Below are 57,125 nucleotides of genomic sequence, written 5' to 3' on the forward strand. Positions count from 1 at the left end.
GTGAGCCGTGAGCCGTGAGCCGTGAGCCGTGAGCCGTGAGCCGTGAGCCGTGAGCCGTGAGCCGTGAGCCGTGAGCCGTGAGCCGTGAGCCGTGAGCCGTGAGGCCGCGGCGGCCCGCGCGCGAGGCCATCGTCGGGCGCGCCCTCGCTCCACGGCGCTCCCCTGTGCCCGTGTGCACCCTGCTCCGGGGACGCGAGTCCGTGTGTGCCGGGGGCGCGAGGCCGCCGCGAACCTCCGTATGCATCGAGGCTCGGCCAATCCGCGCGGGCACGAGCCTGCCGCCGGGCTGTTCCGAGGGTGCCTGCCACTCGAACGGTCCAACGTTCCGGAATTCTGATCGTTTCATTTCACGGCCCTGCTGAGCAGGTCCTTTTTTCATTTACCTAGATCATGGATCACCGGTCAATGCTTTTGCCCCATTACCGCTTTCGAGTGCTCCTCCGGGGCGCGATCTTTTGATGCTGACGGGGCGAAGGTCAATTCCATTTGCGGCACCCTGTTTTGATCAGGTTCCGCTCCCTACAATCCGTCCACATCTTGAGCTCTGAACGTCAAGGAGGACGAATGGCGGGGCTCGTCAACGCACAACAGTCCGACGCCACATCTCTCGCAGCCGCGGTACTCACCGAAGAAAATCGGCTGATCGTGTTTGTGATCGGCGCGGTCGCCCTCGCAGCACTGGTCGTCGCCCAGTTGCTGGTGCGGCAAGTGCTCTCGGCAGGCGAGGGCACCGATTCCATGAAGAAGATCGCGGCGGCCGTCCAGGAAGGCGCGAATGCCTATCTGGCCCGGCAGTTGCGTACCCTCGGCGTCTTCGCCGTCGTCGTGTTCTTCCTGCTGATGCTGCTGCCGGCCGACAACTGGTCGCAGCGCCTGGGGCGTTCGATCTTCTTCCTGATCGGTGCTCTGTTCTCGGCTGCGACCGGATACATCGGTATGCGGCTCGCCGTGCGCAGCAATGTGCGCGTCGCCGCAGCCGCGCGGGAGGCGACGCCGGCCAAGGGTGAGCCGAAGAAGGACCTGACGGCGGTCGCGCACAAAGCCATGAAGATCGCTTTCCGTACGGGTGGCGTGGTCGGCATGTTCACGGTGGGCCTCGGCCTGCTCGGTGCTTCGTGCGTCGTCCTCGTCTACGCGGCCGACGCACCCAAGGTGCTGGAGGGCTTCGGCCTCGGCGCGGCGCTGATCGCCATGTTCATGCGAGTCGGCGGCGGTATCTTCACCAAGGCCGCGGACGTCGGCGCCGACCTGGTCGGCAAGGTCGAGCAGGGCATCCCGGAGGACGACCCGCGGAACGCCGCGACCATCGCCGACAACGTCGGCGACAACGTCGGCGACTGCGCCGGCATGGCCGCCGACCTGTTCGAGTCGTACGCCGTCACCCTGGTCGCCGCCCTCATCCTGGGCAAGGCCGCCTTCGGCGACGCAGGACTGGCCTTCCCGCTGATCGTTCCGGCGATCGGCGTGGTCACCGCGATGATCGGCATCTTCGCGGTCGCCCCGCGGCGCGCCGACCGCAGCGGGATGACGGCCATCAACCGCGGCTTCTTCATCTCCGCCGCGATCTCACTGACTCTGGTGGCCATCGCCGTCTTCGTCTACCTGCCGTCCACCTACGCCGAGCTGTCCGGCGTCTCCGAGGCCTCCATCAGCGGCCACGCCGGGGACCCGCGCATCCTGGCGCTGGTCGCCGTCGCCATCGGTATCGTCCTGGCCGCTCTGATCCAGCAGTTGACCGGCTACTTCACCGAGACGAACCGCCGTCCCGTCCGGGACATCGGCAAGACGTCGCTCACCGGTCCGGCCACCGTCGTCCTCGCCGGCATCTCCATCGGCCTGGAGTCCGCCGTCTACACCGCGCTGCTGATCGGCCTCGGCGTGTACGGGGCGTTCCTGCTCGGCGGCACGTCCATCACGCTGGCCCTGTTCGCGGTGGCGCTGGCCGGAACCGGCCTCCTCACCACGGTCGGTGTCATCGTCGCCATGGACACCTTCGGCCCGGTGTCCGACAACGCGCAGGGCATCGCCGAGATGTCCGGCGACGTCCAGGGCGAGGGTGCCCAGGTCCTCACCGACCTGGACGCGGTCGGCAACACCACCAAGGCCATCACCAAAGGCATTGCCATCGCCACCGCGGTCCTTGCGGCCGCCGCACTGTTCGGCTCGTACCGCGACGCGATCGCGACCGCCGTGGCCGAAGTCAACGCCAAGGCCGGGCAGATGGGCCTGTCGCTGGACATCTCGCAGCCCAACAACCTCGTGGGGCTGATGCTCGGCGCCGCCGTGGTGTTCCTCTTCTCCGGCCTGGCGATCAACGCGGTGTCGCGTTCCGCCGGAGCCGTGGTCTTCGAGGTGCGGCGGCAGTTCCGCGAGCACCCCGGAATCATGGACTACACCGAGAAGCCCGAGTACGGCCGTGTCGTGGACATCTGCACCAAGGACGCGCTGCGCGAACTGGCCACTCCCGGCCTGCTCGCCGTCCTCGCCCCCATCGCGGTCGGCTTCACCCTCGGCGTCGGCGCGCTCGGCTCGTATCTGGCCGGCGCGATCGGCACCGGCACGCTGATGGCGGTGTTCCTCGCCAACTCCGGTGGCGCCTGGGACAACGCGAAGAAGCTCGTCGAGGACGGCCACCACGGCGGCAAGGGCAGCGAGGCCCATGCAGCGACCGTCATCGGCGACACCGTCGGCGACCCGTTCAAGGACACGGCGGGCCCCGCGATCAACCCGCTGCTCAAGGTGATGAACCTCGTGGCGCTGCTGATCGCTCCCGCGGTCGTGCAGTTCAGCTACGGCCAGAACGCCAGCCCCGCGGTGCGCGCGCTGGTGGCGACCCTCGCGATCCTGATCGTGGTCGGGGCCGTCTATGTGTCCAAGCGGCGCGGAGTGGCCGTGGGCGACGACAGCGGGTCCGCTGAGCGGTCCACCAAGTCGCCGGATCCGGCGGTGGTTTCCTGATCCGCGCACTACCGGCCTGAACCCTGCACGACCGGTTCCGGCCCCGTGCAACCGGCGGGCGGACGGCGCGTTCTGATGCGCCGTCCGCCCGCTCCTTCTTCCTCGCCCTGCCGCTTCTGCGCCGATGCCCGGACAGCAGGCCGCGGCGGCGGTTCTCGTGAGCCTTCTCTCTCTTGGTGCAAATGGCTTCAATAGGCATCAGAAGGGACACTCGCACATGGGTGTCGCCCACATGGCGTGTATGTTCCGGGGCCGAGAGCCTTGGAAGGGACCGAACCGGTGAACAAGAAGCTTGCGGCCGCACTGTCCGGCGGCGCGGTACTGATGCTGGCCCTGTCGGGATGCACCACCGCCGAGGAGAAGGACGGCGGCGACAAGGTGAACGACTGGGCCAAGAATGTCTGCGACCAGGCCCAGCCCCAGCTCCAGAAGATCGCCAACGCCAACGCGGCCATCCAGCAGCAGACCGCCGACAACAGCAAGCCGGCGGACGTCCAGAAGACCGACGCCCAGGCCTTCCAGCAGATCTCCGACGCCTACAAGGCGCTCGGCGCCGCGGTCCAGGGCGCGGGCGCTCCCCCCGTCAACGACGGTGCGACGACCCAGCAGAACGCCGTCAAGGAGCTCCAGGCCTCCTCCACCGCGTACGCGAACCTGAAGAAGAAGGTCGACGAGCTGGAGGTCAAGGACCAGGCGAAGTTCGCGGAAGGCCTCAAGGGCGTCGCCGACGAACTGGAGAAGATCAGCAAGTCCGGTGACGACGCGCTGCAGAAGCTCCAGTCCGGTGAACTCGGAACGGCCATGTCGGGCCAGCCGGGCTGCCAGAAGCCCACGCCGTCCGCGCCGCCCGCCGCGCCTCCCGCGGACGGGTCCGGGAAGCCTTCTGGTTCCGCTTCGTCGAAGGAAGGGGCCTCGTCGTCCGCGTCGCCCAAGGCGGGCGGCGGGGTCGGTGCCTCCGTGTCGTCCTCGGCGTCCGCTGCGGCGAACTAGCGCCCGCGGCCGGCGGCAGCCGGCGACCTCAGCGTGCGTGCGTTCCGTACCTGCGTCGCCCCGTGCCCCGTAGCGCGCCGGTGACCATGGCGCGCTGCGTACGGCAGCGGGCGCCGTCGTCGCCGGTACGCGACACAATGGCCGGGTGAGTACGACCAGCCTCCCCGCGCCGGACGGCGCCGCCCGCCTCCGCACAGCCCTCGTCGCCGCCGAGTTCACTGCCGACGGACTGCTCGAACTGCTCGGCGCGCCCGCGTACGCCGCGCTCGCCCGCAGTGAGACCGTCCCCGCGCTGCGCGCCACCCGCGGCGACAGCTCGCTGGAGACGCTCGTCCGGCTGTTCCTGCTGCAGGAGCAGGTGAGCGTCGACCGGGCGCACGCCGCGCTGCCCCTCGACGAAGCGCTCGCGGACGGCTGGGTCACCAAGGACGGCGACGGAATCCGTGCGACCGTCGACATCCGCCCCTACGGCGGCCCGGACGGCCAGGACTGGTTCATCGTCTCCGACCTCGGTTGCGCGGTCGGCGGAGCGGGCGGCGCGGCCGGTCGTGACGAGGGCGTCGTGCTCGGCGTCGGCGGCGCGTCCACCACCCTTGCCGGCATCACCGTCCGTACGCCCGTGGGCTCCGCGCTCGACCTGGGCACCGGCTCGGGCATCCAGGCGCTGCACGCCACCCAGCACGCCACGCGCGTCACCGCCACCGATCTCAACCCGCGCGCGCTGCAGTTCACCCGGCTCACGCTCGCCCTGTCCGGCGCGCCTGCGGCGGAACTGCGCGAGGGTTCCCTGTTCGAGCCGGTGGCGGACGAGACGTACGACCTGATCGTGTCCAACCCGCCGTTCGTGATCTCGCCGGGCGCCCGGCTCACCTACCGGGACGGCGGCATGGGCGGGGACGACCTGTGCCGCACCCTCGTCCAGCAGGCGGGCGAACGGCTGAACGACGGGGGATACGCACAGTTCCTGGCCAACTGGCAGCACGTCGAGGGGGAGGACTGGCAGGACCGCCTGCGCTCCTGGGTGCCGCGCGGATGCGACGCCTGGATCGTCCAGCGCGAGGTGCAGGACATCACCCAGTACGCCGAGCTGTGGCTGCGGGACAGCGGCGACCACCGCACGGACCCGGCCGCGTACGCCGCGCGGTACGACGCCTGGCTGGACGAGTTCGAGGCTCGCAGGACCAGGGCCATCGGCTTCGGGTGGATCACGCTGCGCAAGAGCGGGTCGGAACGGCCTGCCATCACGGTCGAGGACTGGCCGCACCCCGTCGAACAGCCGCTCGGCGCCGCCGTTCTGGCCCATTTCGAACGCCAGGACTATCTGCGGACGCACGACGACGCGGCGCTGCTCGCCGGTCACTTCGCGCTGGCCCGAGAGGTGATGCAGGAACAGGTCGGGCTTCCCGGAGCCGAGGACCCCGAGCACGTGGTGCTGCGGCAGAACCGCGGGATGCGCCGGGCCACCAAGGTCGACACCGTCGGAGCGGGATTCGCCGGCGTCTGCGACGGCACGCTGAGCGCCGGGCGGATCCTCGATGCCATCGCCCAGCTCGTCGGCGAGGACCCGGTGCTGCTGAGGGACCGTACTCCGGCGCAGATCAGACTGCTGATCGAGCAGGGCTTCCTGGATCCTGCCGACCCCGCCGCGTAACCGCCGTACGTGAGGGCGGCACAGCGACGGCGCTCGGTTCCGCATCGGGCCCGGCGGACCCGCGCCGTGCGAGTGCCGGCTCGGGGGACCGTGTGACGGACGGTGTGCCGGGATCCGTACGGACGGCTCCGCGGCAGGCACCCGGGTGACCGACCCCCGCCCCCCCGACCCTCGGGCTGCGGGCCGTGGGGGAGCGGGCCCGCGGATAGGGGCCCGCTCCGTAGTCCTTCCGGTGGACGCCGTCCCGTCGTCGTGGCGCAGTCCCCCGTACGCCGGGTGAGCCGGCGCGGCATGCGCAGGGGACGAGAACCGGCCGTTCCGCCCCCGGCCACGGCCGCCTGGAATCCATTGCTCAGCCGCTGGGAACCCGTGGCTCCGCCGGCGGGAATCCGCGGCTCCGGCCGTCGGAACCCATGGCACCGGACCCCGGTCGGGCGACACGGCGAACCGTCATCCTGGAGTTCACCTCGTGTTCGCCGGTTCTGTGCCCGCAGGTGCCAGGATCCGGGCCATGACGACGATCGGCACAGCGGCGGCGGGCGCCGCGGAGGCCGGACCCGCGCTGTTCGCCGGGACGGTGTTCGCGTTCTTCGGCGCGGCGCTGCTGCTCTGGACCACCATGCGTGTGATGCACCGCGCTCCGGTCGCCCACGGCGTCAGCCCGGTCGTGTCCGCCGTCCTCGCCGTGGCCTTCGGTGTGGCGTCCCTCGCTATCGGAGTGTGGTGCTTCACTCGCATTTGATCATCAAAAAGTAAAAAGTCTCTTCTCGGACATCCTTCCTCCCCTGTATTCCCGGGCCTTGCCGGCGCTCCGGCCTGCGGTTCCCGGGTGTCCTTGGCCGGTCCGTGCGGCAGGAATGGCGGTAGTCGGGTTACCGTTCGAGTGGCCGTTGCGGGCTTTCGCCGTTTGACACGGGGGCGGGTTGTACCGTCACACTCCGCAGCGTCACCGCAGACCGACCGCACGATCGACCTCCCGCGGACCCTGTCCGAGGGAAACCCCAGTGCCGACCGGAGAGAAGAGCCAAAGTTGTCCCCGACCCGCGAGACCGCACAGGGCGGCCGCCGACTCGTCATCGTCGAGTCGCCTGCCAAGGCGAAGACGATCAAGGGCTACCTCGGCCCCGGCTATGTCGTCGAGGCGAGCGTCGGGCACATCCGCGACCTCCCGAACGGTGCCGCAGAGGTGCCCGAGAAGTACACCGGCGAGGTGCGCCGGCTCGGCGTGGACGTCGAGCACGACTTCCAGCCCATCTACGTGGTGAACGCCGACAAGAAGGCTCAGGTCAGGAAGCTCAAGGAACAGCTCGCGGAGTCCGACGAGCTCTACCTCGCCACCGATGAGGACCGTGAGGGCGAGGCCATCGCCTGGCACCTGCTGGAAGTCCTCAAGCCCAAGGTCCCGGTCAAGCGCATGGTCTTCCACGAGATCACCAAGGCCGCGATCCAGGAGGCCGTCGCCAATCCGCGCGAGCTGAACAAGCGCATGGTCGACGCGCAGGAGACCCGCCGTATCCTCGACCGGCTCTACGGCTACGAGGTCTCCCCGGTGCTGTGGAAGAAGGTCATGCGCGGCCTCTCCGCAGGCCGTGTGCAGTCCGTCGCCACCCGTCTGGTCGTCGAGCGGGAGCGTGAGCGCATCGCCTTCCGCTCCGCCGAGTACTGGGACCTGACCGGTACGTTCTCCACCGGCCGCGCCGGTGACGCCTCCGACCCGTCGTCACTGGTCGCCCGGCTCGCCACGGTCGACGGCCGGCGTGTCGCCCAGGGCCGTGACTTCAACGCCGCCGGACAGCTCAAGGGCGACGCCCTGCACCTCGACGAGGCGAACGCCCGCTCGCTGGCCGCCGCCCTCGCCGACACCTCGTTCGCCGTGCGCTCGGTGGAGTCCAAGCCGTACCGGCGCTCCCCGTACGCGCCCTTCCGTACGACGACCCTCCAGCAGGAGGCCTCCCGCAAGCTGGGCTTCGGGGCCAAGGCCACCATGCAGATCGCGCAGAAGCTGTACGAGAACGGCTTCATCACCTACATGCGTACGGACTCCACGACGCTGTCCGACACCGCCATCACGGCGGCCCGGGCCCAGGTCACCCAGCTGTACGGCGCCGACTACCTGCCCGAGAAGCCCCGGGTCTACGCGGGCAAGGTCAAGAACGCCCAGGAGGCGCACGAGGCGATCAGGCCTTCGGGTGATCGTTTCCGCACCCCGGCCGAGACCGGACTGACCGGCGAGCAGTTCAAGCTCTACGAGCTGATCTGGAAGCGGACCGTCGCCTCCCAGATGAAGGACGCCGTCGGGAACTCCGTCACCGTCCGGATCGGCGGCATCGCGAGCGACGGCCGGAACGCGGAGTTCTCCGCGTCCGGCAAGACCATCACCTTCCACGGCTTCATGAAGGCCTACGTGGAGGGCGCCGACGACCCGAACGCCGAGCTCGACGACCGCGAGCGCAGGCTGCCGCAGGTCGCCGAGGGCGACGCGCTGGCCGCCGAGGAGATCACCGCGGACGGCCACGCCACCAAGCCGCCGGCCCGCTACACCGAGGCCTCGCTGGTCAAGGAGCTGGAAGAGCGCGAGATCGGCCGGCCGTCGACGTACGCGTCGATCATCGGCACGATCCTCGACCGCGGCTACGTCTTCAAGAAGGGCACGGCGCTCGTCCCGTCGTTCCTGTCCTTCGCCGTGGTCAACCTGCTGGAGAAGCACTTCGGCCGGCTCGTCGACTACGACTTCACCGCCAAGATGGAGGACGACCTCGACCGCATCGCCCGCGGCGAGGCACAGGCCGTGCCGTGGCTGAAGCGCTTCTACTTCGGCGAGGGTGCGGGAGAGGGCGGCGCCGCAGCGGCCGGCAACGGCGACGGCGACCACCTCGGCGGACTGAAGGAACTGGTCACCGACCTGGGCGCCATCGACGCCCGCGAGATCTCCTCCTTCCCCGTCGGCAACGGCATCGTGCTGCGCGTCGGCCGCTACGGCCCGTACATCGAGCGGGGCGAGAAGGAGCAGGAAGGCCACCAGCGCGCCGACGTCCCGGGCGACCTGGCACCCGACGAGCTCACCGTCGAGCACGCCGAGGAACTGCTCGCCAAGCCCAGCGGTGACTTCGAGCTGGGCACCGACCCGGAGACCGGTCACGAGATCGTCGCCAAGGCCGGCCGCTACGGCCCGTACGTCACCGAGATCCTTCCCGAGGGCACTCCGAAGACCGGTAAGAACGCGGTCAAGCCGCGCACGGCGTCGCTCTTCAAGTCGATGTCCCTCGACACGGTGACCCTGGAGGACGCACTGCGGCTCATGTCCCTCCCGCGGATCGTCGGCACCGACGCCGAGGGCGTCGAGATCACCGCGCAGAACGGCCGCTACGGCCCGTACCTGAAGAAGGGTACGGACTCGCGGTCCCTCGAGACCGAGGACCAGCTCTTCACCATCACGCTGGACCAGGCCCTGGCCATCTACGCCCAGCCCAAGGCGCGGGGACGCGCCGCCGCGAAGCCGCCGCTGAAGGAACTGGGCACCGACCCGGTCAGCGAGCGTCTCGTCGTCGTGAAGGACGGCCGTTTCGGCCCGTACGTCACGGACGGCGAGACCAACGCCACCCTGCGGACGGGTGACAGCGTCGAAACGATCACTCCGGAGCGTGGCTTCGAGCTGCTCGCCGAGAAGCGCGCCAAGGGCCCTGCGAAGAAGACGGCGAAGAAGGCCCCGGCAAAGAAGACGGCGGTCAAGAAGACCACGGCGAAGAAGACGGCCGCCAAGAAGACCACGACGGCCAAGAAGACCGCGGCGAAGAAGACCACCACCGCGGCCGCCAAGAAGACCGCGGCGGCGAAGACCGCGGCGGCTCGGACGGCGACCGCGGAGGACTGACCCGCCTGCGTCGGCGGCGCCGGGCGGGCGGTCTTCCTGGGCTGCTTTCCCGGGCTTGGCAGAGAAAGGTGCCCTTCGTGCGGCGGTGAGCGGTCCGCCCGGAGCGTGCGGTCGCCCCACCGGGCGGGATCGCGTCCCACGGGGGGCGGGGCCGTCCGTCCCACAGGGCCGTCCCACAGGGCCGTCCAGAGGGGCGCCCCACAGGCACAGGGTCGTTCCACGGGGCGCGCCGTCCAGTGGGCGGGGCCGCCCGACCGGGGAAGGCCGTCCCATGGGCCGGTCCCGGTCCGATGAAGCGCGGTTGCCTGGGGTTGCGAAGGCACTGGGTCACGTAGGCATGCAGCCCCGGTGTCCCGTCCGTGCGCCGTTCCGTGCCCTCCCGCGCCGTCCTGTACGACCGTACGTTCGGACGGGGCCCGGCGGTACGGCCGGTCCGGATAGGCTGGGCGGATGACGCGAGCCGAGCAGCCACCGGTCGTGAACCCCGCCTCCGACGCCCTTGCCGCGGACTCACGCGAGCGCGCCGTACGGGCACTGTTGCGCATCCCCCTGCTACGACGACTGTGGAGCGCACAGTTCGTCGGCGGGGTGGGCGACGCCCTCGCGGTGCTCGTCCTCCTGCTCCTCGCATTCCAGGCGGCCGTCTCCGAGCGCGCCTTCGGCGGTGGCTACCGCGGCGCGGCGTTCGCCGTCGCCGCTGTCCTCGGGGCCCGGGCCCTCGCCACCCTGCTCGCCGGAGCCGTGCTGCTCGGACCGGTCGCGGCGCTCACCGCGCACGGAGGCCCCCTCGACCGCCGTTGGACCATGATCGGCGCGGACGGGCTGCGGCTGCTGCTGCTGCTCGTCGCCCCCTTGTGGATCGTGTGGACACCCGAGCAGGCCCTGATCCCGATCCTCGCGACCGTCTTCGTCGCCGGTGTCGCCGAACGGCTGTGGACGGTGGCCAGGGAGAGCGCCGCTCCCGCCCTGCTGCCCCCGCCCCCGCCGGAGGGCGCGGCGGTACGGCCGCTGCCGGACAGCATGGACGCCCTGCGCCGACTGACCCTGCGCACCACGTTCGCAGCCGTTCCCGTCGCTGCGGCGGCCCTGCTGGTCGCCACCCTGATCAGCAATCTGCTCGGCTCGGGCATCGAGTGGTTCACGCTGCACCAGGCGGCCCTCGGCTCGTACGTGGCGGCCGGACTCTTCGCCGCGTCCGCGTCCGTCCTGTCGCTCATGGAGCTCCCGGACGACCGGACCCCGCGGCCCCGCTCCCCGCTGGAGGGCCTGCGCCGCCCCAGCACCGGCAACGGCCCCGACAAGGGCCGCACCGGTGCGGTGCCGCTGCTCGTCCTGGCCTGCGGGTCGGTGACCGCGGCCATCGCCGCCGCGGCAGCGGTCGCGGTGCTGGACGCCGCCGACCTCGGTGGCGGTCCGGTCACCTTCGCCCTGCTCGTCCTCGCCCTCACCGGCGGCACGGGTGTCGGCATCCGCGCCGCGTCCGCCGGCAAGGTGCTGCCCCGGCTCTCCCGGCGCCGGCTGCTCGCCCTCGCGATCGCCGTCACCGGCATCGCACTGCTCGCCATGGGCCTGGTCCCGGACACCGCGACCGTCCTGATGATCGCCGTCGTCGCCGGAGTGACCGCCGGAATCGCCGCGAACACCGGCCACACCCTCATCGATCAGGAGACGGAAGAACCCCGGCGGGCGCGTACCACCGAACACCTCCAGGCCGTGGCCCGGGTCTCGCTCGCCCTCGGAGCCCTCGCCGCCCCGCTGCTCGCCGCGGCCATCGGCCCGCACCGCCTGGCCAGCGGCGACTTCGTCTTCGCGCACGGCGGGGCCGCGTTCACCCTGATGCTGGTCGGTGCCCTGCTGCTGCCCGTCGCCGTCGTCGTCCTCGCCAAGACGGACGACCGGCAGGGCGTGCCGCTGCGCCGCGACCTGAAGGACGCCCTCCGGGGCGGAGACCCGGCCCAGGCGCCGGCCCCCACCGGCTTCTTCATCGCCCTGGAGGGCGGTGACGGCGCGGGGAAGTCCACCCAGGTGGAGGCGCTCGCCGAGTGGATCCGGGCCAAGGGCCACGAGGTCGTGGTCACCCGCGAGCCCGGTGCGACGCCCATCGGCAAGCGGCTGCGGTCCATCCTGCTCGACGTTTCGTCGGCCGGGCTGTCCCACCGCGCGGAGGCGCTGCTGTACGCCGCGGACCGCGCGGAGCACGTCGACACCGTCGTGCGCCCCGCCCTGGCGCGCGGTGCGGTCGTCATCACCGACCGGTACATCGACTCGTCCGTGGCCTACCAGGGCGCGGGCCGCGACCTCTCGCCGACGGAGATCGCCCGCATCTCGCGCTGGGCGACGGACGGACTCGTCCCGCACCTCACCGTGCTGCTCGACGTCTCGCCCGAGACCGCCCGGGAGCGCTTCACGGAAGCCCCCGACCGGCTGGAGTCCGAGCCACCCGAGTTCCACGCACGGGTACGGGCCGGATTCCTCGCCCTCGCCGCCGCCGACCCGAGCCGGTACCTCGTGGTCGACGCCGGCCAGGAGCCCGAAGCCGTCACCACCGTCGTACGCCACCGGCTCGACCAGGTCCTGCCGCTTTCCGAGGCCGAGATCGCGGCCCGCGAGGCCGCACGGAAGGCCGCCGAGGAGGAGGCCCGCCGCAAGGCCGAGGAGGAGGCCCGCCGGAAGGCGGAGGAGGAGCGGCTGGAACGTGAGCGGCAGGAACAGCTCGCCAAGCTCCGTGCCGAGGAAGAGGCCCGCAAGCAGCGCGAGGAGGAAGAGGCCCGCCGCCGCGAGGCCGAGCGGCAGGCGGAGGAGGCCCGGCAGCGGGCCGAGGAGGCGCGCCGGCTCGCGGAGGAGGAGCGTGTGCGCCGCGAGGCCGAGGAGAAGGCCCGCGCGGCGGAGGCCGAGCGCCGGCGCCGCCAGGCCGAGGAAGAGGCCCGGCTGCGTGCCGAGGCGGAGGAAAGGCGCCGCGAGAAGCAGCGGAAGGCCGAGGAGGCGCTGCTGAAGGCGGAGGAGGCACGCCGGGCGGCGGAGGCGGCCGGCGGCGCCGCGGCGACGGCGGCTACGCCTCCGCCGGTGGCCGGCACCGGGCACCGGCCGGACGGCGATGCTGCGCACAGGCCGGACGGCGACGCTGCCGAACCGGGCACAGCTGCCGGCCCGGAGGCCGTCCGTCCGGGGGCTGTTCGACCGGACGACGAGCTGACCGTCCCGACGCCCGTCGTCCGGTACCAGCCGAAGCGCGTGCTTCGCCCCGACGACGTGACCGAGGAGGTTCCTGCGCCTCCGCGCGTCGACATGCGCAAGACCGATGCGCCCGGCGACGTGCCCGGGGTCGAGATGGGCAAGACCGATGCGCCCGCCGACATGCCCAGGGTCGACATGCGCAAGCAAGACGAGCAGCCGACGGTGAGCGCGGACGCCACGCGCCCGGAGCCGACGCGTTCCGACGCCGGGCGCCCCGGAGCGCCCCGTCCGGACGTAACGCCTGCGGACCCTTCGCAGGAGGCGGAGACGACGGTGCTGCCGCAGATTCCCGCGGACGAGGCGGGAGCCGGGCGGGGATCGGCCCGCCCGTACACCGCCGGCCCGGGCACAGCCGGCCCCGACGCGGCCGAGACCGCCGTCATGCCGCCCGTACGGGACGAGGACCGTTCCACGCAGGCCGTCGACGAGACCGCGGTGCTGCCGCCCGTACGCCCGGGCGGCGAGCAGCCCGCCGACCGGGTGCCGCCCGGCATCTTCCGTGACGAGCGATCGCCGGGGACCGGGCCCGACGGGTCCGACGGCGTGACGCGGGAGCTCCCGCAGGTCGCCCCGGAACGCCGCCGCAACCGGCCCGCATGGGCGGAGGAGACCCCCCTCGACGATCTGCCGACGCTCGCGGACGAGCTGCTCGGCGGGTTCGACTCCGATGCGGCCCAGGACGACGAGGGGGACGACGGCGGCAAGGGAAGGCGTCGTCGCGGGGGCGGACGCGGCTGATCGCGGGCCACCGGGGGCACCGGTTCGGTGAGCGGACCGGGAGGGGCCGGAGCCGGGAGGGCCGGGGACGGCAAGGAGCCGCCTCCTCCGGTCCTCGGCTCGGCTCCTGTACGGCTCGCACGTCCCCCGGTACCTCCGGCGTGACCGGACTGTCCGACCCCTGCCCCACAATGGGACAGGCAAGCAACCATGCGGGAAGGGGCGCTGACCGTGGCCGTCTGGGACGACCTGGTCGGACAGGACCACATCAAGGACCAACTGCTGGCCGCTGCCCGTGAGGCCGACGCGCGGGTCACGGCGGAGGCGGCGGGCGAGGCCGTGCTGCCGTCGTCCAAGATGACGCACGCCTGGTTGTTCACCGGTCCGCCCGGCTCCGGCTGGGACACGGCCGCGAGGGTGTTCGCCGCCGCCCTGCAGTGCACCAGCCCCGACCGTGCCCTCGGCGGCGCCCCCGGCTGCGGCTTCTGCGACGGGTGCCACACCACCATGGTCGGCACGCACGCCGATGTGCAGATCGTGCGCACCGATCAGCTCTCCATCGGCAAGGCCCAGGCCAAGGAGCTGGTGCGCGGTGCCCAGATGGCACCGGCGGGAGGCCGCTGGCAGGTCATCATCGTCGAGGACGGCGACCGGCTCACCGAGGACTCCGGGAACGTGCTGCTGAAGGCGGTCGAGGAGCCCGCCCCGAGGACGGTGTGGCTGCTCTGTGCGCCCTCGCCCGAGGACATGCTCCAGACCATCCGGTCGCGCTGCCGCCATGTCGGCCTGCGCACCCCGCCGGTGGAGGCCGTCGCTGACGTGCTGATCAGGCGCGACGGCATCGACCCGGCCCTGGCCCACCAGGCGGCCCGCGCCACCCAGGGACACATCGACCGGGCACGGCGCCTCGCCACTGATGAGCGGGCCCGTGCCCGGCGTGCCACCGTGCTCACCCTGCCGCTGCGCGTCGCGGACGTCGGCAGCTGCCTCAAAGCGGCTCAGGAGCTGGTCGACGCCGCCGAGGAGGACGCCAAGCAGGTCGCCGAGGAGGTCGACGCCAAGGAGACCGAGGAGCTGAAGGCGGCGCTCGGCGCGGTGGCGGGGGGCCGTATGCCGCGCGGTACGGCGGGCCTGATGAAGGAGCTGGAGAAGAAGCAGAAGAGCCGGGCGACGCGCACCCAGCGCGACAGCCTCGATCTGGCGCTCACCGACCTGACCGGCTTCTACCGGGACGTTCTCGCCCTGCAGCTCGGTTCGTCCCGAGCACTCGCCAACGACGACAACCGTGACGCCCTCGGCCGGATCGCCGGCTCGTCCACGCCCGAGCGGACGCTGCGCCGGATAGAAGCGATCTTCGCGTGCCGTGAGGCACTGGACCGCAATGTAGCCCCGTTGCTGGCCGTCGAGGCGATGACGATGGCCCTGCGCGCCGGCTGACCCGCCCCGACGGCCGAGCGGCCTGCCCGACCTCTCACCGGCAGGCGACGCGAGCGAGGGGACGCCCCCACACCGTCGACTGGACCACCTGTGTCACTCGTCATACCGGTCTCACTCGTCCGTGGAGTGTACGGAGGCATGTCCGGGAGGAACGCGGTTACGCTCCGAGGATGGACACCAGGAGCCTGCTCCGCACCTCCGCCGGCGTGCTCGTGACGACAGGGCTGCTGATCACCGGCTGCTCCACGGGCGGCTCGACCCGGGCTGCGTCCGCGCCGGACGCCGCGTCGGCCGCCCCGCCGTCGGCCGCCGCCCCCGGACCCGAGCTCGCCCGCTACTACCAGCAGAAGCTGAGCTGGCGGGACTGCGGCGTGACCGGTTTCCAGTGCACCACCATGAAGGCGCCCCTCGACTACTCCAAGCCGAACGGGCAGGAGATCAAACTCGCCGTGGCCCGCAAGAACGCCACGGGCCCGGGAGAGCGCATCGGCTCCCTCCTGGTCAACCCCGGCGGTCCCGGCGGATCCGCCATCGGCTACCTCCAGTCCTATGCGGGCATCGGCTATCCGGCCAAGGTCCGCGCCCGCTACGACATGGTGGCCGTCGACCCGCGCGGAGTGGCCCGCAGCGAGCCCGTCGCCTGCCTCACCGGCAAGGAGATGGACCAGTACACCCAGGTCGACCAGACGCCGGACAACGCGGCGGAGACGGAGGCCCTGGCCACAGCGTTCCGTACGTTCGCCGACGGCTGCCGGAAGCGGGCGGGCAAGGTCCTCCCGCACGTCTCCACCGTCGAGACCGCCCGTGACATGGACATCCTCCGGGCCCTGCTCGGCGACGAGAAGCTGAACTACGTCGGTGCGTCCTACGGCACCTTCCTAGGCGCGACCTACGCCGAACTGTTCCCGGCCCGCGTCGGCCGCTTCGTGCTCGACGGGGCGATGGACCCGTCCCTGACGGCCCGCGCCCTGAACCGCGACCAGACCGCCGGCTTCGAGACGGCCTTCCAGTCCTTCGCGGCGGACTGCATCCAGCACCCCGACTGCCCCCTCGGCAACGACAGCACCGCCGACGCCTCGGCCCGCCTCAAGCAGTTCTTCGCGGCCGTCGACGCCAGGCCCATGACCGTCGGGAAGAGCCGCAGGCTGGTGGAATCCCTCGCCACCACCGGCGTGATCGCCGCCATGTACGACGAGGGAGCCTGGCCCCAGCTCCGCTCCGCCCTCACCAGCGCCATGAACGGTGACGGCGCGCCACTGCTGGCCCTCGCGGACTCGTACTACGAGCGCGAGGCCAACGGTTCGTACAGCAATCTCATGTACGCCAACGCCGCCGTGAACTGCCTCGACCTGCCCCCCGCCTTCGACGGCCCCGAGGCCGTCGACGAGGCCGTCCCCGACTTCGAGAAGGCATCCCCGGTCTTCGGTGAGGGCTTCGCCTGGGCCGCCCTGAACTGCACGTTCTGGTCCACCCCCGCCACGGGCAAGCCCCATCGCATCACCGCCGAGGGCGCCGCCCCGATCCTCGTGGTGGGCACCACCCGCGACCCCGCCACCCCCTACAAGTGGGCCCAGTCCCTCGCCGAGCAGCTCTCCTCCGGCACCCTCCTCACCTACGACGGCGACGGCCACACCGCCTACGGCCGCGGCAGCGAATGCATCGACACCGCGGTCAACCGCTACCTCCTGAAGGGCCTCGCGCCCCAGGACGGCAAGCGCTGCTCATGACCTCCCCGGCGTCCCTTTCCGGTGACCCTCACGGGCCTCCACGGGAGTGCTCCATAAGCCGGTACGGAGCACTCCTCGGGACTGTGTAGACTTGGCGAAGCCGCTGGCCGCACCATTTGTGGACGGCATGCCGCCTTAGCTCAGTTGGCCAGAGCAACGCACTCGTAATGCGTAGGTCTCGGGTTCGAATCCCGAAGGCGGCTCACGGAAAACCCCAGCTCAGATTGCTCTGAGCTGGGGTTTCGTGTTTCAGAGGACCCGGCGACGGCGTCGGGCGCGGGCGGCTCGGGTGCCTGCGGTCTCCGTTTTGGTCTCGGATGCCGGTCTCGGCTGGGGCAGGAAGGCGTCCCCGACGCGGCGCGTCGCGTCCTTCGGCAGGGTGGACCTGTTTTCGTGCAGCGCCGGGTCCGGCTGGTCTGTGTGTGGCGGAGGATATCCCTGACGGTCGGCATGCCAGTCGGCCCGCAGGTCGATCGGCTGGCCGTCCGGTAGCGCGAAGCCGCGTCGCGGCCACGCGGGCCGCTGCTCGGCCTCCGGCGCGTGCTGAACCGTGCGGTAGTCGCGAACATGATGCAGTGCGCGTCACCACGCCCGTCTCCGAGCTCGGAGACACCGAGCTCGGAGACAACGGTACGGGCGCTCTTGAGCCGGATGAACTCGTCGTCCACGCGGGCGGCCAGGCCCGCCAGGATCTGCGGGAACAGACCAGCACCGAACAGGTCGCTGGTATCACCGGCCGGTGGTTCGAACCCGCAACGTCGGCCGGACACCTTCACCTTCCCGAGCTGCGGTCGGCCCCGCCAGCAACGACCGGATTCGCCGAACCGGCAGCCGGTCAGGGCGCGTTCGCCGCGTCCGCCGAGGCCGTCGCAGTCCGACCGCTCTCCGGCCGGGCTCACCGGGGCCCTTGCGGACGTCTGTGGAAGCGGTCGGCCGATGCCTCATGCGTAGGTTTCGGGTCCGCATCCCGAAGGCGGCTCGCGTCCCGGCCGCGTCCCGGCCGCGGGCAGGGCTCGGTCGGGTCTGTGCCGGGGCGCGTTCGGGGCGCGTTCGGGGGCGGCGGCCTGCGCGAGTCCGCGGTGTCGCATCCGCGGATATGTGCGCTTTGCCCGGATCGTCATCGTAGGGTTGCGGCGACATGTTGCCGGTCGGCCGGTCGGACACGGAACGTGCAAGGCGGAGGAGGCGGCGGCGATGGCCGAGAAGCGGATCGTCACGGTGTTCGGCGCGACTGGTCGGCAGGGCGGCGCGCTCGCGCGGGCGGTCCTCGCGGACCCGGACCGTACGTTCGCGTTGCGGGCCGTCACCCGCAAGCCCGACGCGGAGCGGGCGAAGGAGCTGGAAGGGCTCGGGGCGGAGCTCGTCCGGGCGGACCTGGACGACGAGCAGAGCCTCGCCCCCGCTCTGGAGGGGGCGTACGGCGCCTACCTGGTGACCGACTTCTGGCAGCACATGTCCGCGGAGCACGAGAAGACGCAGGCGGCAGCGCTCGCCAGGGCGGCGGCGCACGCCGGGGTGCAGCACGCGATCTGGTGCTCCCAGGAGGACTCTCGTGAGTGCATTCCCCTCGACGACGACCGGATGCCCACCCTCCAGGGTTCCTACAAGGTCCCGCACTTCGACGCCAAGGCGGACGCCGACCGGTACTTCGCCGAGGCCGGCGTCCCCACCACGTTCCTGCGCAGCACGTTCTTCTGGGAGAACCTGCTCGGAGCGTTCGCCCCGCGGCGCGGCGAGGACGGTGCCTTCACGATCACGTACCCCATGGGGGAGAGCAGGCTCTCGGGCATCGCCGTCGACGACATCGGGAGGACCGCGCTGGCGCTCCTCAAGCGCGGCACCGATTTCATCGGTGCCACCGTCAGCATCGCCGGCGAGCACCTCCCCCTGGCCGACATGGCCTCGGCCCTCACGAAGGCCATCGGCGAACCGGTCCGGTACGCCCCGATGACACCGGACGCGTTCCGTGCACAGGACTTTCCCGGTGCCGAGGAGGTCGGGAACATGTTCCAGTACTACGCCGACTGCGAGAGCCGTTTCACCGGGGCCAGGGACATCGAGGCCGTCCGCGCACTGAATCCCGGACTGCAGGACTTCGCGACCTGGCTGGCCGCGCACCGCCACGAGATCCGCTGGACCTGACTCACACGAGGGAGCCCTCGGGGCCCGGCGCGGTCCGGGTCAGCGGTGCGTGCGGCCGGGCGAGGTTGTCCGGGTGCAGGATCCGCTCGAGCTGGTCACGGGTCAGGAGACCCTTGGCCAGCACGAGTTCGTGCACCGACCCGCCCGTTGCGAGGGCCTCCTGCGCGACGGCGGTGGCCTGCTCGTAGCCGATGTGCGGGTTGAGGGCGGTCGCCAGGCCGATGGAGCGGCCGACGAGGTGGGCCAGGTGTTCACGATGGGCGGTGATACCCGTGACACAGCGCTCCGCCAGGGTCAGGCAGCCGGCCCGCAGGTGGTCGAGGCTCTTCAGGAGGCTGTGGGCGATGACCGGTTCGAAGGCGTTCAGCTGGAGCTGGCCCGCCTCGGCGGCCATCGTCACGGTCATGTCGTTGCCGATCACCTCGAAGGCGATCTGGTTCACGACCTCCGGGATCACCGGATTGACCTTGCCGGGCATGATGCTCGACCCCGCCTGGACGGGCGGCAGGCCGATCTCCGCGAAGCCGGCACGCGGACCGCACGAGAGCAGCCGCAGGTCGTTGCACGTCTTGGAGAGCTTGACGGCGATCCGCTTGAGAACACCGGAGAGCTGCACGAACGCCCCTGCGTCCTGGGTCGCCTCGACGAGGTCCCCGGCCACGGCGAGCGGCAGCCCGGTGACCGCGCCGAGGTGCCGGCAGGCGAGCTCCGCGTAGGCGGGGTGCGCGTTGAGGCCGGTACCGATGGCGGTCCCGCCGAGGTTGATCTCGCTGATCAGCGCACAGGCCTCGGTGAGCCGCCGGCGGTCCTCCTCCAGCATCACTGCGTACGTGGCGAACTCCTGGCCCAGCGTCATCGGGACCGCGTCCTGGAGCTGGGTGCGTCCCATCTTGAGGATGTCCGCGAACTCGTCCGCCTTCGCGGCGAAGGCGGAGCGCAGCACCTCCATGGCGTCCAGCAGGCGGTGGGCCGTGAGGAGGAGGGCGACGCGGATCGCGGTCGGATAGACGTCGTTGGTGCTCTGGCCCCGGTTGACGTCCTCCAGCGGGTGGAGGTGGCCGTACGAGCCCTTGGGGTGGCCGAGGAGTTCGAGGGCGCGGTTGGCGATGACCTCGTTGGCGTTCATGTTGGTGGAGGTGCCCGCGCCGCCCTGGATGACGTCGACGACGAACTGGTCGTGCAGGGCGCCGCCGCGGATCTCCTGGCACGCCGCGGCGACGGCATCGGCCTTGGCGCGGTCGAGCAGGCCGAGTTCGCGGTTGGCGAGGGCGGCCGCCTGCTTGACGGCGGCGAGGGCGACGACGAGGTCGGGGTGGGCGGCGACCGGGGTGCCGGTGATGGGGAAGTTCTCGACGGCGCGCAGGGTGTGGATGCCGTAGTAGGCGTCGGCGGGGACGTCGCGGTCGCCGAGCAGGTCGTGCTCGCTGCGGAAGGCGGCTGCGGCCGGGGCCTGCGCGGTCCCGTCTCCGGTCCCGGTGTCGGCTGCGGTCGTCCGGTGGCTGGCGGGGGTCTCGGCGTGTGAAGCGGACATGCGTGGCGGCTCCGGAGGAGGCGGGCTGGTCGTGCGCGGGGGGCGCACCAGGGCGGGGGTGTGGCCATCCGGCCATGGGGCGGCGGCCTGTCGGGGGGCGGCGGGCCGGGGCATCGTGGGGGACAGAGGTTTTTCGTCGGACGGGGAGAGGGAGTCGTCGGGGCTGCTGTGTGGCCGTCAGGACCGGCAGTGACCGATGGCGCCGGTGCGACTGAAGTGGTTGGCACGAATGAAGTTGCTGGCGTGACTGAAGCGGCTGGTGTGGCTGGACTGGTTGGAGTGCTTTCGGACGGACGGCCCCGTACACACCGCGTGGGCCGGGGCGGACACGGCGACGGTGGTCATGCCGGAACGAACACGTCGGTCGGCGCGGCCTCGCCCAGAGCCCGCCGCAGCACTCGCGTCCGCTCCGCCGCCTCGGAGGAGGCGAGGAGCGCGGCGAGCACCGCGATCCGGGCCTGCCCGGCCCGCAGGGTGCCGGTCGGGACCGCGCCGGCGGCGACGATGTCGACGGCGCCGCCGTTGGTGTAGATCTCCGTCACGGGCCCGGAGGGCACCCTCGTGGTGAGGGCGACCAGCACGCCGGACGCGACGGCGGAGGCGACCGCGTCGGCCATCTCGGGTGTGGCGTTCCCCGCTCCGGTGGCGACCAGGACCAGACCCTGCGCCCCGGCACGGACGGCGGCTTCGAGGAGGACCGGGTCGGCGTCGCTGTGGTGCATGACCATGTCGACACGGGGCGCCGAGCCGTCCGCCGGAGGGAACGGCGGCAGCGGGAGGGTGGCGCGCCGCTCGGGCCGGCGGAGCACCCGTATGCCGCTGAAGCGGACGTCCGCGAGGTGCGCCGGGGCGGAGGGGTCACGGAAGGCGTCGGCGGCGACGGTCTCGGTCTTCACCGTCCCGCGGGCGGCATGCGCCTTGCCGTTGAAGACGACGAGCACACCGAGGCCGCGGGCAGCGTCCGAGGACGCGGTGAGCAGGGCGTCGTGGAGGTTGCCGGGCCCGTCGCCGTCCTTCGTACCGAAAGGCAGCTGGGCGCCGGTGAAGACCACGGGACGCGGGTCGTCGTGGTGGAGGTCGACGAGGAACGCCGACTCTTCCAAGGTGTCGGTGCCATGGGTGACGACGACGCCGTCGACGCCCGGGTCGGCGAGTACGTCGTGCACCGCGCGCAGCAGCGTGAGCTGGTGGGCCGTGGTGAGGCGGGGGCTGTTCACGCTGAACAGGTCCACGATCTCGACCGTGACGCCTTCGGGGACGGCAGCGGTGGCCATGACCTCCCTGCCGTCGGCGTCGGCGGAGTAGCCGGAACCCTGCCAGCGGCTGGCGATGGTGCCGCCGGTGCTGATGACGACGATCCGTCCCACGGTGAGCTCCTTGTGCGGGTCGGGTCGCGGGTGGCTGGTGGCCGGGGGCCGCGACGGGTTCGGTGGTGCGTGGCGACACGGGCGCCGGAGAGGGCGGGACGCAGACAGGTGGCCCGGCCTGCTCGTGGCTCGGCCGGGCCCGCCATGTGCGCTGGGCGCCCACTCCGTGGGTGCTGGAGCGGTCGTCCGATCGCAAGGATAGTGAGAAAAGCACGCAATACGATCGCGAGTTTTGGCGGACAGGAGCCGAATCCAGGGTCGATAATTGCGCAATGGACGACATCGACCGCCATATCTTGCGTGAGCTCCAGAGCGATGGCCGGCTGAGCAACCAGGAGCTGGCCCAGCGGGTGGGACTCACCGCCTCCCCCTGCCTGCGCCGGGTCAGGCAGCTGGAGGAGGACGGAGTGATCAGGGGCTACCGCGCCGTGATCGACCCCGAAGCCGTCGGCCGGGGCTTCGAGGTGCTGGTCTCGATCGAGGTGAAACGGGACCGCGAGGCCGTGGAGGCCTTCGAGGCGGCGCTCCAGGACATCCCCGACGTCATCGAGGCCTACCGGCTGTTCGGCAGCCCCGGCTGTCTGCTGCGCATTGCGGTGGCCGACCTCGACGCATATGAGCGACTGTGGATCGAGAAGCTCACGGCGCTCTCGGGCGTCACGGAAGTGAACTCGCAGATCATCATGAAACGCATCAAGGAGCCCAGCGGGCTGCCGGTTGAGCGCTGAATACACGGTTCCGCGTATACGGGAACGTCTACGGTACGTCCGGCGTACGGCTGGGGCGGTGGTGAGGGCGATGAGGCAGGTACCCACGCGGCACGGCCTGGTCTCGGTCCACGAGTACGGCGCGCCGGAGGGGCCCTCGGGCACGGTGGCCGGGCCCCCCGGCCCTGCCCCCGCCCCTGGCCCCGCCCTCGTCACCGGTGCCCCGGCTGGTGCCGGCGCCGTGACCGATACGGGCTCCACGGGCGGGCGCGACGCCGACGGCACGTCCCCGGTGGTCCTGCTGCACGCGAATCCCGGTGACCACCAGGACTACGCGGCCGTTCTTCCCGGACTCGCCGCCCATCACAGGGTCCTGGCCGTCGACTGGCCCGGGTTCGGGTCCTCGCCCGCTCCGGAGGATCCGGACGGGATGAGCGCGACGGCGCTCGCCGAATGCCTCGCCGACCTGGTCGGGACCCTGGACCTGGAACCCGCCGCCTACATCGGGAACTCGGTCGGCGGGTACGCGGCGGTCCGGCTGGCCGTCGCCCACCCGGAGCGGGTACGGACCCTGGTCCTCGTCAACACCGCGGGCTTCACCGCGACCGACGCCCTGACCCGGGCGTTCTGCCGCCTCCGCGGAACGCGCACGGCGACCCGGCTGCTGTCCGTCGCGCAGGGCAGCCTGAGCAATCCGCGGCCCAACGAGTACGTACGGGAGATCCTGCGGCGATACCGGGCGCAGCTCGCCGACCCCGTCGCCGTGGCGGTCCAGTCCGCGATCTGGCGCAGCTTCGCGCATCCGGACGTGGATCTGCGGCGGCGCGCCGCCGGGGTGTCGGCACCGACGCTGGTGGTGTGGGGACGCCGGGACCCCGTGCTTCCCGTCGCGGACGCCCGCCGCGCCGTGTCGGTCATTCCGCGGGCGCGTCTGGTGCTGCTCGACGCGGGCCACGCGGCCTTTGCGGGTGCCCCGGACGCGTTCCTCGCGGAGGTGCTGCCGTTCCTCGCGGCCGCCGAAGGGGATCGCCGGGAGCGGCGGGCCACTTGAGGGCGGAGGGCGGGCGTGCCGACCGGACGGACTTTCGGCCTCGCCGGCTCGTGCGCGCCATTCCGTTCGGCGTCGCACGTGCGACGCCGAACGCAACTGCGAGTAAGAGGTGTTGGGCGCAGGGGCCCGAGATGCCGGTCGTCCGGGAAACGGGACGAGAGCCCCGGTCAGTCGCTGTGCTGAAGCCGGGGCTCTCTCTGTCCCCCGAGTCCGGCCGTGGCGGCGACACTCCCCCGAGTGTGGCGACCCACCCCGCGCGCCGACTGTGCCGGACCCGATGGCATGACCCAATCAATCGGCACCAACGGATCGCTAACATGTGGCCAACGGTCATTCCCTCTGGAGGGTGCGGATGCGGTTCGGCCTGATCGGCCCGCCGGTGGTGCTGGACGACACGGGTGTGCCACGGGCCGTGGGCAGCCCCAAACTCCGTGTTCTGCTCGCCGCGTTGCTGTTGCGGCCCAACCGTGCTGTTCCCGTCGAGGACCTGAAGCATGCACTCTGGGGCGACCGACTTCCGCGCTCCGCCCAGGCCTCGCTGCACAACCACGTGACGCGGCTGCGCCGTCTGCTCGCCGAGGACGGCCGGCTGCGGGCCGCGCCCTCCGGATACGTCCTGCGGGTCGAACCCGGCGAACTCGACACCGAGATGTTCGACGCGCACGTACGGGCCGCCCGCGCGGCGATCTCGGCCGGCGACTGGGAGGCGGTCTCCGGTGAGACAGGAGCGGCGCTCGACCTCTGGCGGGGCGAGCCGCTGACCGGCCTGCCGCCGGAGGTGGGCGACCGCGCGCTCGTGCGGCACCTGGCGGAGGCACGGCTGCTGGCGCTGGAGTGGCGCTACGACGCGGAGCTCCACCTCGGCCGGCACGACGCGCTCGGACCGGAACTCGCCGCCCTGGTCGCCGAGTTCCCGCTCCGGGAGGCCTTCCACCGGCAGTGGATGCTCGTCCTGCACCGCACAGGACGGCAGGCCGAGGCGCTCGCCGCGTTCCACGAGCTGCGGCGGACGCTCGTGGAGGAACTGGGCGTCGATCCGGGGCAGGCCGTCCAGCAGGCCTACCAGGAGATACTCCGCAACCCGTCGGCCGCGCCCGCTCCGGTGCCCGTACTACGGGCCCCTTCCCCGATGCGCGGTCCCGTGCAGGTGCCGGGACCCGCGTCGGCACCTCCGCAGGCACAGACGCGGAAGCAGGCACCGGCACAGAAGCAGTCACCGGCACAGGATGCGCCCGCACATCCGGGTCCGCAGGCGTACCCGCCCGCGCACCCGCACACGTACCCACAGGCAGCGAAGCACTCCCAGGTCCGGACCCCGGCCGGCTCCCCGTCCCGGTCCCGGGTCCCGACCCCGGCGCACACCCAGCGCCAGCCGCAGCCGCAGCCGCAACACCAGCCTCAGCCTCCGCGGCAGGCGTCACCGGCCTCCCGGCCCGGCCTCCCGGACGGGTCCGCCGCCCCTGCCGTCCTGCGCGGCGCCGTCAGACCGGCGCAACTGCCGCCCACCCCCGCCCACTTCACCGGCCGCGAGACCCTGATCCGCGAACTGCGGGCGGCCGTTTCGCCCGCGGACACGACCGCCCGCCCCCAGGTCGCCGTCATCAGCGGTATGGCGGGAGTCGGCAAGAGCGCGCTCGCCGTGCACATCGCCCATGCGCTCAGCCCCGCATTCCCCGACGGACAGCTCTACATGAACCTGCACGGGCACACGCCGGGCATGACGCCTCTCGCGCCCAGCCAGGCACTCGCGGCCCTGCTGCGGGACCTCGGGGTCGACGCGCGGCTGGTCCCGGAGGAGCAGGACGCCTGTTCCGCGCTGCTGCGGTCCACGCTGGCGGACGCCCGCGTCCTTCTCGTCCTCGACGATGCCGCGTCCGCCGCGCAGGTGCGGCCGCTGCTGCCGGCGGCCCCGGGCTGCGCGGTCGTCGTCACCAGCCGCTCCCCGCTGACCGCACTCGACGGTGCGGCCCGCTTCCCGCTGGCGCCGTTGTCCGACGAGGACAGCGTCGGTCTGCTGCGGGCGGTCTCCGGCCGGGACCTGGACGGGCACGCGGAGCGGATCGCCGAACTCTGCGGCCGTCTCCCGCTCGCCCTGCGCGTGGCCGCCGCACGGCTCGCCGCCCGCCGGGCCCTGTCCGCCGACACCCTCGCAGGGCTGCTCGACGCCGAGGACGGACGCCTCGACCACTTGGAGTACGACGATCTCAGCGTGCGCCGATCGCTCGCCGTCGCCCACGACGCCCTGGACGCGGACGCCGCGCTCGCGCTGCGCCGCATGGGCGCCCTGGACCTCGCCGAGTACGAGGCACCCGTCCTGGCCCGGCTGATGGACACCGACGAACGCCGTGCCTCCGCCGCGCTGGAACGGCTCGTCGACGTCGCGCTGCTGGAGGAGATCTCGTACGGGAGGTTCGCCCCCCACGATCTCGTACGGGACTTCGCCCGCGAACTCGCCGTACGCCACGACGCCGCGCCCGCCCGGGAGGCCGCCACCGAACGCGCCCTCAAGTGGTACGCGGAGACCGTGCGGCAGGCGAGCCTCGCCGTGCTCCGCAGCGACGGGGAGAACGAGCGGCGGCTGCCGCCGCCCATCGGCGATGCGCCGCCGTTCACCGGCATGGAGCAGGCATTCGCCTGGGCGGACCGCGAACTGGCCAATCTCGGCACGCTCGTCGAACGGTACGTCCTTGCCTCGCCGACCGTCCTGCTGCTCGTACGGTGCTGCTTCCCGTTGCTGCAGAACCGTGGACGTTTCCCCGAAGTGCGTGCCCTCAACCTGCTCGCCCTCGACGCGGCGAGGGCCGGCGGGGACATCCACGCCGAGGCCCACGCCCTCGTGGACCTCGCCGGGGCGTACTTCCTCTCCGGACGGTACGAGAAGGCGCTCGGGCTCAACGACGAGGCGATGGAGCTGTGGCGGCGGCTCGGCGCCGACGAGCGGCTGCAGCGCGGGCTCGGCAACCGCGGCATGCTCCTGGAGAACCTGGGCCGGCACGCGGAGGCGGCGGAAGCGCTCGAACAGAGCCTGGAGTGCGCACGCCGGCTCGGCGACGCCTACGGCGAGGCGATCGTCCTCAGTCACCTCGGCAATCTCCACGAGCACACCGGGAACGTCCGGCTCGCCATCGACTACCACACCCGCAGCCTCGCGGCGGGCGACCTGCTGGGCAGCGACCTGCTCCGCCACACCGCGCTCTGCAACATCGGCTACGCCCACCTCGCGCTCGGTGAACCGGACGCGGCCGTCCCGCACTTCGAGGCGAGTCTGCGGGGCTCCGGCGCCTGCGGTGACTGGCACGCCGAGAGCGAGGCCCGTATCGGTCTCGCCCGCGCGCTGCGTCTGCTCGCCCGCTTCCCCGAAGCGGAGGCGGAATGTCTGGGTCTGCTGGAGCGGGCCGTACAGCGCGGCGACTGCTACGCGGTGGGGCGGGCGCGGCACCAGTACGGCCTCGTGCTGCACGCCCGCGGCGACGTCACCGGCGCCCGTGAGCAGTGGCGCCAGGCCCTTGACGTCCTCGCCGCGCTCGACGGAGCGGACGAGAAGGTCATCGGAGACCTCGAAGAGCTGCTGGCCCGCCGGTTCAGGGGAGTCCGGACCGGGCCCGTCTCCGCCCCATGTCCCACCCCCGAGCCGCATCGGGAGCCCACGCCCGAGCCCCAGCCGGATCGGGAGCCCACGCCCACCCCCGAGCCGGATCACGAGCCCACACCCGGGACCGGTCAGGTGACAGCGCCGTCCCGGTAGGCGGGCGCCGAGGCCGGGAACCGGCCGGGACGGGAACCGGGCAACCGCCGCCTCACTTGGCGTCCGCGTAGCACTCCACCACCGCTGTCGTGAACGGGAACCGCACCGGCGTTTCCCCGAACGCCACCCGGCCGGCCAGGTCCGTGGCCGCGCGGATCGCGGCGGAGACGGCCGCGGCCTCTTCCTCGGGGCAGTGGACGATCACCTCGTCGTGCTGGAAGAAGACCAGCTCCGCCCGCATACCGCCGGCCGCCAGGGACTGCCGCAGCGCCGCGAGCATCAGCAGCGCCCAGTCCGCCGCGCTGCCCTGGACCACGAAGTTGCGGGTGAAGCGGCCCCGCGCACGCGCGTCGGAGGACCCGGGGGCGGACGCGGCGCCGTCGTCCTGCGGCAGTCCCGCCTCGCCGTCCTCGTCCCCGGCGGCCCGCGGGCTGGTGCGGCCGAGCCAGGTGCGCACCATACGGCCCTCCTCGCCGGCCCGCGCGGCGTCGTCGACGTAGGCGACCGCGCGGGGGAAACGGCGCCGGAGCATGGCGAGGTTCTTCAGGCCGTCGCCCGAGGTCTGGCCGTAGATCGCGCCGAGGAGGGCGAGTTTGGCGTGGTCGCGGTCGCCGGAGAACGCCCGGTCGGACAGCCTTCGGTAGAGGTCGTCCTGGTGGCCCGCCACCTCCATCAGCCCCGGGTCGCGGGAGATCGCCGCGAGGACGCGCGGCTCCATCTGGTCGGCGTCCGCGACCACGAGCCTCCAGCCCTCGTCGGCGACGACTGCGCGACGGATCACCCGGGGGATCTGCAGCGCCCCGCCGCCGTTGGTGGTCCAGCGGCCGGAGACCGTGCCGCCCGGCAGGTACTCGGGCCGGAACCGGCCCTCGCGCACCCAGTCCTGGAGCCAGCTCCAGCCGTGCGCGGTGTAGATGCGGTACAGCTTCTTGTACTCGATCAGCGGACGGACGGCCGGATGGTCGATCCGCTCCAGCTCCCAGCGCCGCGTCGACCCGAGCTTGATGCCGGCCCCGGCGAAGGCCCTCACCACGTCCGCCGGCAGTTCGGGCCGCACCCGTCGGCCGAACGCCGCCGACACCTCGTCCGCCAGCTCGGCGAGCCGGCGCGGTTCGCCCCCGCCCGCGTAACGCTCGCCCAGCAGTTCGTGCAGCACCGCACGGTGGACATCGGCCCGCCACGGCAGGCCCGCGGCGTTCATCTCCGCCGCGACGAGCATCCCGGCCGACTCGGCGGCCGTCAGCAGCCGCATCCGGTCGGGGTGCGCCGCCCGGTCGTGGCGGCGCTGCTGCTCGGCGTACACCGCCAGGAGCCCTTCGAACGGGACGTCCGTCCCGGCCTGCGGCTCGAAGAGCGACGACTGGGAGCCGGGCACGGCGGCCCGCGCCGGCGGGTCGGCCGGCACCGGTCCGCCGTTCAGCCGGGCCAAGGCGGCCGCGGCCGAGCGGGGCTCGCCCATCCGTCCCTCGTGCCCGAGCAGCAGCGATTCCGCGTCCTCGATGTCGTAGCACCTCTCGACCCGCACCCCGGCCCCGAGGAGCCGCGGGTACACGTCGGCCGTGGACCGCCACACCCAGCGGCCGACGTGTGGCCGGGTCCTGACCGCCTCGACCAGGTCCCGCTCGCGGGAGACCTCACCCGCGGGCAGCCCGTCCCGGCCCAGTGCGACGAGCAGCGCCCCGCCGTCCTCGGTCCCGTCCAGGGCCCACCGTTCGGTCATGCATGCGAGTGTGGCACCGGGCACTGACATCGACCGGGCACGCGGGTTCCGGCGGTCGGCGCGGCGCCGGAGGGCCGCGGCCGGACCGGCGTTGTCAGAGGGTGCTCGTACGGTGTCCGCATGAGCGCAAAGGTGTGGGCGGGGGTCCGCGAGCGGGTGCTGGCTCTGGCGGGGGCGCCGGGGGCGGAGAAGGTCTTCGGGTTCCACGGGCACGGGTTCGGGCTGGAGGAACCGCTGGCGGCCGGGGAGCTGGCCGAGCTGGAGGCACGGCTGGGAGTGCGGCTCCCGGAGGACTACCGGGACTTCCTCCTCCACGTCGGCGGCGGCGGGGCGGGCCCGGCGTACGGGGTGTTCCCCGTGCGGAGGGGCACGGACGGCGCGTGGGCGTGGGACGGCGACGGCGGCGGCCTGACGGTTCCGGACCGCGTCGCCGAGCCGTTCCTCGTCGAGCGGCCGGACGCGGAGCTGCTCGCGGCGCTGGAGGCGGAGTGTCCCGACGAGGACGACTTCGACGACCTGGAGGAGTACGACGAGGCGTACGAGGCCTGGGACGAGCGCTACTCCTCCGTCCTCTGGTCCGAGGACCGTACGGCGGGGGCGATATGCCTGTGCCATCAGGGCTGTGCGATGCGTCAGTGGCTGGTGGTGACCGGGCCGGACCGCGGCCGGATGTGGAACGACGATCGCTGCGACGGCGTCGACCTGCGTCCGCTGACCGATGACCGGGGTGAGCCCGTGACCTTCGCCGACTGGTACCTGGGCTGGCTGGACGAGGCGGAACGCACGGTCGGGGCGTAGGGCACGGTCCGGGGGAACCCCCGGTCGGCGTCACGGCACGCGTGGTCGGGGTGGCAGGCCCGGTGGGGGTGTAGCGCACGGCCGAGGTGGCAGACCCGGTAGGGGCGTAACGTCCAACCGAGGCGTCACGGGGCTCCGGGAGGCCGCACCCGCAGGTCGTCGGTACGGGCGCCGCGGCGGCCGCAGGGGGCGGCCGGCGGCCCGGGCCAGCCCCCTCACGGTCGGCTAGAGGGCCGCCGGGCGGGCCCCGGCAGCTCCGGCACGCCCCTCGGACGCCCGCACCGTCGACAGGTACACGTCCAGCGCGGGCCGGGGCGCCCGGTCACCGAGCAGGGCGCGCAGGTCGCCGCTGTCCGTGCGGTCCAGGAGGCCCGCGGCGATCGCCGCGTACGTGCCGACCAGCATCGGCACCTGGAACGGCGCGGCGCCGGAGGCCGTGACCGCCGCCCGGACCTGTGCGAGGGACACCGGTTCGTACGGCACGGACAGCGCCGCCGCGAGATCGGCCGCGCCGAGGGCGCGCTCGCCCGTCAGCTCGTACACCCGGCCCGCGTGGGCGGCGGGGTCGAGGGCGACCCGGGCGGCGACGTCCGCCAGGTCCTCGCGCGCCACCGCGGCCAGGCGCCCGTCGCCGAGGGGTGCGGTGAGGGCGCCGCCCGGGCCGGGCGCGGCGATGTGCGCGAGGAATTCCGCGTACAGACCGTTGCGCAGCACGGTCCAGGGCACGGGCGAGGAGGCGAGCCGACGCTCGGTCCAGCGGTGCGCGAGGGCGTACGGAAGGTGGTCGTACCCTGCACCGCCCGCAAGGCTGGTGTAGACGATGTGGGACACCCCGGCCTTCTCTGCGGCGGATATCGCGGCCTCGTGGCGGGTGAGCACGACGTCGTCCTCGCCGGCTCCCGCGGAGATCAGCAGCAGCGTGCCGACGCCGGAGAAAGCCGCGGGGAGCGTGCTCGGATCGTCGAAGTCGACGAGACGGCCGTCCGGGGCGGGTCTGCGGGAGCCGAGCAGGACGTCGTGCCGGCCGGCCAGACGCCGTGCGATCAGGGTGCCGAGTGCGCCGGTCGCGCCGGTGAGCAGGAGCATGGAAGAGACCCCCGTGGTCGGTGGTTCGGGATGGATGGCGGGCACAGCCGCCGGGACCATCCTGGTGAGGGGCGCGACTGCGCGTAAGGAGGCACTTTGATGTCAGTGGGGCACACGGAGGTGACCACCCGTGCATCCGCGGGGCGGGCCGTCTCCGGGCGGGCCGGCACGGGGCCGGAAGCCGTGGGGGCGGATGCCGTCGGGTCGGCTGCGGACGGGACGGAGCTCGTCTGCTCGCCGCACGAGGACTGCGGCATCAGGGACGTCCAGGACCGGCTCGGGGACAAGTGGTCGGTGCGGGTCGTCGTCGAACTCAGCGCGGGCACACGGCGGTTCCGTGAGCTCCAGCGCGCCCTGCCCGGCATATCGCAGCGGATGCTGACGCTGACCGTGCGCCGGCTGGAGCGTGACGGGCTGGTCTCCCGGACCGTGCACCCTACGGTCCCGCCACAGGTCGAGTACGCGCTGACGGACATGGGCCGCAGCCTCACCCATCTGATCAGGGCACTCGCCGACTGGTCCGTCGTCCATCGAGAGGCCATCGCCACCGCGCGTCGCGCCTGGGACGAGGCCGACGGACAGTGAGTACCGTCGACAAGGCGCTGGCCGCCGCCCTCTACGCCACGGACGACGGGTCCCTCGACGCAGGGGCCTCCCTGCTGGCCGCCGACCCGTCGGCGGAGGGCGAACTGGCCCGCCGTGGGGAGGAGTTCATACGTCAGGCGTGGGAGCGCGGCTGGCAGCCCGCCGACGTCCTGCGGCTCGTGCGGCGCGACCTCGACACGCGCCACGTACGGCTGGCCGTCGAGCTGATCACGGCCGAGACCCGACGGTACGACCGTCTCCCGCCCCGCTGGACCGCCCAGCTCGCCGGGCTCGACGACCCCGCGGAGCCCTCGCGGGTCACCGACCGTTTCACCCACGCCGGCACGGTGCTGGAGCTGTACCGGATGCTGGTCCGGCTGCCCGCGATAGAGCCCGCGGGGCCGGTGCCGCGGCCCGGCGCCGGGGCGCTCGTGCCGCCGCCGCAGCACGGCGAGCCGCGCATGCTCGCCCGTATCCGTGCCCTGCTCGCCAAGGCGGAGGCGACCGGATTCCCCGAGGAGGCCGAGGCACTCACCGCCAAGGCCCAGGAGCTGATCGCGCGACACAGCATCGACGACGCCCTGCTCGCTGCCCGCGGCGGGGGCCGCGAGGTGCCGGCCGCCTGCCGGATCGGCGTCGAGGCGCCGTACGAGAGCGCCAAGGCGATCCTCCTCGACGCCGTCGCGACCGCGAACCGCTGTCGCGCGGTGTGGCACGGCGACCTGGGTTTCTCCACGGTCGTCGGCTTCGAGTCGGACCTGGAGACGGTGGAGCTGCTGCACTCCTCGCTGCTGGTGCAGGGCACCAGGGCGATGACGCGGGAGGAGGCCGCGCTGAGGGCCGCAGGGCGCGGACGCACGAAGACGTTCCGCCAGGCCTTCCTGCTGGCGTACGCGTACCGGATCGGCGACCGGCTCGCCACGGTGGTGGACTCGGCCGCGGCGGAGACCGGGGACGAGGGTTCGCTGCTGCCGGTCCTCGCCGCGCGCGACGTGGCCGTCGCGGACCGTACGGCGGAGATGTTCCCCGAGACCACCACCACCCGGGTCCGCGGCGCCACCGATCACGACGGCTGGCGCGCGGGGACCACCGCGGCCGACGATGCGTCGATGCCGTCGTCCGCCCCAGGCCTCCCGCCCCGCGAGGGCAGAACCCGCGGTGGCACATCTCGCGGCGACACGCCTCGCCGTGGCTCACGGGGGGATGACGGACTTTGACGGTGAGGCGGGCCGGACACCCTGCCGATGGCCTCGGATGCCGGGGGCCGATGCACGGACGGCCGATGTGCGGCCGGCCGATGCGCCGACCGGCCTTCGCCGGCCCCGCACGCCGGGGTCGGCTGCCGACGGCCGGGCGCCGGAGAGTCGCCCGGCCGCTCGGGATCCCGACCGGCAGGCGGCAGACCTGCCGCCGGGCGGGAGGCCGGCCAGGGGTGGCGTCCCGCCGCCCTGCCGGACATGCCCCCGCCGTCGGCTCCGACGCCGCCGCTGTCAGGAAGCGGGAAGGCTCGGGAGGCCGTTCGTCGGGATACCAGCCGGAAGGTCGCCGCCGGTCTTGGTGAACGTGTCGGTGGTGCCGCCGCTCCACTTGACCGTGATGGTCTTGCCGTCACCGCTCTTCTCGACCATGCCGTTCGTGCGGTCGGTGTTGCCGTCCGCGCACTTGAGCACCAGCATCGCGGACCCGTGCTCGACGACCTTGCCCGCGCAGGCGTGCTCGCCGGACAGCACGGCGTCGGTCCCCGTGACGGCGAGCGCGATGCCCTTGCCGTTGCTCTGGGTGCTCCACAGACCGGCGAGGTCGGCGGCCTTGGCGTCGGCCCCTCCGCCCGCGCCCTGGGTGGACGCGGCTGTGGGCGTGCCGTCGGCCTTGTCGCCGCCCTTGTCGGAGCCGCTGCCGCAGCCGGTGAGTACGAGCGCGGCGGCGAGCGCCGCGACGGCCCCTGCGGTACGGACGTACTGCTTGTGCACTGTTCGGTCCCCTTGGTATGGACTGACGGACCGCGTCAAGCTACCAGGCCTGCTACCACGACGACTTGGTGACGCCGGGGAGTTCCCCGGCGTGCGCCAGCGTGCGCAGCCGGATCCTGGAGAGTCCGAACTTCCTTACGTGGCCGCGGGGCCGGCCGTCCACGGAGTCGCGGTTCCGTACCCGCGTGGCGCTCGCGTCCCGCGGCTGACGTCGCAACTCGCTCTGCGCGGCGAGCCGTTCGCGCTCGCCCGCCCGCGGGTCGCGGATGATCGCCCTGAGTTCGGCGCGCCGTGCCGCATGGCGTTCGACGATCGCCCTGCGCTTCTCGTTCTTCGCGATCCTGCTCTTCTTCGCCATCAGACCTTCACCCCGCGGGCACGGATGCGGGCGACGGCCGCCTCGATCCCGATGGTGTCGACCGTCCTGACGGCCCGGGCGCTCAGGGTGAGCCGCACATAACGGCCTTCGCCGGGCAGCCAGTACCGCTTGCGCTGGATGTTCGGGTCGAAGCGGCGGGAGCTCCGTCGGTGGGAGTGGGAAATCGTGTTGCCGAATCCGGGCCGGGCGCCGGTCAGCCAGCAGTGTGCGGACATGTGAGGGACCTCTCTTCCTCGCTTTATGAAAACGGTAACCGTTTCCATATACTAGGCCCATGGCTCGCAACGAACTCCGCCCGGTCATCAAGCTCCGGTCCACCGCCGGTACCGGATTCACCTACGTCACCCGCAAGAACCGCCGGAACAACCCCGACCGGCTGACCCTCCGGAAGTACGACCCGGTCGCCGGCCGGCACGTCGACTTCCGCGAGGAACGCTGACGCGGACCCGGGAGCGAAGCAGACCCCGGGGACAGACCGGCAGTAGAGACAGACAGTAAGGAGGCGACAGACACATGAAGCCCGGAATCCACCCCCCGTACCGACCGGTCGTGTTCCGCGACAAGGCGGGCGGCTTCGCGTTCCTCACGCGGTCGACCATGACCGGCGACAGGACGGTCGAATGGGAGGACGGCAACACCTACCCCGTCGTGGACGTGGAGATCTCCTCCGCGAGCCACCCCTTCTTCACGGGCACGGCTCGCGTCCTCGACACCGCCGGACGCGTCGAGCGCTTCGAGCGGCGCTACGGCCGGCGTGAGGCCCCGTGATGGCCGGAGGACTCCCGGTCGCCCTGGTCGGCGGGCTGCACGCCGAGGCCCGCAAGGAGGTCGTGCGGCGGCTGCTCGACACCGTCCCGGGCAGCGTCGCGCTCCACCACGACCTGGCGACCGCCGCGACCGGCACGGTCCGCCGCACGGTGCGCGACGCGTCCGGCGAGCGGGACGCCGGCGAGGCGCCGCTGGTCAACGACTGCGCCTGCTGCGCCCTGCGCGAGGACCTGGTCCCCGAGCTGGAACGGCTCGCCGCGGCAGGCCGGACCCGGCTCGCGATCGTCGAGCTGTGGGACTCGGTCGAGCCGAAGGCCATGGCCGAGGTCGTCGCCGGGCACGGGGACCACCTGACCGTCACCGCAGTCGTCACGGCCGTCGACCCCGCCCTGCTGCTGCCCTTCCTCGCCAACGGCGACGACCTCGCCGACGTCGGCCTCGCCGCCGCGGCGACCGACCGGCGGACCGTCGCCGACACCTGGGCGCGGCAGCTGGAGTACGCACCGGTGCTCGCCGTCGTCGACAGCGAGCGGGCCGACGACGAGGACCGTGCGCTGCTCGCCCAGCTCCATCCGACGGCTCGCCGCATACCGGCCGCATCGGCCGAGCTCGCCGGGGCCGTGTTCGCCGACTTCGACGTCGAGGCCGCCGCGGCCCGTCAGCACCCGGCGTGCGCCCTGCTGCCCCAGGAGGCGGAGGACCACGGCGTCGGCACGCTGGTCTGGCACCGCACCCGGCCGTTCCATCCCGAGCGGCTGTACGCGGCGCTGGAGGACCTGACCTGTGCGGCGGCCCGCAGCCGCGGCCGCTTCTGGCTGGCCGACCGGCCCGACACGCTGCTGGCGTGGGACGCCGCGGGCGGCGCCCTGTGCGTGGAGAACGCGGGCCCCTGGCTCGCGTCGTTGCCGGACGCCGCGTGGGAGCTGGTGCCGCCCGTGCGCCGGGCCGCGGCCGCGCTCGACTGGCACCCCGAGCACGGGGACCGCTGCCAGCACCTGGTCTTCACCTCGCCCGGCCTCGACCGGGACGCACTCGCCGAGCTCCTGGAGTCCTGCCTGCTCACCGACGTCGAGTACCGGGGAGGCGAGGAGGCCTGGCGGCGTCTGCCCCGCGCCTTCGACGACCTGCTCGACCCCGTCTCGTAGGGCCCGAGCCGGCGAACCGATCCACGACGTTCGGATTCCCGACGTACGGATCCCCGGCGAACCGACCCCTCACCCACCGACTCCCTACGGAAGCGAAGGACCGCATGGCCCGCCGTACCGACCGCAAGCCGCCGAAGTCCCGGCCGAACCCACTGGACCGGGCAGGCATCGACTACATCGACTACAAGGACACCGACCTCCTGCGGAGGTTCATCTCCGACCGCGGGAAGATCCGCAGCCGCCGGGTCACCCGTGTCTCGGCGCAGCAGCAACGGCAACTGGCCGTCGCGATCAAGAACGCCCGGGAGATGGCGCTGCTGCCGTACACCACCTCCGCCCGCTGACGCCTCTCCGACCGCCGGCGGCCTTCGCTCGCCGGCGCGGGAGCCGGAAGGCCGCGGACCGCGTCTCTTTCCCTGTGCAGCCGGAGAACGCCGCTGCTGTGTAGCTGGAGAACCACAGCGCGTGCACGTGCATATGCTCATGCGTGTGCATGTGAACGCAGCTATGATCCGGGGAAGTTGACCTCTGCACCTTCTTTGGGGGCGGCCTGTGCACCAGGCGTACAACGGCATGGCGGCCACAGAGCTTGAGGGAGTCGTCTGGCAGAAGAGCCGGCACAGCAACTCGCAGGGATCGTGCGTGGAATTCGCCAGACTTCCGGGCGGCCGGGTGGCGGTCAGGAACTCACGGCACCCCGACGGGCCCGCGCTCGTCTACACGCGGGCGGAGATAGAGGCGATGCTGCTCGGGGTGAAGGACGGGGAGTTCGACCACCTGGTGGCCGGGGGCTAGGCACCGCCTCCCGACGACCGCGCCCCGCCCGACGCCAACCGCCGTTCCGGCGTCAGGCGTCGGGCACGCGGCGGCCGTGGCGCGTGCGCCGGCGCCCGTACTCGCGCCGGCTACTGTCCGACGGCCGGCAGCCGGAACAGTGCCCAGACCACCTTGCCGTGCCGCGTCCCGCCTACCGGCAGGGCCTCTCCCTCGCACAGGGACGAGGGGTGCCAGCCCCAGCTGTCGCAGAACGACTCGACCAGGAACAGCCCGCGGCCCGACTCCGCGGAGCAGTCGTCGGTGCAGTCCGCCGCCGGCCGCACCGCGGGGCCCTCCTGGCTGGGGTCGCGTACCGCGCACACCAGCCGTGAGGCCCAGCGCATCAGATGCAGCCGCACCGGGGGGTCGGTGTCGCGGGCGGCGTCGGCGGGCAGGGCGTGGCGCAGCGCGTTGGTGACCAGTTCGGAGACGACCAGGGCGACGTCGTCGAAGGAGTCGGCCAGTCCCCAGCGGTCCAGTGTGGACCGGGTGAACTGGCGTGCCCCGCGCACGGCTTCGTACCGGGCGGGCAGTGCGCAGGTGGCGGAGCCGGACACGGCCGCGGGGTCGAGCGGGGGCAGGCCCCGCCGTAACGGCTCGAGCATGGTCGATCCATTCGTCCCCATGCGAGGCACTCCCGGGATTCGCGGCCGTGGCGGTGAAAAGCGCAAGACGAACGAGCACGCAGGTGCGCGGGGACCATGGTTCCCGAATGCGTAGGGCGGATGCAAGGGCAGATGCACGTGCACGCGCCCGACTTGGCCGACACCGTGCCGGTTCTTGGCTGTTTATTCCATGGGGCAGATTCCAGGGTTGGCCATTTCCGTAATCGAACGAGTACGGGCTGAAGCGCGATTGGTGGCAGACTGCGGCTCACCGTCGGATGGGGAGGGTGGGAGAAGTGACCGCAGGTGACTGGGGACACGCCCAGGCCGGAGGCCCGGGCGGGGGCTCCGTGGTCCGGCGCATTCTGCTGGGCTCCCAGCTCAGGCGTCTGCGCGAGTCGCGCGGGATAACCCGGGAGGCCGCCGGATACTCGATCCGCGCGTCGGAGTCAAAGATCAGCCGCATGGAGTTGGGACGGGTGAGCTTCAAGGCCAGGGACGTCGAGGACCTCCTGACGCTCTACGGAGTCACGGACGACGCCGAGCGCGGCTCCCTGCTCGCCCTCGCCAAGGAGGCCAACGTCGCGGGCTGGTGGCACAGTTACGGCGACGTGCTGCCCGGCTGGTTCCAGACGTACATCGGCCTGGAGGGCGCCGCCTCGCTCATCCGGGTCTACGAGGTCCAGTTCGTCCACGGCCTGCTCCAGACCGAGGCGTACGCACACGCCGTGGTCTCCCGCGGAATGCCGGGCGCCCCGGCGGCGGAGATCGAACGGCGTGTCGCCCTGCGCCTGGAGCGGCAGAAGGTCCTCGTCTCCGAGCGGGCGCCGCAGCTCCACGTCGTCCTCGACGAGGCCGCGCTGCGCCGCCCCTACGGGGGCCGGGACGTGATGCGCGCCCAGCTGAGGCATCTGATCGAGGTATCGGAGCAGCCGGACATCACCCTTCAGGTGATGCCGTTCAGTTTCGGTGGCCACGCGGGGGAGAGCGGGGCCTTCACGCTGCTGCGCTTCCCCGAGTCCGACCTGTCCGACCTCGTCTACCTGGAGCAGCTCACCAGTGCGCTGTATCTGGACAAGGCGGAGGAGGTCGGTCAGTACGAGCGGGTCATGGCCCGGCTCCAGGCGGACAGCCCGGGTGCGGCGGAGAGCCGCGACCTCCTCCGTGGCCTGCTCCAGCTGTCCTGATCACTCCAACAGGCTTGACCCGTCAGTAGGATGACAATCGCTCACAGGAGTCTGCACCGGCCTGCAGTAAGGGATCGCATGTCCTTCTTCACCGACCTGGCTCACCAGTACATAGACGGCGAGTGGCGGACCGGCAGCGGCTCGTGGGACATCATCGACTTCAACCCGTACAACGGCGAGAAGCTCGCCGCGATCACCGTGGCCACCGTCGCCGAGGTCGACGAGGCCTATCGCGCCGCCGAACGGGCCCAGGTGGGGTGGGCGGAGACCAATCCCTACACCCGGCGGCTGGTCTTCGAGCGCGCCCTGCGGATCGTCGAGGAGCGCGAGGCCGAGATCGTCGAGGCCATCATCGACGAGCTGGGCGGCACCCGGCCCAAGGCCGCGTACGAGGTCCGTCTCGCCAAGGAGTTCCTCCGCGAGGCCGTGCGGATCGCGCTGCGTCCCGAGGGGCGGATCCTGCCGTCGCCAGTGGACGGCAAGGAGAACCGCCTCTACCGGCTTCCCGTGGGTGTCGTCGGTGTCATCAGCCCCTACAACTTCCCTTTCCTGGTCACCCTGAAGTCGGTCGCCCCGGCGCTCGCGCTCGGCAACGCCGTCGTCATCAAGCCGAACCAGAACACCCCGGTGGTCGGCGGCGGCCTCATCGCGAAGATCTTCGAGGACGCGGGCCTGCCGCCCGGGCTGCTGAACGTCGTGGTCACCGACAGCGCGGAGATCGGTGACGCGCTGATAGGGCATCCCGTACCGAAGGTGATCTCGTTCGCCGGCTCGGACCGGGTCGGCCGGCACGTCGCGGCGGTGGCGGGGAGCCTCTTCAAGCGCGTCGTGCTGGAGCTGAGCGGCAACAGCGCGCTCGTCGTGCTCGACGACGCCGATGTCGACTACGCCGTCGACGCGGCCCTGTTCAGCCGGTTCGTGTACCAGGGCCAGGTCTGTATGGCCGCCAACCGGATCCTGCTGGACCGGGCGATCGAGGATGAGTTCACCGAGAAGTTCGTCCGCCGCGTCAAGGAGCTGCGGACCGGTGACCCGGCGGATCCCGGCACCCACATCGGGCCGGTCATCAACACCTTCCAGGCCGAGGCGCTGTCCGCGTTCGTCGACCAGGCGCTCGCCGAGGGTGCGACCGCACTCGTCCGGGGCGCCACCCGGGGCACGCTCGTCGAGCCGACCGTGCTGGCCGGTCCGGCCGGGGATTCGGCCCTCGCCCAGCAGGAGGTCTTCGGGCCGGTGGTGCTGCTGTCGTCCTTCGACGACGAGGACGAGGCGGTCCGGATCACCAACAACAGTCCGTACGGGCTGAGCGGCGCCGTCCACACCGGCAACGCCGAGCGCGGTGTCCGCTTCGCCAAGCGCATCGTCACCGGGATGTTCCACGTCAACGACTCGACGATCCAGGACGAGCCGCTCGTCGCGTTCGGCGGCGAGAAGCACTCCGGACTGGGCAGGCTGAACGGCGACGCGACGGTGGAGGCCTTCACCACCCAGAAGTGGATCTCCGTGCAGCACGGCCGTACCGAGTTCCCCTTCTAGGGGCTGAGCACCCTCCCGAGGAGTTCATCCGGTCCGTGCCGAGTCCGGACGACACGTTCCCGCTGCCCGACGCGCCGTGTTCCCGAAGGGGGGCGGGGTGTCGATGTGCCGGCTGCTGCTGCGCCTGGTGGAGGAGATCGGCCGCCACGCGGGCCACGCCGACATCGTCCGGGAGTCGCTGGACGGGAAGACCGCCTTCGCGCTCGTGGCCCTGGAGACCGGAGAGAGTTGGGACTGATCCCGGCGGCCGCCGTCTGCAGCATCTGGCCGGTCCCGGACCGCCCCCCCGGGACCGCATCCTCGGGCCCCCGGAACGGCCCGCCTGATCGGCAGCCCGCCCGGACGTATCCGGCACACCGCCCCGGCCTCTCCCGGTAACCTAGTCAAAGTTGATGAGAACGGGAGAGGCCGATGTCCGCGATCCGGCTGCTGGTCCTCGGAGCCGTACGCCAGCACGGGCGCGCGCACGGCTACCAGGTGCGCAACGACCTGGAGTTCTGGGGCGCGCACGAGTGGTCGAACGCCAAACCGGGGTCGATCTACCACGCGCTCAAGCAGATGGCGAAGCAGGGACTGCTGCACGCCCACGAGACCGCCCCCAGCACCGTCGGCGGCCCCCCGCGCACCGAGTACGAGATCACCGAGCAGGGCACCGCCGAGTACTTCGCGCTGCTCCGCGAGGCGCTCACCTCGCACGGCCAGAAGACGGACGTCCTCTCTGCCGGCGTCGGCTTCATCGTGGATCTGCCCCGGGGCGAGGCGGTCGCCCTCCTGAAGGAACGCGTCCGGGGCCTGACCGAGTGGCGCACGACCGTCACCGAGTACTACACCCCCGGCAGCGGCACCGAAGAGCTCGGCCACATCGGCGAGATCATGAACATGTGGGTCCATTCGGCCGATGCCGACGCGGCCTGGACCCGCGGCCTGATCGAGCGCATCGAGGGCGGCGCCTACACCTTCGCCGGGGAGGGCGAGCCGTTCGTCGGCGTCCTCGCGGACGGCCAGGAGAACCCGTACGCGACGGGGACGCCCCACGAGGACGACGAACGCTGAACGGCCCCGCCCGGACCGGCGGTCAGGTCCGGGCACCGGCGGTCCGGGCGATGGCGGAACGTCCCGCCGGTCAGTGGTGGAACGATGTCGCCGCCGCCTTGTCCCGGCTGAAGGGTTCCGGCTGTGCCCGCAGTTCCGGCAGGAGCCGCTCCAGATCCTCCAGGAGCAGTTCGGCGAGATCGGCGGAGAAGCCGTTGCGGCACACCATCCGCAGCACCGACAGGTCCTGGCGGTTCTTCGGGAACGTGTACGCGGGCACCAGCCAGCCCTCCTCCCGCAGCCGCCGCGACACGTCGAACACGTCGTACGCCTCGACCCCCGGCTCCGTGGTGAACGCGAACACCGGCAGCTGGTCGCCGTGCGTCAGCAGCTGGAAGTCGCCCAGCGCCTCGATCCTCCGGGACAGCCCCTGCGCCACGTCACGCGCGGTCTGCTGCACCGCCTGGAATCCCGACCGCCCGAGCCGTACGAACGTGTAGTACTGCGCCACGACCTGTGCGCCCGGCCGGGAGAAGTTCAGCGCGAACGTCGGCATGTCACCGCCGAGGTAGTTCACCCGGAACACCAGCTCCTCCGGGAGCTCGGCCGGGGACCGCCACAGCGCCCAGCCGACCCCGGGGTAGACGAGCCCGTACTTGTGGCCCGAGGTGTTGATCGACGCCACCCGCGGCAGCCGGAAGTCCCAGACCAGGTCCTCGTCGAGGAAGGGCGCCACCATCGCGCCCGACGCGCCGTCCACGTGGACCGGGACGTCCAGACCGGTCCGTTCCTGAAGGGCGTCCAGGGCGGCGCAGACCTCGGCCACCGGTTCGTAGCTGCCGTCGAAGGTGGAACCGAGGATCGCGACCACGCCGATGGTGTTCTCGTCGCACAGCTCGGCGGCGGCCTGCGGATCGAGATGGAACCGGTTCCCCTCCATCGGCACCAGCCGAGGCTCCACGTCCCAGAAGGTGCAGAACTTCTCCCAGCACACCTGCACGTTGATGCCCATCACAAGGTTCGGCTGGCCGGCGCCGGGGCCGCGCTTCTTCGCCCAGCGGCGCTTCAGCGCCATTCCGGCGAGCATGCACGCCTCGCTCGAACCGGTCGTCGAGCAGCCCACGGCCTTCCCGGGGTCGGGTGCGTGCCACAGGTCCGCGAGCATCGCCACGCAGCGGCGCTCCAGCTCGGCGGTCCGCGGGTACTCGTCCTTGTCGATCATGTTCTTGTCGCGGCACTCCGCCATCAGCTGGGCGGCCTGGGGCTCCATCCAGGTCGTCACGAACGTCGCGAGGTTCAGCCGGGCGTTCCCGTCCAGCATCAGCTCGTCGTGCACCAGCTGGTACGCGGTCGTCGGCGGCATCGGATCGTCCGGCAGCCGGTGCTTCGGCGGCGCCGTCTCCATGCCGCCCGTGGGGTCGGCCACGCCGTAGAACGGGTTCAGGGACAGCCTGCGGCGTTCCCTGCCCTCACGGCCCTCTTCTCCGTGTCCAGTGCTTCCGGTGTGCAATGCCATGCGATCACGACGCCTTGCTGATCACGGCCGCGGTCCCGTAGGCACAGACCTCCGTGCCCACGTCGGCGGCCTCGGTCACATCGAAGCGGAACATCAGCACCGCGTTCGCGCCGCGGGCCCTGGCCTGCTCAACGAGCCGTTCCATGGCCTGATTGCGGGTCTGCACCAGGGTCTTGGTCAGACCCCTCAGCTCGCCGCCCACCAGCGACTTCAGGCCCGCGCCGATCTGGCTGCCGACATGCCGTGAGCGGACGGTCAGGCCGAAGACCTCGCCGATCACGTGGTCGACCTGGTAGCCGGGCACATCGTTGGTCGTCACCACCAGCACGTCGGACTGAGCGCCCTGGCCGCCGCCGTACTCGTCGATGCCCATGGGTCCGCCTCCTTCCTGTCGGGCCCGCCGGCTCATCCCGGCGGACGCGTCACCCGCGGGTCGGTCGCCTTCGGTCACCGACGGTCGGTCGCGTGCGGATCGGTCACCGGCGGGTCGGTGGCGTGCGGATCGGTCACACCCGCCGGACGGGTCGACCGTCGGAACGGTCCGCCCCATCCGTGGGATTTGTCCGGCTTCACCGCAAGCTTTGTCCGGCCGCGGGCACCGTGCATCCTGGGAGGGCCGCTGGAACTACGGGTCGTCACGAGGCGTTGATAGCTTTGGGCACCGCACCAGCACCACGCAGGCCGCCCATCCCGTATGCGGCACCGCCTGCGCCGCGCCGCCTTGCCCGCCTCTCGACCCAGGAGCCCGGAACCCGTGAATACGCTTGCGCTCGGACCGAGCTGGCTGGACCCGGACTATCTGATCACCACGTTCGGCCTGATCGGGGTCCTGGTCATCGTCTTCGCCGAATCCGGCCTTCTCATCGGCTTCTTCCTGCCGGGTGACTCGCTGCTCTTCACCACGGGCCTGCTCGTCACCGCCGGAAAGCTCGACCTCCCGCTCTGGCTCGTCTGCACCCTCATCGTGCTCGCGGCGATCACGGGCGACCAGGTCGGCTATCTCTTCGGGCGCAAGGTCGGGCCCGCGCTCTTCAGCCGCCCGGACTCCAAGCTGTTCAAGCAGGAGAACGTCGAGAAGGCCCACGAGTTCTTCGAGAAGTACGGACCGAAGTCCCTGGTCCTGGCCCGCTTCGTGCCGATCGTGCGGACCTTCACGCCGATCATCGCCGGCGTCAGCCGGATGAACTACCGCTCGTTCATCACCTTCAACGTCATCGGCGGTGTCCTCTGGGGCGCCGGGGTCACCCTGCTCGGCGCGGCGCTCGGCAAGGTCGAGTTCGTGCACAAGAACATCGAGATGATCCTCATCGGGATCGTGGTGCTCTCCGTGATCCCGATCGTCATCGAGTTCATCCGGGCCCGCAGCCAGTCCAAGAAGGCCGCGGTCGCCCCGTACGCCACCGACCACGCCGCCGGGCCCGGGGACTCCACGCCGCCCTCGCAGCGCGGCCGCCACGCCAAGCGCTGACCCCGGACCCACCCGGGATCAGAACCCCCGGGTGCGCTTCGCCGCGCTGCGCGCCGCGCCCGGGGTCCTGAGGAACAGCCGGGCCATCTCCGCGCCGAGGTTCACGCCAATCGCGATCGCCAGGGCCAGTGCCGCGGCCTTGGCGAGCGAGGTGATCCCCTCGTCCATGTTGTTCTGGGCGATGGCCAGCACCCCGAAGTACACCGCGCTGCCGGGCAGCAGGGGCCCGATCGCCGCCGTGACGTAGAGCAGGTACGACGTCGACCGGTAGCGCGACATCAGCTGCCCGAACAGGCCGACCAGGCCCGCCGCGGCCGCCGTAGCCAGCACCGGCGACCCGTTTCCCGTGAAGGTGATCGCCGCGAAGATCACCCAGGCCACGCCGCCGTTGGCCGCGGCGAACAGCACGGTGCCCCGCTCCTGCTGGAGCAGCAGGGCGAAGGTCAGGCACAGCACCATCGCGGCGAGGATCTGCACCACGGGCCGTTCGACCGGGTTCAGCGCCCCCTCCGGATTGAGGGTCGCGCCGAGCTGCACGCCCCCGTACAGCACGGTCAGGACGCCCACCACGATGCCGACGAACAGATAGGCGACCTCCAGCAGCCGGGCCGACGCCGTGATGTAGAAGCCGGTGAGCCCGTCCTGGACGGCCGCGACCAGCGCACGGCCGGGGATCAGCGCGAACAGTCCTCCGGTGATCACCGCGGACGGCCGGAGACCGGCGTGCAGCATGCTGACGCCCACGCCCATCGCGGCCGGTGGCATGGCGGCCGCGACGAACTGGTAGAACTCCGGGAGCCCGCGGCCCGCGCACAGCCAGGCCAGCCGGTCGCCGAGCATCGCCCCGGCCGTCGCCGCGAGGAAGACCGCCGGCCCGCCGCCCAGCAGAACCGAGGCCGCCCCCGCGAGCAGCCCCGCCGCCACGGTCAGCAGCCAGCCCGGGTACGGGTGACGGTTGCGGCGGATCACCGCCAGCCGCCGGTACGCCTCCTCCAGCGTGACGTCGTGCGCCTCCGCCGTGATGGCGGACACCAGCCGGTACACCGCGGCGAGGCGGGTGTAGTCGGCGCCGCGCCGCCGCACGGTCCGGTTCGCCGTTACGGGGTCGTCCACCAGCGACGGCTGGTACGTGATCGAGAGCAGCGTGAAGGTGACGGTCGGTTCGCAGCGGTCCAGTCCGTACGCCCGGCTGATCGCGAACATCGCCGCCTCGACGTCCTCGGCGCCCTCGCCTCCCGAGAGCAGCAGCTCGCCGATGCGCAGGGTCAGGTCGAGGACGCGCGGCGCGGCACCGGCCGGTTCCCCCGCCGTCCGCTGCACCGGTTCCGCCGCCGGCCGCTCGGCCGCCGGCATGCGCAGCATGGTGCGCATCTCGTCCTGCCAGTGCGTGTCCTTGGTCAGCCGGACCTTCGGCGCGTCCTCGGCGGGCGGGAACGCGGAGGCGGCCGGACCGGGCGCCGGACCGATGGTCAGTCCCTCCGGAACGGCGAACTCCGATGTGGGGTGCTCGTCCTCGGACCTCGCCGGCGGCTCCGTGCCGGGCGGCGGGGTGAAGGCGCTGTGCGCCTCGTCGGAAGTGGGTTTCCGGTCACCCGGACCCTCGGATTCGGTCATCGTTCGCTCACGCACCCAGTATCGGCACGGTTCGTACGTCCATCCGTACGGCGGGCGTCGCAGAGTGCCGCCCAAGGCGGCCGGAACGTGACCGTGCGGCCGCGACGTGACCGCGCAGGCGGCCGCATACCCTCGCGGGCTCCGGGCACACGCACGCGGCCCGTACAGCGCTCCTGTGCCTGTATCTGCCGCGTACGGGGCCACCGTGTCTGTACCTGCCGCGTACGGCGCCCGTGCCCGGACACGCCCCGTACGACGCTCCCATGCCCGGGCACGTCCGGCGCCCCCGTGCCCGGACACGCCCGCGCCCCCGTCCGGACGGGGGCGCGGGCGTGTCCGGGAAGGACGGCGGGCGGTGCACCACCCGAGGTGCACCGCCCGCCGTCATCGCTCCGCTGTGCGCGTCAGTGGGCGCCGCCCTGCGCCTCCAGGCGCTTGTAGGAGGCCTCGATCTCGGCCTCGGCCTCGGCACGGCCGACCCAGTTCGCGCCCTCGACGGACTTGCCGGGCTCCAGGTCCTTGTAGACCTCGAAGAAGTGCTGGATCTCCAGGCGGTCGAACTCCGACACGTGGTGGATGTCGCGCAGGTGCTCGACACGCGGGTCCGAGGCCGGGACGCAGAGCAGCTTGTCGTCGCCGCCCGCCTCGTCGGTCATCCGGAACATGCCGATGGCGCGGCACTTGATCAGGCAGCCCGGGAAGGTGGGCTCGTCCAGGAGGACCAGCGCGTCCAGCGGGTCGCCGTCCTCGCCGAGGGTGTTCTCGACGAAGCCGTAGTCGGCGGGGTAGCTGGTGGAAGTGAAGAGTCGACGGTCCAGGCGGATCCGACCGGTCTCGTGGTCCACCTCGTACTTGTTCCGCGAACCCTTCGGGATCTCGATGGTGACGTCGAACTCCACGGGTGGCTCCTCCATGATCAACACATACGTCGGATGATGCTGCCGTCCGCATGGAACCCGGCTCCCGGGCAGGATCGGTCTGCCATGCGGACCGGGGTGCCATGCTCGCGGCAAGCCGCAGTGATTAAGTGTCCCCTACGCATGTGCTTGATCGCGAAAGGGGCTGGTCCGTGATGCGGCAGCTGACCGCGTTCTCCCGCCGGAGTCCCGCCGGAGCCCCCGTGTGGCAGTTCACGGCCGGTGCCGCCGTACTGGGCCTGGTCATGGCCTCCGTGGCGGTGGCCGCGGCCGGCCCGTGGGAGGCCGGCCAGCGTACGGCGGAACGCGCGCGGGCCGCCGCCGTGCCGCGGTCGGGTGGCGCACATCACGCCCGGCCGGCCCGTCCCGCCCCCGCCGGGACCCCGGCGCCCGCCCCCAGCGCGCCCGCCGTGCTCGCCGTGTCCGCCGGAGCCGACGCCCCCGGCAGGGCGGGGCTGGTCGCCGCGCTCGGCCCACTGCTGGACGATCCCGGGCTGGGACCGGACCGCTCCGCGGCCGTCCTCGACGCGGTGACGGGCGAGCAGCTGTACGGGGACCGGGCCGGCGACGCCATGACGCCCGCCTCCACGATCAAGATCGCAACGGGTGTCGCCGCACTGAGCGCGCTGGGTCCCGCGCATCGCATCCCCACCACCGTGCGGGCGACCGCCGACCACCGGACCGTCGTCCTGGTCGGCGGCGGGGACCCCACACTCGACACGGCCGGGCTGCGAACCCTCGCCGACGCCACGGCCCGGGCGGTACGTGCCAGGAAGCTCACCGAGGTCGTGCTGGCGTACGACACCTCCCTGTACTCCGGGCCCGTCCGGCACTCCATCGGGGAGAACCCCAACATCGCGCCGGTCGTCCCCCTGATGACGAACGAGGGGCGTCCCGAGGGTTCGGACGCGGGCCCCGCCGACCGGTCCCCTGACCCGGCCGGGGACGCCGCCCGCGCGTTCGCCGCGCTGCTGCGCGAACGCGGTGTCGCGACCGGCTCTGGCCCGGTCGCCCGGACGGCGCCCAAGGGCGCCGTCACGATCGCCGAGACCCGCTCCCGGCCGCTGTCCGCCCTCGTCGAGCGGATGCTCACCGTCAGCGACAACGACCTCGCCGAGGCCCTGGCCCGGCACACCGCCCTCGCCACGAAGCGGCCCGCCGACTTCGCGGGCGCGGGGGAGGCGGTCGCCGGACAGCTGAGGAAGCTCGGCCTGCCGGTGGACGGGGCGCGGTTCGCGGACGGCAGCGGGCTCAGCCGCGACGACCGGCTGTCCGCCGGTCTGCTCGCTCGGCTGCTCGCCCTGGCCGCGGGGCCGGAGCACCCCGAGCTGCGGCCGGTGCTGACCGGTCTGCCCGTCGCCGGGTTCAGCGGCACGCTGACCACCCGCTTCGGGTCCGGCCAGGGCGGCCTCGCCTCCGGCGGGATGACGGGCGGGGGCGTCGTCCGCGCCAAGACGGGCAGCCTCAACCAGGTCAACACCCTGGCCGGCACGGTCGTCGACGCGAACGGCCGACTGCTGACGTTCGCCTTCCTGTCCGCGGGTGCGGACGCGTCCTCGGCCCAGCCGGCCCTCGACCGCCTCGCCTCCGCGGTGAGCGCGTGCGGCTGCCGTGGCGGTTCCTGAGGGGTCCGGACGTCGTATCAGCCGGCATGCCGCGTCGCCGGACCGCGTCTCAGCCGGCATGCCGCGTCGCGGGCGCCGGCTCAGCCGCCCGAGGCGCCTTGCGCCCCGGATGCACGCCTCGCGGACGCGTCCTCCTGTGCCAGTCGGCGCAGCGCCAGCAGCGTCGGCTCCAGGAGGACCGTGACGAGCATCGCGCGCTCGGCCTGTTCGAGCGGGTCGTCGATGCCCTCCAGTTGGTCGAGGTCCAGTGCCGCGGTCCGCGCGGCCAGGTCGGCGTAGGGCAGCAGGCCCCGCCAGTCGGCGTCCAGGCCGAAGGAACGCAGGGTCTCCAGGGTCTCGGCGACGACCTTCCGGGCGGGGGAGCGGGGCGAGACCTGCCAGCCCAGCTCGGCGAGCAGGGCCTCGACGGAGGGATCCTCCGTACGGGGCGCGGTCTCGCCTGCCCCGTACGCGGGGCCGGCCGGTCGTGCGCCGAGGACGAGGCCGAGCACCTGGTGCACATCGCTCTCGTGCTCGGAGACCGCGGCCAGGACCTCCTTGGTGGCGCTCACCGAGAGGCCCCGCACCCCGATGAGCGCGCGGACCAGCCGCAGCCGCCGGATGTGTGCCTCCCCGTACTCGGCCTGCGTGGCGGCCGTGGCGCGGCCGGGCGGCAGCAGGCCCTCGCGCAGGTAGTACTTGATCGTCGGGATCGACACGCCGCTGCGGCGGCTCAGTTCGGAAATGCGCACGTGCTCCTGCTCCCTCGCCCTCTGGCTATTGGACAGTGTCACTGTCTAGTATGGATAGTGTCACTCTCCAACAAGGAGGCGAGCACCGTGCCCACACTTCCCTGGACGACTCCGAACCCCGCCCCGCCGGGAGCCCGGGCCTTCGTCATGGCCTCGCGCTTCGAGGTGCGGTCCCTCCGTGACGTGCCGCGGTTCCTCCTGAAGTCCTTCGCGGCCTGGGGACAGGTGCGCCGCGCGCCCGGTGCCTACGGCGCCTCGCTCGTCGCCCGTCCACTGGGGCGGTGCTTCTACACGCTCTCCGCGTGGCAGGACCGCGACGCCCTCCACGCGTACGCCCGCACCGAGCCGCACCGGAGCATCATGAAGTCCATGCGGTCCGTCACCGGGAGCTCCACCTTCGTGTACTGGGAGGTCCCCGCGGACCGCCTCCCGATCGCCTGGCCGGACGCCATGGAGCGCCTTGCCACTCAGGCGCGGGCGGACGCCGCGGAAGGGACCGCTGCGGCCCCGGGCGGGTACGACACCTGACCGGACCACCCGGCCAGCACGTACCGTTGACGCATGACGAGCATCGGTGGTGCCGAGATGGTCGACTGGAACCTCGCCGCGGCGACCGCGACGCGTCTCGTGCGGCCCGGCCCGGAGGTGAGCCGGGACGAGGCGCGAGCCGTCGTCGCCGAGCTGCGCCGCCATGCGCGGGCCTCCGAGGAGCATGTGCGGGCGTTCACCGGCCTGACGCCCCAGGGCGACCGGGGGGACACCCCCGTCCTGGTGGTGGACCGGGCCGGCTGGGTCAGGGCGAACGTCGCGGGCTTCCGCGAGCTCCTGCGACCCCTGCTGGACAAGATGCAGGAGCGCCGCGCCGGCGGCCCCGGCGGAGCCGTCCTGGGCGCCGTCGGCGGCAAGGTCACCGGCGTGGAGCTGGGCATGCTGCTGTCGTTCCTCGCGTCCCGCGTCCTCGGCCAGTACGAGACCTTCGCCCCGCCCGGACTGGAGTTCCCCGGCGGTGCGAACGGCGGCGGCAGGCTCCTGCTCGTCGCGCCGAACATCGTCCACGTCGAGCGCGAACTCGACGTCCGCCCGCACGACTTCCGGCTGTGGGTGTGCCTCCACGAGGAGACCCACCGGACCCAGTTCACCGCGGTGCCCTGGCTCCGCGACCACCTGGAGGGCGAGATCCAGGCGTTCCTCGCGGAGACCGACGTCGACCCCGTGACCGTGCTGGAACGGCTCCGCGAGGCGGCCCAGTCGCTCGCCGGGAGCCGCCCCGAGGGTGAGGAGGGCGACAGTGCCCGCAGCCTCGTCGAGATCGTGCAGACGCCCTCCCAGCGCGAGATCCTGGGGCGGCTCACCGCCGTGATGTCGCTGCTCGAAGGCCACGCGGACTTCGTGATGGACGGCGTCGGCCCCACCGTCGTACCGACCGTCGCCGAGATCCGGGAGAAGTTCCAGCAGCGCCGGGCCCGGGGCGCCGGCAGGCTCGACCAGGCGCTGCGCAAGCTCCTCGGCCTCGACGCCAAGCTGCGGCAGTACCGCGACGGCGAGCGCTTCGTGCGCGCCGTCGCGCAGGAGGTGGGCATGGACGGCTTCAACAGGGTGTGGACCTCCCCCAACACCCTCCCCACCAAGGCGGAGATCGCCAAACCGGCGGACTGGATCGCGCGGGTGCACCGGAAGCCGGAACCCTGACACCAGTGCGGCAGAGCGTCCCCCCGAAGTACACAGCATCACCCGTCCGAGGGACCGTGGGGCATGCGTAGGCGTGCAATGCTCGGGGAACGGCTCGGTTCTGTCACCATCGACGCACTCTGAGTGACCGAGCCTCTCCCCACCACCCGAGGCACCCCGACATCACCGAAGGGCAGCGGACATGGGTCCCCATCCTGCGGTCGCGGCGATACGCCTGGCGGTCCGCCGCGTACTCCACGACGTTCTCACCGAAGCCAACACCGACCGCGGCACGGCCGCGCCCCCGCTCGTGCTCGTCGCCTGCTCGGGCGGCGCCGACTCCATGGCGCTCGCCTCCGCCCTCGCCTTCGAGGCGCCGCGCCTCGGCCTCCGGGCCGGAGGCATCACCATCGACCACGGCCTCCAGGCCGGCTCCGCGCAGCGCGCCGCCGAGGTCGCCGACCGGCTGACCGGACTCGGGCTCGATCCCGTGGAGTCGCTGGCCGTCACCGTCGGCCGCGAAGGCGGTCCCGAGGCCGCCGCCCGGGACGCCCGCTACGCCGCCCTGGACTCCGCCGCCGAGCAGCTCGGCGCCGTCGCCGTCCTGCTCGGCCACACCCGCGACGACCAAGCGGAAACCGTCCTGCTGGGTCTCGCCCGCGGCTCCGGCATCCGCTCGCTCTCCGGCATGGCCGCCGTCACCGGCGCCGCCGGCCGGTACCGCCGCCCCTTCCTCCAGATCGATCGCCAGACCGCCCGCAAGGCCTGCATGGTGCAGTCCCTCCCGGTCTGGGACGACCCGCACAACGCCGACCCCGCCTACACCCGCTCCCGGCTGCGCCACGAAGGCCTGCCCGCGCTGGAGAAAGCTCTCGGCAAGGGAGTGGTCGAGGCCCTCGCCCGTACCGCCCAGCTGTCCCGCGACGACGCCGACGCCCTCGACGCGTGGGCCGCCGACGCCGACGCCTCCGTCCGCGACGGGGACGGACAGCTCGAGTGCGCCAAGCTCTTCTGCCTCCCGGCCGCGGTGCGCCGCCGGGTGCTCCGTCGGGCCGTCATCACAGCGGGTTCACCTGCGGGTTCGCTCTTCGCCCGGCACATCGAGGAAGTCGACCGGCTCATCACGGGATGGCGCGGCCAGGGCGCCATCAACCTGCCCGGCCGAGTGGAGGCCCGTCGGCAGGGTGGCAGACTGGTCATCCGGCAAAGCTGAGTCCGGCATCCTCGACCAGGATCCGGGCGGCTGAGGGCGACCAAGAAAGCGATGAGCGGGTGGACGTGAAGGACATGGGTGCCGACCTCAAGTCGGTGCTCATCACCAAAGAAGAGATCGACGCCAAGCTGGCCGAGCTGGCCGCGAAGATCGACGCCGAGTACGCGGGCAAGGACCTGCTCATCGTCGGCGTGCTGAAGGGCGCCGTCATGGTGATGGCGGACCTGGCGCGCGCCCTGTCCACGCCCCTCACCATGGACTGGATGGCCGTCTCGTCCTACGGCGCGGGCACCCAGTCCTCGGGGGTCGTGCGCATCCTCAAGGACCTGGACACCGACATCAAGGGCAAGCACGTCCTGATCGTCGAGGACATCATCGACTCCGGTCTGACGCTCTCCTGGCTGCTCTCCAACCTCGGCTCCCGCGAGCCCGCCTCCCTCGAGGTGTGCACGCTGCTCCGCAAGCCGGACGCCGCCAAGGTGGCCATCGACGTGAAGTGGATCGGGTTCGACATCCCGAACGAGTTCGTGGTCGGGTACGGCCTGGACTACGCGGAGAAGTACCGCAACCTGCCGTTCGTCGGCACGCTCGCGCCGCACGTGTACGGCGGCTGACGCGCACCACCGGCGGCTTCGCGGATTCCGCGGAGCCGCCCGGAGCGGGAACCGGAGACCGTCCCCCGCCGTTGGAGCAGGGGAAGACGGGTTTGTCAGGCGTACCGTACGGTCACGGGTGACAAGCTGGGGTACCGTCCGAAGAACAGTCACAGTAGCTTCAAACGCAGGCACAGCAGCTTCCCAAGCAGCGACTACCAACGGGCAGGAGGGACGGGGCGGCATCGCCGCCCCGTATGGATGGACGTGAAGCGATACTTCCGTGGGCCGGTCATGTGGATCGTGCTGGCCGTCCTCGCCGTGGTCGTGTTGATGCAGGTCGTCGGCTCGTCCGGCGGCTACAAGTCGGTGGACACAGCCGAGGTCGTCCAGGCGATCGACAAGAACCAGGTCAAGCAGGCCAAGATCACCACCGGTGACAGCCAGACCATCAAGATCGAGCTGAAGGACGGCCAGAAGGTCGACGACAGCGACAAGATCCAGGCGAACTACATCAACGGCGAGCAGGGCGTCGCGCTGGCCAACAAGCTCCAGGCCAAGTACGACAGCGGTGACCTGGAGAAGGGCTACACCGTCTCGCCGGACAAGCAGAACCCGATCGTCGGGATCCTGTTCTCGCTGCTCCCGTTCGTGCTCATCGTGGTCGTCTTCCTGTTCCTGATGAACCAGATGCAGGGCGGCGGCTCCAGGGTCATGAACTTCGGCAAGTCCAAGGCCAAGCTCATCACCAAGGACACCCCGAAGACGACCTTCGCCGACGTGGCCGGGTCCGACGAGGCGGTCGAGGAACTCCAGGAGATCAAGGAGTTCCTGCAGGAGCCCGCCAAGTTCCAGGCCGTCGGCGCCAAGATCCCCAAGGGTGTGCTGCTCTACGGCCCGCCCGGTACGGGCAAGACGCTGCTCGCGCGCGCCGTCGCGGGCGAGGCCGGTGTCCCGTTCTACTCGATCTCGGGTTCCGACTTCGTCGAGATGTTCGTCGGTGTCGGTGCCTCCCGGGTCCGCGACCTGTTCGAGCAGGCCAAGGCGAACGCCCCCGCCATCGTCTTCGTCGACGAGATCGACGCCGTCGGCCGGCACCGCGGTGCCGGTCTGGGCGGCGGCCACGACGAGCGCGAGCAGACCCTGAACCAGCTCCTCGTCGAGATGGACGGCTTCGACGTGAAGGGCGGCGTCATCCTGATCGCCGCCACCAACCGGCCCGACATCCTCGACCCGGCGCTGCTCCGTCCCGGCCGCTTCGACCGGCAGATCGCCGTCGACCGACCGGACATGCAGGGCCGCCTGGAGATCCTCAAGGTCCACCAGAAGGGCAAGCCGGTCGCCCCGGACGTCGACCTGTCGGCAGTCGCCCGCCGCACGCCGGGCTTCACCGGCGCCGATCTGTCGAACGTGCTCAACGAAGCCGCGCTGCTCACCGCGCGCAGCGACAAGAAGCTGATCGACAACCACATGCTGGACGAGGCGATCGACCGCGTCGTGGCGGGCCCGCAGAAGCGGACCCGGATCATGTCGGACAAGGAGAAGAAGATCACCGCGTACCACGAGGGCGGACACGCCCTGGTCGCGGCGGCCTCCCCGAACTCCGACCCGGTCCACAAGATCACGATCCTGTCCCGCGGCCGCGCCCTCGGCTACACCATGGTCCTGCCGGACGAGGACAAGTACTCGACCACGCGCAACGAGATGCTCGACCAGCTGGCCTACATGCTGGGCGGTCGCGCGGCCGAGGAGCTCGTCTTCCACGACCCGACCACGGGCGCCGCGAACGACATCGAGAAGGCCACCACCACGGCCCGCGCGATGGTCACGCAGTACGGCATGACCGAGCGGCTCGGCGCGATCAAGTTCGGCGGCGACAACACCGAGCCCTTCCTGGGCCGGGAGATGGCGCATCAGCGCGACTACTCCGAAGAGGTCGCGGCGCTGGTCGACGAAGAGGTCAAGAAGCTCATCGAGGCCGCGCACAACGAGGCCTGGGAGATCCTCGTCGAGAACCGCGACGTCCTCGACAACCTGGTCCTCGCCCTGCTGGAGAAGGAGACGCTGGGCAAGGAGGAGATCGCCGAGATCTTCGCCACCGTGGTCAAGCGCCCGGCCCGTCCGGCGTGGACCGGCTCCTCGCGCCGCACCCCGTCGACCCGTCCCCCGGTGCTCTCGCCGAAGGAGCTGGCCCTGACCAACACGGCCAACGGCTCCAGCAGCGCGACCCCCGCGGACACGGTCACGGAGGCGGTCGTGGAGAACCCCGCCGAGAGCTGAGACCGCCCGGCCGGGCTGCCGGCCGCCGACGGTCCTCCGGCCCCGGAATTAATGCCGTACCTCCCAGGTTTAGCCTGGGAGGTGCGGCATTTCGTGTATGCCCGCAGGTCTGAGCACAGGAACGAGGCACACATGATCGACCCGGTGACGCTGGACGGCGAGGGCACCATCGGCGAATTCGACGAGAAGCGTGCCGAGAACGCCGTACGAGAGCTCCTCATCGCGGTCGGCGAGGATCCCGACCGCGAAGGCCTCCGAGAGACCCCGGGCCGCGTCGCGCGGGCGTACAAGGAGATATTCGCCGGGCTGTGGCAGAAGCCCGACGACGTGCTGACCACGACGTTCGACCTGGGCCACGACGAGCTGATCCTGGTCAAGGACATCGAGGTCTTCAGCTGCTGCGAGCACCACCTGGTCCCCTTCCGGGGGGTGGCGCACGTCGGCTACATCCCGGCGACCAGCGGGAAGATCACCGGCTTGTCCAAGCTCGCCCGGCTCGTCGACGTCTTCGCCCGGCGCCCGCAGGTGCAGGAGCGTCTGACCACGCAGATCGCCGACTCCCTGATGGAGATCCTGGAGGCGCGCGGAGTGATCGTCGTGGTCGAGTGCGAGCACATGTGCATGTCGATGCGCGGCATCCGCAAGCCGGGAGCCAAGACCATCACCTCGGCCGTGCGCGGTCAGCTGCGTGACGCGGCGACCCGCAACGAGGCGATGAGCCTGATCATGGCCCGCTGAGCCGTCGCCCACGTGATTCAGCCCGCCGATGCGGTGATTCCGTCCGCCGATGCGGTGTGAGCCCCGGCTCACGCCACATGTGCCGGGCCGCCGCCGTGCGGGCCGTTGTGGTCGCCGTCCTCGGGCAGCTTGCAGACGCGCTCCAGGAACAGGGCGGCGGCGATGACCGCGATGCCGGCGAGCACCGCGAACCCGGCGTACACGGCCTGGTCGCGGCGTCCGGGGATGTCGAGGAAACCGAGCAGGAAGACCCCGGTGCCGCCGTAGAGTCCGGCGACGAGGGCCGCGACCAGGGCGCTGGCCTGACCGAAGACAACCGCACGGGCGGCCATCAGGGGCTCCACACCGCTGGCGCCGGGCCGCCGTTCCCGCTGGGCCCGGAGCCGGGCCCGCAGGGACAGCGCGGTCGCGGTGAGGACGACGGCGATGACGGCCAGCACGATCGGGGCCGCCAGGGGGACGCTCGGCAGATCGCCCACGGAGTCCCAGAGGCGGGCACCGGCCCAGGAGACCACACCGGCCCCCAGGAACAGCACAGCGAGCACTCCGATCCGCAGTTGCTTCACGCCATCGCCCTTCTCCGGCCGGTCCTCTGTCGTACCGATGACTCCGCAGAGCCTAACGATTACTCGGGGAGGCGGAGTTCCAGGTCGGGACGGACGAGCACGCCCTCCTGTCCGAGCGAGGCCAGGAGGCCGGAGACCGGGCCGTGCCCGGGGAGCTGGGCGTCCGGGTCGACATCGAGCCAGGGAGCCAGCACGAACGCCCGCTGGTGCGCGCGCGGGTGCGGCAGGGTGAGCGCCGGGTCGTCGGACACCGCCCCGGCGTACGTGATGATGTCCACGTCTATGGTCCGGGGGCCCCACCGCTCCTCACGGACCCGGTCGAAGGCCTCCTCGACCGCCTGGCCGCGCTCCAGCAGCGACTCCGGCGGCAAGGTCGTCCGGATCAGTACGACGGCGTTGTAGTACGACGGCTGGGATCCGGGCTCGACGCCCCACGGCTCGGTCTCGTAGACCGGCGAGACGGCCTTGACCCGCAGCCCCGGGGTGTCCTCCAGCGCGTCGACGGCGCCCTGGAGGGTCTCCAGCCGGTTGCCGAGGTTGCTCCCGAGGGAGAGCACGGCCCATTTGGGGTTGCTCAGGGTGGTGTCGGCGGCGTCGACGGTCTCCACGACGGAGGCCGGTACCGGCTGGACGGTCGGGTCGCTCGTGGGGTTCATCATGCGCGGCTCCGGGTGATCGTGACGGTCACGTCGTCGAACGGCACGGTGATCGGGGCGTCCGGCTTGTGGACGCACACCTCCACCTCCTGGACGCCGTCGTGCTTCAGGCACTGCTGGGCGATGCGCTCGGCGAGCGTCTCGATCAGGTCGACCGGCTCTCCCTGGACGACGTCCACGACCTCTTCGGCCACGACACCGTAGTGCACCGTCTTCGCCAGGTCGTCGTCGGCCGCTGCCGGGCGGGTGTCGAGCCCCAGCACCAGGTCGACGATGAAGGTCTGGCCCTCCTCGCGCTCCCTGGGGAAGACGCCGTGGTGCCCACGGGCCCTGAGGCCGCGCAGCGCGACACGATCCACGCGAATCACTCCTGCTGTCGTCGGGTGTACGGGCGGACACCGAGTGCGGTCGACGTGCCACCCTCACTCGAATCTACCTGCGAGCACCCCCTGCGCTCGTCCATGGGGCTCCGTGGCGGCCCTTCCGTGGCCCGCCTGCCCGGTCTCAGCCGGAGGACTCCTCTTCCGCCTCGTCGCTGGACTGTGCGAACACCGGGGACGCATGGTGCGACCACATCTTCCAGCCGTCGGGTGTGCGGCGAAACACATTGGTGGCCACCACGAGCTGCCCGACGAGGGGGCCGAGCTCGTTCCCGTCCTCGGCGGGACCGCCGCTGAGGATGTTCTCGGTGCAGGTGACCAGCGCGGTGTCGCCCGAGACGGTGACCTTCACATCGGTCAGGAAGAACTGGATGTAGTCGGTGTTGGCCATGATCAGGGCGTAGG

The 57,125-nt window shown here is 72.0% G+C and carries 48 protein-coding genes, 1 tRNA gene and 1 pseudogene (1 of these 50 running past the window's edge); 33 read left to right on the top strand and 17 right to left on the bottom strand.

The features are described from left to right. Window positions 1-564 precede the first annotated feature (564 nt). The 10 genes from ACZ4Z5_RS27375 (at window position 565) to ACZ4Z5_RS27420 (ending at window position 18,727) form a co-directional block, all read left to right on the top strand. Window positions 565-2,958, top strand: coding sequence for a sodium-translocating pyrophosphatase (locus tag ACZ4Z5_RS27375; protein WP_468267302.1), 2,394 nt, complete (start codon window positions 565-567; stop codon window positions 2,956-2,958). 279 nt (window positions 2,959-3,237) lie between these two features. Continuing rightward, window positions 3,238-3,948 (top strand): small secreted protein, encoded by a 711-nt coding sequence (locus tag ACZ4Z5_RS27380; RefSeq protein WP_468267304.1) that lies wholly within the window; start codon window positions 3,238-3,240, stop codon window positions 3,946-3,948. A gap of 145 nt (window positions 3,949-4,093) precedes the next feature. Further along, window positions 4,094-5,599: a DUF7059 domain-containing protein gene (locus ACZ4Z5_RS27385; protein ID WP_468267306.1), complete on the top strand. Its 1,506-nt coding sequence runs from the start codon at window positions 4,094-4,096 to the stop codon at window positions 5,597-5,599. Window positions 5,600-6,110: 511 nt separating this feature from the next. Continuing rightward, the gene (locus tag ACZ4Z5_RS27390) at window positions 6,111-6,341 is read left to right on the top strand and encodes a hypothetical protein (protein ID WP_468267308.1); all 231 of its coding nucleotides are present in this window, start codon (window positions 6,111-6,113) and stop codon (window positions 6,339-6,341) included. Window positions 6,342-6,629: 288 nt separating this feature from the next. Continuing rightward, window positions 6,630-9,470: a type I DNA topoisomerase gene (gene topA, locus ACZ4Z5_RS27395; RefSeq protein ID WP_468267310.1), complete on the top strand. Its 2,841-nt coding sequence runs from the start codon at window positions 6,630-6,632 to the stop codon at window positions 9,468-9,470. A 450-nt stretch (window positions 9,471-9,920) separates the two neighbouring features. Beyond that, window positions 9,921-13,442 carry a dTMP kinase gene (tmk, locus tag ACZ4Z5_RS27400; protein WP_468267312.1) on the top strand — a complete coding sequence of 1,174 codons (3,522 nt, stop codon included), beginning with the start codon at window positions 9,921-9,923 and terminating at the stop codon, window positions 13,440-13,442. A gap of 210 nt (window positions 13,443-13,652) precedes the next feature. Then, window positions 13,653-14,858 (top strand): DNA polymerase III subunit delta', encoded by a 1,206-nt coding sequence (locus ACZ4Z5_RS27405; RefSeq protein WP_468267314.1) that lies wholly within the window; start codon window positions 13,653-13,655, stop codon window positions 14,856-14,858. Window positions 14,859-15,028: 170 nt separating this feature from the next. Continuing rightward, on the top strand, window positions 15,029-16,585 hold the full coding sequence (locus ACZ4Z5_RS27410) for an alpha/beta hydrolase (RefSeq protein ID WP_468267315.1): 1,557 nt from the start codon (window positions 15,029-15,031) through the stop codon (window positions 16,583-16,585). A gap of 129 nt (window positions 16,586-16,714) precedes the next feature. Then, window positions 16,715-16,788 (top strand) — tRNA-Thr (locus tag ACZ4Z5_RS27415). Window positions 16,789-17,779: 991 nt separating this feature from the next. Further along, window positions 17,780-18,727 (top strand): NmrA/HSCARG family protein, encoded by a 948-nt coding sequence (locus ACZ4Z5_RS27420; RefSeq protein WP_468267317.1) that lies wholly within the window; start codon window positions 17,780-17,782, stop codon window positions 18,725-18,727. A 1-nt stretch (window position 18,728) separates the two neighbouring features. Here the strand turns inward: ACZ4Z5_RS27420 and aspA are convergent, their stop codons facing one another. Both aspA and ACZ4Z5_RS27430 read right to left on the bottom strand, forming a co-directional pair. Then, window positions 18,729-20,258: an aspartate ammonia-lyase gene (gene aspA, locus ACZ4Z5_RS27425; RefSeq protein ID WP_468267319.1), complete on the bottom strand. Its 1,530-nt coding sequence runs from the start codon at window positions 20,256-20,258 to the stop codon at window positions 18,729-18,731. A 341-nt stretch (window positions 20,259-20,599) separates the two neighbouring features. Beyond that, complete coding sequence (locus tag ACZ4Z5_RS27430) at window positions 20,600-21,625, bottom strand: asparaginase (RefSeq protein ID WP_468267321.1); 1,026 nt, start codon at window positions 21,623-21,625, stop codon at window positions 20,600-20,602. A gap of 272 nt (window positions 21,626-21,897) precedes the next feature. Between ACZ4Z5_RS27430 and ACZ4Z5_RS27435 the strand changes: the two genes are divergently transcribed. From ACZ4Z5_RS27435 to ACZ4Z5_RS27445, 3 genes are all read left to right on the top strand, one after another. Continuing rightward, the gene (locus ACZ4Z5_RS27435) at window positions 21,898-22,353 is read left to right on the top strand and encodes an Lrp/AsnC family transcriptional regulator (RefSeq protein ID WP_468267323.1); all 456 of its coding nucleotides are present in this window, start codon (window positions 21,898-21,900) and stop codon (window positions 22,351-22,353) included. A gap of 70 nt (window positions 22,354-22,423) precedes the next feature. Then, window positions 22,424-23,383, top strand: a complete 960-nt coding sequence (locus tag ACZ4Z5_RS27440; RefSeq protein ID WP_468267325.1) for an alpha/beta fold hydrolase — start codon at window positions 22,424-22,426, stop codon at window positions 23,381-23,383. Between the two features lie 352 nt (window positions 23,384-23,735). Beyond that, window positions 23,736-27,128 (top strand): AfsR/SARP family transcriptional regulator, encoded by a 3,393-nt coding sequence (locus ACZ4Z5_RS27445; protein ID WP_468267327.1) that lies wholly within the window; start codon window positions 23,736-23,738, stop codon window positions 27,126-27,128. Between the two features lie 52 nt (window positions 27,129-27,180). On the opposite strand, the gene ACZ4Z5_RS27450 is transcribed toward ACZ4Z5_RS27445, so the two are convergent. Next, on the bottom strand, window positions 27,181-28,848 hold the full coding sequence (locus ACZ4Z5_RS27450) for a bifunctional 3'-5' exonuclease/DNA polymerase (RefSeq protein WP_468267329.1): 1,668 nt from the start codon (window positions 28,846-28,848) through the stop codon (window positions 27,181-27,183). A 120-nt stretch (window positions 28,849-28,968) separates the two neighbouring features. Between ACZ4Z5_RS27450 and ACZ4Z5_RS27455 the strand changes: the two genes are divergently transcribed. Next, a complete protein-coding gene (locus ACZ4Z5_RS27455; RefSeq protein WP_468267331.1) occupies window positions 28,969-29,646 on the top strand; it encodes an SMI1/KNR4 family protein in 678 nt (225 codons plus the stop codon). Between the two features lie 225 nt (window positions 29,647-29,871). On the opposite strand, the gene ACZ4Z5_RS27460 is transcribed toward ACZ4Z5_RS27455, so the two are convergent. After that, a complete protein-coding gene (locus ACZ4Z5_RS27460) occupies window positions 29,872-30,732 on the bottom strand; it encodes an NAD(P)H-binding protein (protein ID WP_468267333.1) in 861 nt (286 codons plus the stop codon). Between the two features lie 99 nt (window positions 30,733-30,831). Here ACZ4Z5_RS27460 and ACZ4Z5_RS27465 point away from each other — a divergent pair, with 99 nt between their 5' ends. Next, window positions 30,832-31,317 (top strand): winged helix-turn-helix transcriptional regulator, encoded by a 486-nt coding sequence (locus tag ACZ4Z5_RS27465; RefSeq protein ID WP_468267335.1) that lies wholly within the window; start codon window positions 30,832-30,834, stop codon window positions 31,315-31,317. Then, complete coding sequence (locus ACZ4Z5_RS27470; protein WP_468267337.1) at window positions 31,314-32,534, top strand: DUF2786 domain-containing protein; 1,221 nt, start codon at window positions 31,314-31,316, stop codon at window positions 32,532-32,534. Before ACZ4Z5_RS27465 ends, ACZ4Z5_RS27470 begins: the two co-directional genes overlap by 4 nt. Window positions 32,535-32,807: 273 nt before the next feature. Here ACZ4Z5_RS27470 and ACZ4Z5_RS27475 read toward each other — a convergent pair whose 3' ends face one another. From ACZ4Z5_RS27475 to rpmB, 3 genes are read right to left on the bottom strand one after another with little or no spacing between them, the layout of a single operon-like run. After that, window positions 32,808-33,287, bottom strand: coding sequence for a hypothetical protein (locus ACZ4Z5_RS27475; protein ID WP_468267339.1), 480 nt, complete (start codon window positions 33,285-33,287; stop codon window positions 32,808-32,810). 52 nt (window positions 33,288-33,339) lie between these two features. Further along, the gene (gene rpsN / locus ACZ4Z5_RS27480) at window positions 33,340-33,645 is read right to left on the bottom strand and encodes a 30S ribosomal protein S14 (RefSeq protein WP_468267341.1); all 306 of its coding nucleotides are present in this window, start codon (window positions 33,643-33,645) and stop codon (window positions 33,340-33,342) included. Continuing rightward, on the bottom strand, window positions 33,645-33,881 hold the full coding sequence (rpmB, locus tag ACZ4Z5_RS27485) for a 50S ribosomal protein L28 (RefSeq protein WP_468267343.1): 237 nt from the start codon (window positions 33,879-33,881) through the stop codon (window positions 33,645-33,647). The genes rpsN and rpmB overlap by 1 nt, the downstream gene beginning before the upstream one ends. A 59-nt stretch (window positions 33,882-33,940) precedes the next feature. On the opposite strand from rpmB, the gene rpmG reads away from it, so the two are divergent. From rpmG to ACZ4Z5_RS27510, 5 genes are all read left to right on the top strand, one after another. After that, window positions 33,941-34,105, top strand: coding sequence for a 50S ribosomal protein L33 (gene rpmG / locus ACZ4Z5_RS27490; RefSeq protein ID WP_468267345.1), 165 nt, complete (start codon window positions 33,941-33,943; stop codon window positions 34,103-34,105). Window positions 34,106-34,179: 74 nt separating this feature from the next. Further along, window positions 34,180-34,434 carry a type B 50S ribosomal protein L31 gene (locus ACZ4Z5_RS27495; protein WP_468267347.1) on the top strand — a complete coding sequence of 85 codons (255 nt, stop codon included), beginning with the start codon at window positions 34,180-34,182 and terminating at the stop codon, window positions 34,432-34,434. Further along, entirely contained in the window at window positions 34,434-35,579 is a 1,146-nt protein-coding gene (locus tag ACZ4Z5_RS27500) for a CobW family GTP-binding protein (RefSeq protein WP_468267349.1), read from the top strand. Before ACZ4Z5_RS27495 ends, ACZ4Z5_RS27500 begins: the two co-directional genes overlap by 1 nt. 104 nt (window positions 35,580-35,683) lie before the next feature. After that, window positions 35,684-35,923, top strand: a complete 240-nt coding sequence (rpsR, locus tag ACZ4Z5_RS27505; protein ID WP_468267351.1) for a 30S ribosomal protein S18 — start codon at window positions 35,684-35,686, stop codon at window positions 35,921-35,923. Window positions 35,924-36,131: 208 nt separating this feature from the next. Beyond that, window positions 36,132-36,374 carry a DUF397 domain-containing protein gene (locus tag ACZ4Z5_RS27510; RefSeq protein WP_468267353.1) on the top strand — a complete coding sequence of 81 codons (243 nt, stop codon included), beginning with the start codon at window positions 36,132-36,134 and terminating at the stop codon, window positions 36,372-36,374. Between the two features lie 110 nt (window positions 36,375-36,484). On the opposite strand, the gene ACZ4Z5_RS27515 is transcribed toward ACZ4Z5_RS27510, so the two are convergent. Further along, window positions 36,485-37,021: an ATP-binding protein gene (locus tag ACZ4Z5_RS27515; protein ID WP_468267355.1), complete on the bottom strand. Its 537-nt coding sequence runs from the start codon at window positions 37,019-37,021 to the stop codon at window positions 36,485-36,487. A 257-nt stretch (window positions 37,022-37,278) separates the two neighbouring features. Here ACZ4Z5_RS27515 and ACZ4Z5_RS27520 point away from each other — a divergent pair, with 257 nt between their 5' ends. The 4 genes and pseudogenes from ACZ4Z5_RS27520 to ACZ4Z5_RS27535 all read left to right on the top strand — a co-directional run bounded on the left by ACZ4Z5_RS27520 (window position 37,279) and on the right by ACZ4Z5_RS27535 (window position 40,776). Further along, window positions 37,279-38,187, top strand: a complete 909-nt coding sequence (locus tag ACZ4Z5_RS27520; RefSeq protein WP_468267357.1) for a helix-turn-helix domain-containing protein — start codon at window positions 37,279-37,281, stop codon at window positions 38,185-38,187. A gap of 78 nt (window positions 38,188-38,265) precedes the next feature. After that, entirely contained in the window at window positions 38,266-39,723 is a 1,458-nt protein-coding gene (locus ACZ4Z5_RS27525; RefSeq protein WP_468267359.1) for an aldehyde dehydrogenase family protein, read from the top strand. Window positions 39,724-39,740: 17 nt separating this feature from the next. Continuing rightward, window positions 39,741-39,961, top strand: a pseudogene (locus tag ACZ4Z5_RS27530) (mycothiol transferase); the annotation flags it as partial. Window positions 39,962-40,134: 173 nt separating this feature from the next. Beyond that, window positions 40,135-40,776, top strand: coding sequence for a PadR family transcriptional regulator (locus ACZ4Z5_RS27535; RefSeq protein ID WP_468267361.1), 642 nt, complete (start codon window positions 40,135-40,137; stop codon window positions 40,774-40,776). Between the two features lie 70 nt (window positions 40,777-40,846). Here ACZ4Z5_RS27535 and ACZ4Z5_RS27540 read toward each other — a convergent pair whose 3' ends face one another. Both ACZ4Z5_RS27540 and ACZ4Z5_RS27545 read right to left on the bottom strand, forming a co-directional pair. Beyond that, entirely contained in the window at window positions 40,847-42,271 is a 1,425-nt protein-coding gene (locus ACZ4Z5_RS27540; RefSeq protein ID WP_468267363.1) for a glutamate decarboxylase, read from the bottom strand. A gap of 4 nt (window positions 42,272-42,275) precedes the next feature. After that, window positions 42,276-42,644 (bottom strand): YbjQ family protein, encoded by a 369-nt coding sequence (locus ACZ4Z5_RS27545; protein ID WP_468267364.1) that lies wholly within the window; start codon window positions 42,642-42,644, stop codon window positions 42,276-42,278. 381 nt (window positions 42,645-43,025) lie between these two features. Here ACZ4Z5_RS27545 and ACZ4Z5_RS27550 point away from each other — a divergent pair, with 381 nt between their 5' ends. Then, window positions 43,026-43,739: a DedA family protein gene (locus ACZ4Z5_RS27550; protein ID WP_468267366.1), complete on the top strand. Its 714-nt coding sequence runs from the start codon at window positions 43,026-43,028 to the stop codon at window positions 43,737-43,739. Between the two features lie 18 nt (window positions 43,740-43,757). On the opposite strand, the gene ACZ4Z5_RS27555 is transcribed toward ACZ4Z5_RS27550, so the two are convergent. Continuing rightward, entirely contained in the window at window positions 43,758-45,353 is a 1,596-nt protein-coding gene (locus ACZ4Z5_RS27555) for a threonine/serine exporter family protein (protein WP_468267368.1), read from the bottom strand. A 404-nt stretch (window positions 45,354-45,757) separates the two neighbouring features. Continuing rightward, the gene (locus ACZ4Z5_RS27560) at window positions 45,758-46,252 is read right to left on the bottom strand and encodes an inorganic diphosphatase (protein WP_468267482.1); all 495 of its coding nucleotides are present in this window, start codon (window positions 46,250-46,252) and stop codon (window positions 45,758-45,760) included. 173 nt (window positions 46,253-46,425) lie between these two features. On the opposite strand from ACZ4Z5_RS27560, the gene dacB reads away from it, so the two are divergent. Next, on the top strand, window positions 46,426-47,895 hold the full coding sequence (dacB, locus tag ACZ4Z5_RS27565) for a D-alanyl-D-alanine carboxypeptidase/D-alanyl-D-alanine endopeptidase (RefSeq protein ID WP_468267370.1): 1,470 nt from the start codon (window positions 46,426-46,428) through the stop codon (window positions 47,893-47,895). Between the two features lie 80 nt (window positions 47,896-47,975). Here the strand turns inward: dacB and ACZ4Z5_RS27570 are convergent, their stop codons facing one another. Further along, window positions 47,976-48,626 (bottom strand): MerR family transcriptional regulator, encoded by a 651-nt coding sequence (locus ACZ4Z5_RS27570; protein WP_468267372.1) that lies wholly within the window; start codon window positions 48,624-48,626, stop codon window positions 47,976-47,978. Between the two features lie 87 nt (window positions 48,627-48,713). Between ACZ4Z5_RS27570 and ACZ4Z5_RS27575 the strand changes: the two genes are divergently transcribed. The 6 genes from ACZ4Z5_RS27575 to folE all read left to right on the top strand — a co-directional run bounded on the left by ACZ4Z5_RS27575 (window position 48,714) and on the right by folE (window position 55,118). Continuing rightward, window positions 48,714-49,154 (top strand): DUF3291 domain-containing protein, encoded by a 441-nt coding sequence (locus ACZ4Z5_RS27575; protein ID WP_468267374.1) that lies wholly within the window; start codon window positions 48,714-48,716, stop codon window positions 49,152-49,154. A 33-nt stretch (window positions 49,155-49,187) separates the two neighbouring features. Next, a complete protein-coding gene (locus ACZ4Z5_RS27580; protein WP_468267376.1) occupies window positions 49,188-50,315 on the top strand; it encodes a zinc-dependent metalloprotease in 1,128 nt (375 codons plus the stop codon). A gap of 181 nt (window positions 50,316-50,496) precedes the next feature. After that, a complete protein-coding gene (gene tilS / locus ACZ4Z5_RS27585; protein WP_468267378.1) occupies window positions 50,497-51,507 on the top strand; it encodes a tRNA lysidine(34) synthetase TilS in 1,011 nt (336 codons plus the stop codon). 74 nt (window positions 51,508-51,581) lie between these two features. Then, on the top strand, window positions 51,582-52,121 hold the full coding sequence (gene hpt / locus ACZ4Z5_RS27590; protein ID WP_468267484.1) for a hypoxanthine phosphoribosyltransferase: 540 nt from the start codon (window positions 51,582-51,584) through the stop codon (window positions 52,119-52,121). A 240-nt stretch (window positions 52,122-52,361) separates the two neighbouring features. Further along, window positions 52,362-54,380, top strand: coding sequence for an ATP-dependent zinc metalloprotease FtsH (gene ftsH / locus ACZ4Z5_RS27595; RefSeq protein WP_468267380.1), 2,019 nt, complete (start codon window positions 52,362-52,364; stop codon window positions 54,378-54,380). A gap of 132 nt (window positions 54,381-54,512) precedes the next feature. Next, on the top strand, window positions 54,513-55,118 hold the full coding sequence (gene folE / locus ACZ4Z5_RS27600; protein WP_468267382.1) for a GTP cyclohydrolase I FolE: 606 nt from the start codon (window positions 54,513-54,515) through the stop codon (window positions 55,116-55,118). A 68-nt stretch (window positions 55,119-55,186) separates the two neighbouring features. On the opposite strand, the gene ACZ4Z5_RS27605 is transcribed toward folE, so the two are convergent. The 4 genes from ACZ4Z5_RS27605 to ACZ4Z5_RS27620 form a co-directional block, all read right to left on the bottom strand. Continuing rightward, complete coding sequence (locus ACZ4Z5_RS27605) at window positions 55,187-55,684, bottom strand: DUF3180 domain-containing protein (RefSeq protein WP_468267384.1); 498 nt, start codon at window positions 55,682-55,684, stop codon at window positions 55,187-55,189. A 59-nt stretch (window positions 55,685-55,743) separates the two neighbouring features. Further along, a complete protein-coding gene (gene folK / locus ACZ4Z5_RS27610; protein ID WP_468267486.1) occupies window positions 55,744-56,340 on the bottom strand; it encodes a 2-amino-4-hydroxy-6-hydroxymethyldihydropteridine diphosphokinase in 597 nt (198 codons plus the stop codon). After that, window positions 56,340-56,699, bottom strand: coding sequence for a dihydroneopterin aldolase (gene folB, locus ACZ4Z5_RS27615; RefSeq protein ID WP_468267386.1), 360 nt, complete (start codon window positions 56,697-56,699; stop codon window positions 56,340-56,342). Before folB ends, folK begins: the two co-directional genes overlap by 1 nt. A 145-nt stretch (window positions 56,700-56,844) precedes the next feature. Beyond that, window positions 56,845-57,125, bottom strand: partial view of a nuclear transport factor 2 family protein gene (locus tag ACZ4Z5_RS27620; protein ID WP_468267388.1) — the 3' portion only. It continues 190 nt past the right edge of the window; 281 of the gene's 471 nt are visible here — the last part of the coding sequence; its start codon lies beyond the right edge, outside the window; it ends in the stop codon at window positions 56,845-56,847.

Source organism: Streptomyces sp. NPDC030222 (assembly GCF_055573115.1).

Bases quoted from the DNA above. Each gene is read 5' to 3' on its own strand.
- ACZ4Z5_RS27520 (WP_468267357.1), top strand. From the start codon at position 37,279: ATGGGGAGGGTGGGAGAAGTGACCGCAGGTGACTGGGGACACGCCCAG.
- tilS (WP_468267378.1), top strand. From the start codon at position 50,497: ATGGGTCCCCATCCTGCGGTCGCGGCGATACGCCTGGCGGTCCGCCGC.
- ACZ4Z5_RS27455 (WP_468267331.1), top strand. From the start codon at position 28,969: ATGAGCGCAAAGGTGTGGGCGGGGGTCCGCGAGCGGGTGCTGGCTCTG.
- dacB (WP_468267370.1), top strand. From the start codon at position 46,426: ATGCGGCAGCTGACCGCGTTCTCCCGCCGGAGTCCCGCCGGAGCCCCC.
- ACZ4Z5_RS27580 (WP_468267376.1), top strand. From the start codon at position 49,188: ATGACGAGCATCGGTGGTGCCGAGATGGTCGACTGGAACCTCGCCGCG.
- tmk (WP_468267312.1), top strand. From the start codon at position 9,921: ATGACGCGAGCCGAGCAGCCACCGGTCGTGAACCCCGCCTCCGACGCC.
- ACZ4Z5_RS27515 (WP_468267355.1), bottom strand. From the start codon at position 37,021: ATGGGGACGAATGGATCGACCATGCTCGAGCCGTTACGGCGGGGCCTG.
- ACZ4Z5_RS27545 (WP_468267364.1), bottom strand. From the start codon at position 42,644: ATGGGCATCGACGAGTACGGCGGCGGCCAGGGCGCTCAGTCCGACGTG.
- ACZ4Z5_RS27410 (WP_468267315.1), top strand. From the start codon at position 15,029: ATGGACACCAGGAGCCTGCTCCGCACCTCCGCCGGCGTGCTCGTGACG.
- ACZ4Z5_RS27390 (WP_468267308.1), top strand. From the start codon at position 6,111: ATGACGACGATCGGCACAGCGGCGGCGGGCGCCGCGGAGGCCGGACCC.
- folK (WP_468267486.1), bottom strand. From the start codon at position 56,340: ATGAACCCCACGAGCGACCCGACCGTCCAGCCGGTACCGGCCTCCGTC.
- ACZ4Z5_RS27495 (WP_468267347.1), top strand. From the start codon at position 34,180: ATGAAGCCCGGAATCCACCCCCCGTACCGACCGGTCGTGTTCCGCGAC.
- ACZ4Z5_RS27465 (WP_468267335.1), top strand. From the start codon at position 30,832: ATGTCAGTGGGGCACACGGAGGTGACCACCCGTGCATCCGCGGGGCGG.
- ACZ4Z5_RS27420 (WP_468267317.1), top strand. From the start codon at position 17,780: ATGGCCGAGAAGCGGATCGTCACGGTGTTCGGCGCGACTGGTCGGCAG.
- ACZ4Z5_RS27555 (WP_468267368.1), bottom strand. From the start codon at position 45,353: ATGACCGAATCCGAGGGTCCGGGTGACCGGAAACCCACTTCCGACGAG.
- ACZ4Z5_RS27535 (WP_468267361.1), top strand. From the start codon at position 40,135: ATGTCCGCGATCCGGCTGCTGGTCCTCGGAGCCGTACGCCAGCACGGG.
- ACZ4Z5_RS27540 (WP_468267363.1), bottom strand. From the start codon at position 42,271: ATGGCATTGCACACCGGAAGCACTGGACACGGAGAAGAGGGCCGTGAG.
- rpsR (WP_468267351.1), top strand. From the start codon at position 35,684: ATGGCCCGCCGTACCGACCGCAAGCCGCCGAAGTCCCGGCCGAACCCA.
- ACZ4Z5_RS27440 (WP_468267325.1), top strand. From the start codon at position 22,424: ATGAGGCAGGTACCCACGCGGCACGGCCTGGTCTCGGTCCACGAGTAC.
- ACZ4Z5_RS27375 (WP_468267302.1), top strand. From the start codon at position 565: ATGGCGGGGCTCGTCAACGCACAACAGTCCGACGCCACATCTCTCGCA.
- aspA (WP_468267319.1), bottom strand. From the start codon at position 20,258: ATGTCCGCTTCACACGCCGAGACCCCCGCCAGCCACCGGACGACCGCA.
- hpt (WP_468267484.1), top strand. From the start codon at position 51,582: ATGGGTGCCGACCTCAAGTCGGTGCTCATCACCAAAGAAGAGATCGAC.
- ftsH (WP_468267380.1), top strand. From the start codon at position 52,362: ATGGACGTGAAGCGATACTTCCGTGGGCCGGTCATGTGGATCGTGCTG.
- ACZ4Z5_RS27460 (WP_468267333.1), bottom strand. From the start codon at position 30,732: ATGCTCCTGCTCACCGGCGCGACCGGCGCACTCGGCACCCTGATCGCA.
- rpmB (WP_468267343.1), bottom strand. From the start codon at position 33,881: ATGTCCGCACACTGCTGGCTGACCGGCGCCCGGCCCGGATTCGGCAAC.
- rpmG (WP_468267345.1), top strand. From the start codon at position 33,941: ATGGCTCGCAACGAACTCCGCCCGGTCATCAAGCTCCGGTCCACCGCC.
- ACZ4Z5_RS27500 (WP_468267349.1), top strand. From the start codon at position 34,434: ATGGCCGGAGGACTCCCGGTCGCCCTGGTCGGCGGGCTGCACGCCGAG.
- ACZ4Z5_RS27450 (WP_468267329.1), bottom strand. From the start codon at position 28,848: ATGACCGAACGGTGGGCCCTGGACGGGACCGAGGACGGCGGGGCGCTG.
- folE (WP_468267382.1), top strand. From the start codon at position 54,513: ATGATCGACCCGGTGACGCTGGACGGCGAGGGCACCATCGGCGAATTC.
- ACZ4Z5_RS27525 (WP_468267359.1), top strand. From the start codon at position 38,266: ATGTCCTTCTTCACCGACCTGGCTCACCAGTACATAGACGGCGAGTGG.
- ACZ4Z5_RS27435 (WP_468267323.1), top strand. From the start codon at position 21,898: ATGGACGACATCGACCGCCATATCTTGCGTGAGCTCCAGAGCGATGGC.
- ACZ4Z5_RS27445 (WP_468267327.1), top strand. From the start codon at position 23,736: ATGCGGTTCGGCCTGATCGGCCCGCCGGTGGTGCTGGACGACACGGGT.
- rpsN (WP_468267341.1), bottom strand. From the start codon at position 33,645: ATGGCGAAGAAGAGCAGGATCGCGAAGAACGAGAAGCGCAGGGCGATC.